General features: G+C 40.5%; 45 protein-coding genes (1 of these 45 running past the window's edge). 17 read left to right on the forward strand and 28 right to left on the reverse strand.

Annotated features, from left to right (window positions below; translation table 11 throughout):
- Nucleotides 1-179 precede the first annotated feature (179 nt).
- Both H5163_RS12780 and H5163_RS12785 read left to right on the forward strand, forming a co-directional pair.
- Entirely contained in the window at nucleotides 180-560 is a 381-nt protein-coding gene (locus H5163_RS12780) for a VOC family protein (protein ID WP_182735284.1), read from the forward strand.
- Between the two features lie 106 nt (nucleotides 561-666).
- Complete coding sequence (locus H5163_RS12785; protein WP_182732413.1) at nucleotides 667-903, forward strand: hypothetical protein; 237 nt, start codon at nucleotides 667-669, stop codon at nucleotides 901-903.
- A gap of 14 nt (nucleotides 904-917) precedes the next feature.
- On the opposite strand, the gene H5163_RS12790 is transcribed toward H5163_RS12785, so the two are convergent.
- The 5 genes from H5163_RS12790 to H5163_RS12810 all read right to left on the reverse strand — a co-directional run bounded on the left by H5163_RS12790 (nucleotide 918) and on the right by H5163_RS12810 (nucleotide 4139).
- Nucleotides 918-1424 (reverse strand): zf-TFIIB domain-containing protein, encoded by a 507-nt coding sequence (locus H5163_RS12790; RefSeq protein ID WP_182735285.1) that lies wholly within the window; start codon nucleotides 1422-1424, stop codon nucleotides 918-920.
- A 41-nt stretch (nucleotides 1425-1465) separates the two neighbouring features.
- Complete coding sequence (locus H5163_RS12795; protein WP_182735286.1) at nucleotides 1466-2059, reverse strand: DUF4202 domain-containing protein; 594 nt, start codon at nucleotides 2057-2059, stop codon at nucleotides 1466-1468.
- A gap of 71 nt (nucleotides 2060-2130) precedes the next feature.
- The gene (locus tag H5163_RS12800) at nucleotides 2131-2595 is read right to left on the reverse strand and encodes a mechanosensitive ion channel family protein (protein WP_182735287.1); all 465 of its coding nucleotides are present in this window, start codon (nucleotides 2593-2595) and stop codon (nucleotides 2131-2133) included.
- Nucleotides 2596-2679: 84 nt separating this feature from the next.
- Nucleotides 2680-3138: a thioredoxin gene (locus H5163_RS12805; RefSeq protein ID WP_182732410.1), complete on the reverse strand. Its 459-nt coding sequence runs from the start codon at nucleotides 3136-3138 to the stop codon at nucleotides 2680-2682.
- A gap of 122 nt (nucleotides 3139-3260) precedes the next feature.
- Complete coding sequence (locus tag H5163_RS12810; RefSeq protein ID WP_182732409.1) at nucleotides 3261-4139, reverse strand: LysR family transcriptional regulator; 879 nt, start codon at nucleotides 4137-4139, stop codon at nucleotides 3261-3263.
- A gap of 285 nt (nucleotides 4140-4424) precedes the next feature.
- Here H5163_RS12810 and H5163_RS12815 point away from each other — a divergent pair, with 285 nt between their 5' ends.
- The 5 genes from H5163_RS12815 (at nucleotide 4425) to H5163_RS12835 (ending at nucleotide 11213) form a co-directional block, all read left to right on the forward strand.
- Nucleotides 4425-5996 (forward strand): NADH-quinone oxidoreductase subunit L, encoded by a 1572-nt coding sequence (locus H5163_RS12815; RefSeq protein WP_182732408.1) that lies wholly within the window; start codon nucleotides 4425-4427, stop codon nucleotides 5994-5996.
- Nucleotides 5993-8416, forward strand: a complete 2424-nt coding sequence (locus H5163_RS12820) for a YbcC family protein (RefSeq protein ID WP_182732407.1) — start codon at nucleotides 5993-5995, stop codon at nucleotides 8414-8416. Before H5163_RS12815 ends, H5163_RS12820 begins: the two co-directional genes overlap by 4 nt.
- Nucleotides 8417-8421: 5 nt before the next feature.
- Nucleotides 8422-9219, forward strand: coding sequence for a DUF6671 family protein (locus H5163_RS12825; protein ID WP_182735288.1), 798 nt, complete (start codon nucleotides 8422-8424; stop codon nucleotides 9217-9219).
- Nucleotides 9220-9231: 12 nt separating this feature from the next.
- Nucleotides 9232-10239, forward strand: a complete 1008-nt coding sequence (locus H5163_RS12830) for an L-threonylcarbamoyladenylate synthase (protein ID WP_182735289.1) — start codon at nucleotides 9232-9234, stop codon at nucleotides 10237-10239.
- 479 nt (nucleotides 10240-10718) lie between these two features.
- The gene (locus tag H5163_RS12835) at nucleotides 10719-11213 is read left to right on the forward strand and encodes a hypothetical protein (RefSeq protein WP_182735290.1); all 495 of its coding nucleotides are present in this window, start codon (nucleotides 10719-10721) and stop codon (nucleotides 11211-11213) included.
- Here the strand turns inward: H5163_RS12835 and H5163_RS12840 are convergent.
- Nucleotides 11210-12415, reverse strand: coding sequence for an anhydro-N-acetylmuramic acid kinase (locus tag H5163_RS12840; protein ID WP_182735291.1), 1206 nt, complete (start codon nucleotides 12413-12415; stop codon nucleotides 11210-11212). The genes H5163_RS12835 and H5163_RS12840 overlap by 4 nt on opposite strands.
- Before the next feature lie 201 nt (nucleotides 12416-12616).
- Here H5163_RS12840 and H5163_RS12845 point away from each other — a divergent pair, with 201 nt between their 5' ends.
- Nucleotides 12617-15361 carry a TonB-dependent receptor domain-containing protein gene (locus H5163_RS12845; RefSeq protein WP_182735292.1) on the forward strand — a complete coding sequence of 915 codons (2745 nt, stop codon included), beginning with the start codon at nucleotides 12617-12619 and terminating at the stop codon, nucleotides 15359-15361.
- 355 nt (nucleotides 15362-15716) lie between these two features.
- Here H5163_RS12845 and H5163_RS12850 read toward each other — a convergent pair whose 3' ends face one another.
- Together H5163_RS12850 and H5163_RS12855 are read right to left on the reverse strand one after the other, a co-directional pair.
- Nucleotides 15717-16562, reverse strand: coding sequence for an SMP-30/gluconolactonase/LRE family protein (locus H5163_RS12850; protein ID WP_182735293.1), 846 nt, complete (start codon nucleotides 16560-16562; stop codon nucleotides 15717-15719).
- Between the two features lie 13 nt (nucleotides 16563-16575).
- Nucleotides 16576-17001: a hypothetical protein gene (locus H5163_RS12855; RefSeq protein WP_145239758.1), complete on the reverse strand. Its 426-nt coding sequence runs from the start codon at nucleotides 16999-17001 to the stop codon at nucleotides 16576-16578.
- A 259-nt stretch (nucleotides 17002-17260) separates the two neighbouring features.
- Between H5163_RS12855 and H5163_RS12860 the strand changes: the two genes are divergently transcribed.
- The 3 genes from H5163_RS12860 to H5163_RS12870 all read left to right on the forward strand — a co-directional run bounded on the left by H5163_RS12860 (nucleotide 17261) and on the right by H5163_RS12870 (nucleotide 20856).
- Complete coding sequence (locus H5163_RS12860; RefSeq protein ID WP_145239761.1) at nucleotides 17261-18292, forward strand: NADP-dependent oxidoreductase; 1032 nt, start codon at nucleotides 17261-17263, stop codon at nucleotides 18290-18292.
- A gap of 46 nt (nucleotides 18293-18338) precedes the next feature.
- On the forward strand, nucleotides 18339-18956 hold the full coding sequence (locus H5163_RS12865) for a glutathione S-transferase family protein (protein ID WP_145239764.1): 618 nt from the start codon (nucleotides 18339-18341) through the stop codon (nucleotides 18954-18956).
- Nucleotides 18957-19233: 277 nt separating this feature from the next.
- Nucleotides 19234-20856: a methyl-accepting chemotaxis protein gene (locus tag H5163_RS12870; protein WP_145239767.1), complete on the forward strand. Its 1623-nt coding sequence runs from the start codon at nucleotides 19234-19236 to the stop codon at nucleotides 20854-20856.
- A 24-nt stretch (nucleotides 20857-20880) separates the two neighbouring features.
- On the opposite strand, the gene H5163_RS12875 is transcribed toward H5163_RS12870, so the two are convergent.
- The gene (locus tag H5163_RS12875; protein ID WP_149981938.1) at nucleotides 20881-21549 is read right to left on the reverse strand and encodes a response regulator; all 669 of its coding nucleotides are present in this window, start codon (nucleotides 21547-21549) and stop codon (nucleotides 20881-20883) included.
- Complete coding sequence (locus H5163_RS12880) at nucleotides 21542-22867, reverse strand: DUF4118 domain-containing protein (RefSeq protein ID WP_182735294.1); 1326 nt, start codon at nucleotides 22865-22867, stop codon at nucleotides 21542-21544. Before H5163_RS12880 ends, H5163_RS12875 begins: the two co-directional genes overlap by 8 nt.
- Before the next feature lie 205 nt (nucleotides 22868-23072).
- Here H5163_RS12880 and H5163_RS12885 point away from each other — a divergent pair, with 205 nt between their 5' ends.
- The 3 genes from H5163_RS12885 to H5163_RS12895 are packed head-to-tail and all read left to right on the forward strand — an operon-like array spanning nucleotide 23073 to nucleotide 26560.
- Nucleotides 23073-24527, forward strand: a complete 1455-nt coding sequence (locus H5163_RS12885) for a TrkH family potassium uptake protein (protein ID WP_182735295.1) — start codon at nucleotides 23073-23075, stop codon at nucleotides 24525-24527.
- 12 nt (nucleotides 24528-24539) lie between these two features.
- A complete protein-coding gene (locus tag H5163_RS12890; protein WP_145239779.1) occupies nucleotides 24540-25193 on the forward strand; it encodes a TrkA family potassium uptake protein in 654 nt (217 codons plus the stop codon).
- Between the two features lie 2 nt (nucleotides 25194-25195).
- Nucleotides 25196-26560 carry a TrkH family potassium uptake protein gene (locus H5163_RS12895; RefSeq protein WP_182735296.1) on the forward strand — a complete coding sequence of 455 codons (1365 nt, stop codon included), beginning with the start codon at nucleotides 25196-25198 and terminating at the stop codon, nucleotides 26558-26560.
- Nucleotides 26561-26984: 424 nt separating this feature from the next.
- Here H5163_RS12895 and H5163_RS12900 read toward each other — a convergent pair whose 3' ends face one another.
- The 3 genes from H5163_RS12900 to H5163_RS12910 all read right to left on the reverse strand — a co-directional run bounded on the left by H5163_RS12900 (nucleotide 26985) and on the right by H5163_RS12910 (nucleotide 29775).
- Nucleotides 26985-27365 (reverse strand): VanZ family protein, encoded by a 381-nt coding sequence (locus H5163_RS12900; RefSeq protein WP_182735297.1) that lies wholly within the window; start codon nucleotides 27363-27365, stop codon nucleotides 26985-26987.
- Between the two features lie 88 nt (nucleotides 27366-27453).
- The gene (locus H5163_RS12905) at nucleotides 27454-27780 is read right to left on the reverse strand and encodes a YkgJ family cysteine cluster protein (protein ID WP_089369063.1); all 327 of its coding nucleotides are present in this window, start codon (nucleotides 27778-27780) and stop codon (nucleotides 27454-27456) included.
- A gap of 45 nt (nucleotides 27781-27825) precedes the next feature.
- The gene (locus tag H5163_RS12910) at nucleotides 27826-29775 is read right to left on the reverse strand and encodes an ATP-dependent DNA helicase RecQ (RefSeq protein WP_182732392.1); all 1950 of its coding nucleotides are present in this window, start codon (nucleotides 29773-29775) and stop codon (nucleotides 27826-27828) included.
- Nucleotides 29776-30042: 267 nt separating this feature from the next.
- On the opposite strand from H5163_RS12910, the gene H5163_RS12915 reads away from it, so the two are divergent.
- Nucleotides 30043-31347 (forward strand): NAD(P)/FAD-dependent oxidoreductase, encoded by a 1305-nt coding sequence (locus tag H5163_RS12915; RefSeq protein WP_182735298.1) that lies wholly within the window; start codon nucleotides 30043-30045, stop codon nucleotides 31345-31347.
- Nucleotides 31348-31770: 423 nt separating this feature from the next.
- Here H5163_RS12915 and H5163_RS12920 read toward each other — a convergent pair whose 3' ends face one another.
- Nucleotides 31771-32745 carry a transposase gene (locus H5163_RS12920; RefSeq protein ID WP_182732391.1) on the reverse strand — a complete coding sequence of 325 codons (975 nt, stop codon included), beginning with the start codon at nucleotides 32743-32745 and terminating at the stop codon, nucleotides 31771-31773.
- Between the two features lie 165 nt (nucleotides 32746-32910).
- Complete coding sequence (locus H5163_RS12925; RefSeq protein ID WP_145239797.1) at nucleotides 32911-33711, reverse strand: ABC transporter substrate-binding protein; 801 nt, start codon at nucleotides 33709-33711, stop codon at nucleotides 32911-32913.
- 247 nt (nucleotides 33712-33958) lie between these two features.
- On the opposite strand from H5163_RS12925, the gene H5163_RS12930 reads away from it, so the two are divergent.
- On the forward strand, nucleotides 33959-35464 hold the full coding sequence (locus H5163_RS12930) for a DUF2235 domain-containing protein (protein ID WP_182735300.1): 1506 nt from the start codon (nucleotides 33959-33961) through the stop codon (nucleotides 35462-35464).
- Between the two features lie 52 nt (nucleotides 35465-35516).
- Here the strand turns inward: H5163_RS12930 and eat are convergent, their stop codons facing one another.
- Genes eat through H5163_RS12945 form a run of 3 tightly spaced genes read right to left on the reverse strand, consistent with a single transcriptional unit; the run spans nucleotide 35517 to nucleotide 39238 of the window.
- Nucleotides 35517-36914: an ethanolamine permease gene (eat, locus tag H5163_RS12935; protein WP_220494582.1), complete on the reverse strand. Its 1398-nt coding sequence runs from the start codon at nucleotides 36912-36914 to the stop codon at nucleotides 35517-35519.
- Between the two features lie 51 nt (nucleotides 36915-36965).
- Nucleotides 36966-37835, reverse strand: a complete 870-nt coding sequence (gene eutC, locus H5163_RS12940; protein ID WP_182735301.1) for an ethanolamine ammonia-lyase subunit EutC — start codon at nucleotides 37833-37835, stop codon at nucleotides 36966-36968.
- Complete coding sequence (locus tag H5163_RS12945; protein ID WP_182735302.1) at nucleotides 37832-39238, reverse strand: ethanolamine ammonia-lyase subunit EutB; 1407 nt, start codon at nucleotides 39236-39238, stop codon at nucleotides 37832-37834. Before H5163_RS12945 ends, eutC begins: the two co-directional genes overlap by 4 nt.
- A gap of 245 nt (nucleotides 39239-39483) precedes the next feature.
- On the opposite strand from H5163_RS12945, the gene H5163_RS12950 reads away from it, so the two are divergent.
- The gene (locus H5163_RS12950; RefSeq protein WP_145239807.1) at nucleotides 39484-40434 is read left to right on the forward strand and encodes a helix-turn-helix domain-containing protein; all 951 of its coding nucleotides are present in this window, start codon (nucleotides 39484-39486) and stop codon (nucleotides 40432-40434) included.
- Nucleotides 40435-40457: 23 nt separating this feature from the next.
- Here the strand turns inward: H5163_RS12950 and H5163_RS12955 are convergent, their stop codons facing one another.
- From H5163_RS12955 to H5163_RS13000, 10 genes are all read right to left on the reverse strand, one after another.
- Nucleotides 40458-41168, reverse strand: coding sequence for an ABC transporter substrate-binding protein (locus tag H5163_RS12955; RefSeq protein ID WP_182732545.1), 711 nt, complete (start codon nucleotides 41166-41168; stop codon nucleotides 40458-40460).
- 173 nt (nucleotides 41169-41341) lie between these two features.
- Entirely contained in the window at nucleotides 41342-43969 is a 2628-nt protein-coding gene (locus tag H5163_RS12960; RefSeq protein WP_182735303.1) for a glycosyl hydrolase family 18 protein, read from the reverse strand.
- 67 nt (nucleotides 43970-44036) lie between these two features.
- Nucleotides 44037-45632: a lytic polysaccharide monooxygenase gene (locus H5163_RS12965; RefSeq protein WP_182732543.1), complete on the reverse strand. Its 1596-nt coding sequence runs from the start codon at nucleotides 45630-45632 to the stop codon at nucleotides 44037-44039.
- Between the two features lie 58 nt (nucleotides 45633-45690).
- Complete coding sequence (locus tag H5163_RS12970; RefSeq protein ID WP_182735304.1) at nucleotides 45691-48861, reverse strand: glycosyl hydrolase family 18 protein; 3171 nt, start codon at nucleotides 48859-48861, stop codon at nucleotides 45691-45693.
- Between the two features lie 458 nt (nucleotides 48862-49319).
- Nucleotides 49320-49520: an alternative ribosome rescue factor ArfA gene (gene arfA, locus H5163_RS12975; protein ID WP_182735305.1), complete on the reverse strand. Its 201-nt coding sequence runs from the start codon at nucleotides 49518-49520 to the stop codon at nucleotides 49320-49322.
- Between the two features lie 108 nt (nucleotides 49521-49628).
- Entirely contained in the window at nucleotides 49629-52166 is a 2538-nt protein-coding gene (locus tag H5163_RS12980; protein WP_182735306.1) for a TonB-dependent siderophore receptor, read from the reverse strand.
- Between the two features lie 286 nt (nucleotides 52167-52452).
- On the reverse strand, nucleotides 52453-53103 hold the full coding sequence (locus H5163_RS12985; protein ID WP_182732540.1) for a UPF0149 family protein: 651 nt from the start codon (nucleotides 53101-53103) through the stop codon (nucleotides 52453-52455).
- A gap of 1016 nt (nucleotides 53104-54119) precedes the next feature.
- Nucleotides 54120-55283 (reverse strand): HDOD domain-containing protein, encoded by a 1164-nt coding sequence (locus tag H5163_RS12990; RefSeq protein WP_182735307.1) that lies wholly within the window; start codon nucleotides 55281-55283, stop codon nucleotides 54120-54122.
- On the reverse strand, nucleotides 55280-57283 hold the full coding sequence (locus tag H5163_RS12995) for an EAL domain-containing protein (RefSeq protein ID WP_182732538.1): 2004 nt from the start codon (nucleotides 57281-57283) through the stop codon (nucleotides 55280-55282). Before H5163_RS12995 ends, H5163_RS12990 begins: the two co-directional genes overlap by 4 nt.
- A gap of 24 nt (nucleotides 57284-57307) precedes the next feature.
- A protein-coding gene (locus H5163_RS13000; RefSeq protein ID WP_182735308.1) for a response regulator crosses the window boundary here: on the reverse strand, nucleotides 57308-57671 show its 3' portion. It continues 194 nt past the right edge of the window; 364 of the gene's 558 nt are visible here — the last part of the coding sequence; the start codon falls outside the window, past its right edge — the gene reads right to left on this strand; it ends in the stop codon at nucleotides 57308-57310.

Consider the following 57671-nt stretch of genomic DNA (forward strand, 5'->3'; position numbering starts at 1 on the left):
ATATAGCTGTAAGCTGTAAGCTGTAAGCTGTAAGCTGTAAGCTGTAAAATTGAACCTTGTTGGGCACACCCTTACAAGGTTTTTTTATAAACAAATTTAAGTGTTTAGTTTTACCTGATGTCGCAAATCTCAGGAAACTGTGCTTTATTTAAAAGATGTAAACTTAAATAGAGTCATCAATGGAATTAATCAATCAGGTTATCTATGTTGATAACGTTGAAGAAACCTTAGACTTTTATTATCAAGCGTTTGGTTTTGGCACCCATACTCTCAGCGATGATGCCGAATATGGTGAGCTTGCCACAGGCGATATAAAAATTGCTTTTGCGAATCACCCATCTGCTCAAGCCCATTTTAAACAAGGTTATATACGCGCTCACCCAAAGCAACCAGCGCTAGGTTTTGAGCTGCGCTTTAGCTGTACTAATCTCAGTGAAAGTTACGATAAAGCGGTGCTTGCTGGCGCAGAGCCTCTTTGCCCCCCTAGCTGTAGAGGAACTCAATATTATGCCTACGTACGAGCCATTGAAGGTACTTTGATCTGCTTAGTACAAGCCTAGCCCTTCATCAAAACAGCATTAAAGTTTAACTTTGTAGCAATATAAGCCACACGTAACTGTCATCTAATTTCCTTATCTTAGCGGTAATTTAAATAAGGAGGTTAATATGAATACATTACTACTAACATTGATGCTACTAAGCCCAACTGAAGCGCTAGTGACTGAACAAATCAAACTGCAAACCACTGAAACACTAAAAGTTATGCAAATTGAACAGCAGACACAGTTGAAAACACAAGTCATCGCCTCATTAGAAAATATAGAATTGATATTGCCTGTGGTTGTTGATAAGCAAACTTTAGCGAAAGTACAAAACGTAAAACAGCAACTTAACCAAGACTAAGTTGCTCTGCAGAGTTAGTCCAAAAACGAAGCTAAAGCGATTTCAACTAAACTCTCGGTATTTTTGTTGTGGTTTTTCTTAATACCTCGCTGGCTAAATCGATTAGTCGGTATTTCAAAATGTATAAAACCATTATTATTGGCTTGCTGGTTCACTAGTAATTGTTTTTCTTTCGCTGTTAAGTGATTGTCGTGAATTTTATTAAGTTCTTTTGGATCTAGCCAAATACCCGCACAACTTGGGCACTCATCAATTTCGACCACATGAAGAGGTGTAAAAAAGCGCCGCATCATCACGATACTCGGGCACTTAGGGCAATTAATTCGTGCCGTTAAATCAACGTCTGTGTCAGGTAAAGCAGCCAAGTGCTCAGCAAGCACCAGCGCTCTTTTTAAAGATGGATCACTAAAATTAAAAATCTGGCGATTATCAAAAAATACCCCACCATTGGCGGATGAGAAAACCTCGATCCCCCCGACCATTAGTTTAGTGAGTTCTATATTTGTCCTTGGGCAGCGCATATCCAGCTCCTTTGCATTTTATTACTCATCGCAGTGAGATATTAACTCGGTGCAAGCGCCTTTTCAATTAGCGGTACTAACGGCGCTGGTAAAGTAATATTACCCGCCAACACAAAGTCATGTGCCTCAGTAGACATTTTTTGCCACGTACGTTGCAAAATCCCAATCCACTTTTGCTCATCGTAGGCTGGTTTTGTTTGCACAAATGCCAACATGTAATACTCAATAAACACTAAACTTGCGATATCTTCCACCAATTGACTATCAGGATTTCGCTTGATTTGTTTTTTCGCAACCGCTGCATATACTCGTTGCTGATCAACATCAGAACAACCAACTTGCTGCATTAATTCAACCACAGTACTGGCATGAAAAACATACAACGCACTGCGCCACTGATGATAGCCTTGTTTATCCATTGGAAAGTGACTTCGCGGCGAACACCAACGCTTTATGTGTTGTGCTCTCACAGCAATATGCATTAGCTCATCAGCATCAGGTTTAAAACGGTTTAACATCTGCGTCATACGCTCTGAATATAAACGCTCTTTAGGCCACACTTTACCTGCATAGTGTTCTTGATTAGGATCCTGACTATTTGCTTCATCAATTAACGCGATTACTTGCTCAAACATTAGTTTAGTCATCATTCTTAGATTTATAGGCTATTTTAATCAGCTCATTTGTAATTAGCTAGTTGAAAGTATTACGAGTTATTTATTGTTACTTTATTACTGAGCATCAATGAATTGGGAACTAAGTGACGACAGCCATCGGTCTGTAAAGTAATATATCTGAGGTTTAAATCGACCACGACACCTTTACAGCTTGCGACCTCGATGTTGTCGCCTAATTTAATTGGACGGTAAAGCACAATCATTATCCCTCCAACGAGATTTGAAATTGCATCTTTAAGCGCAAACCCTAACGCAAACCCTGTTAAACCCAAGCCAGCGACTAAACCAGTTACATCAAAATCAAGCTTAGAGAGCGCTAATATAGTGCCAATAAAAATCAAAATCGCTTTTTGTGAGTTTGAAATTAAACGAAACGATTCCGCGGCATGGCCATCAAAACGACGTTCAACCTTCTTCAGTGCCAAGTGAAAAACTAAACTTAAAACAATACAGCCAACAAATACCAAAATAGCAGCAATAATTTTTTCATTCATAGATAAGCGCCATATTAAATAAACCAGCTCTTTAGTTAATAGATTTACTAAAAGATTAATTCATTGAGCAAAGCTGTGTCTAAATTAGTTAAACTGAGTGAGATCAACTGCTAATGAATGCTTGGGCTTTTCAATCATGCGGGCAAGTTCTATATCACCCTCTTTTACTATAATTGTCGCGGTGTACTTTAACTGATGTGCTTTTGCAATGCCTTTATCATCTTGCTTATCGAATCCTACCGCCACTAATTTTAAACTTTTTAATGTTAACTGAGATTGCTTAATCAGCTTTAACAATCTTGGTACTTCACGTTCGCTGTCATGGCACCAAGTACCAAACAGCACTAGTATATCTTTACCAGCTAGTTTCTTGATTGTATTTAATTCGTGTTGAGACGGTTTAAAACTATCGTACTGCTGCTCGAAGCCGTTGTAATTTTTTAATAAATTAGCAGCACTGATCTGCCCGACTAAAGGCTCTTGTGCGGCAAAACTAACACTGCATAGCAACAAAAACCCTATCATTACAACCTGTTTCAACATACTTTTCTCTTATTGATTGAGCACTTAAAAATTGACTAAATTTTCAGAGATGTGGATAAATTAGCAACTAAGATACCGTTATTGAAAACCTAATCACGCAGCATAACGATGCTTGAGTAATATTAGCACTTTACTGCGAGTAATTGCTTTAAACTATCGGGAACAAATTTACGCTGTGCTGTAATGGCATAAAAATGCTCGTAAGCATCAGGTAAGCGCTGGTACTCAATTAATACCCCTTGCTCTATTTCATCTTTTACGACCACCGATGGTAATACCGATAATGCCCCACTATCACGTGCCAGTAATCGCAGCATCGCCATATCATCGGCTTCTGCTTTAATTTCTGGTTTGTATTGCCAGCGAGCACACAATGCATTAAATGAGTCCCTTATTGCCGACGTTTTACTGGGTAATACCCATTGTGCGTTTTCATAGCCAATTGGAAACTCACTACTGATTTTACCATCAGCAGGCCCTACGATAGCCAACGGTTGACGCGAAACTAACTGGCTTTGCCATAACTCATTATGATGCTCTGTTCCTACGGGTTTATTTGTCAGTACTAAATCTAATTCATGCTCCGCCAAACCATTTAGCAAACCATCCATACGCCGTGCGGTTAAAGAAAAAGTGACCGAGGAAGAGCTTAACAATGGATTGATAAATTCTTCAATAAAATTTCGCGATAGCGTATTTAAGACTCCAATAGAAAGGTGTTGTTTTTCAGCAATTGCACCTTTGCTCAAAAACGAAGATAACTCTTCACCAGTGCTAAAAATGTCGTTGGCATAGGCTAATACACGTTTACCCATATCTGTAAGCTCTAAGCTTCGGCCTTTTCGCTCAAACAAATTAACGTTAATCGTGTGCTCAAGTTGCTTTATTTGGGTTGATAGAGCCGATTGCGAAATATGCAGCTCTTTAGCAGCTTGCGTTAGATTACCTAGCAACGCGACTCGCCAAAAATAATAAAGATGATGATAATTAAGTCGGCTCATGAATAGTTAACTTAAATAGAACGTTTAGATAGATTATATCTATTTTTTTTCGCCTTTCAACTTTGTCATACTAGGTCCTGTTGACCTTTCAGGATTGAAATTTGTTCTATCTGGGCAGAATCCTTCGGGCAGCGGGTGTTTGGCATTTACGCTGCGTTATCAACTACTTACGGGGAATAACCACACGAGATAGGTTCTGCCTTGCCTAAAAGTTAAACATACGGCTGCAAAAGTAACCTCGAAAAATAAACAGCCCCTAATTGCATCAATTAAAAGGAGCAGTAAATGAGTGAGTTAATTATTTCACTGTTAATGTTGGCTATCCCCCTTAGCATGCTGCTAACGGCTTACATTATCGGTAACAAAACCACGGCCAATAATGGCAAGGCCATCTTTTATGTACTAATCGCAAATGCTCTGTTACTTATAGGTGCGTTAACTGCTCAGACTACTTTCTCCCTGTCGTTAATATCAGCCCTTTCTTTCACAACCACTCGAATCATTATGCTGGCGCTAATCGTGTTTATCGGCATTTGCTTGGTAAGGTTTTGTCAAAACTATATGGCTGGTGAGCCACGTATTAATTACTTTTGGCGATGGTTATTGACGACCTTATCGGCTGTTACTCTGGTTGTATTAAGTAATCATTTAATTCTATTTTGGCTGGGCTGGCTATCAATTAGTCTCGCGCTACATAAGTTATTAATGTTTTATCCTAACAGGCCACGTGCAGCACTGGCCGCACATAAAAAATTCATTGTCGCCCGTTTAGCTGAAACATGTTTGTTCATCGCTTTTGCACTGCTATATAACGTACACGATACCTGGTTGATCACTGAGATCACTGCGGCCTACATAAATAATACCGTCGAGCTAACATTGAGTGAACAACTCGCTGGCAGTCTTATTGCACTGGCTGCGCTGATCAAGTGCGCACAGCTTCCGTTACATGGTTGGCTTATCCAAGTTGTTGAAGCGCCAACTCCTGTCAGTGCGCTTTTACATGCAGGGGTGATTAACCTAGGTGGTTTTTTATTAATTTTATTTGCGCCACTGTTTATGCAAGCAACAATTGCCCAGTGGTTAGTGCTGGTCGTAGCAGGGTTAACCACTGTAATTAGCGCCTTAGTCATGACGACTCGGGTCAGTGTTAAAGTTCGACTCGCATGGTCAACCAGCGCACAAATGGGTTTAATGCTCTTAGAATGTGCATTAGGACTTTTCGAACTGGCGCTCATGCATCTAGTGACACATTCTATGTATAAAGCATACGCATTTTTAAATGCAGGTAACGCAATTAATGAAGATATTAATCGCCGTCATGCACCAAAACATACTCCCTCATTAGCTGATTGGCTCAGAGGCATGATTATTTCAACAGTTATTGTTTCTTCGGCATGGTTTATCAGTGGTTACAGTGGCGCTATCAGTGTTTGGTTACTACTAACATTAGCACTCACAATACTGATTGCTACAAAGCACGGTATTGCAGGGAGGAGTATGCTAATACCCATCACTTTTATCGCTCTTATTGCGACCTTAAGCTACGTCGGATTAAAAACACTATTTGGCTTAGCTGTCGATACCACAGCATGGCGTGAAGCGGCATTTAGCATCGCTGATATCTGGGCTATCGTACTGATTACAACATTAATGGCATTAAGTTACTTTCTTCGCAATCAAAGCCAACACCCTAAAGTAAAAGCACTCTCAACCATGTTATTTGCAGGGCTGTATCTTGATGAATGGTTCACTCGGTTAACCTTAAAACTTTGGCCTATTCGCCTTCCCGTTGATAAGCAAACAAATACGAAGCACCACAACCAGACGTTTATTGCAAAGGAGTCACAATTATGAATACCGCTACCTCCTGTAACACTGAGCAAGCACTTAACAATACAGAAAAAGCGATATTAGCAAAAGTATGTGGCTACATTGCACCCAGTTGGCCACTTGATCAAATGATTGCTGTGAATCCCTTTTGGCACATGCGCGATATGCCCATCGAGCAAGTCAGTGCTCGCATAAGCGTATTGACCAATGCCAAACTACAAATGCCTAAAGCTTATTATCAAGCAAAATATCAACAACAAGCAATCACCGATGAAAACTTACGTGATGCAACCCATATATTAGGAGTTGTTTTAACACTTGAACAGCTAAAAGAGTCACTGAAAATTGATTTACCACTGATGCACTGGCATAACATTTCTGACTTGCTTGATACTCAACGAGATCCACATAAGATGGCTTGGCACGATGAAATTATTCATCAAATCAGTCAATTTTGTGCGGCACATTATCAACAGCTTGGCCCTATGCTACATCGTAACGATATTTCTCAAGTCAGTGATCTCTACCATCATTGGTTAACAGTGATCAAAGCAGACAAAGGGGTTAGTATCATCATGGATGAAAAACACCTCAACAGCTATTTTGCTCAGTTACCTGACTCAGCTGACCAATTAATTGTAGAAACAATCAATACGTTAGGAATTGACGAGGACTGCTTAGAGTATTATGCCCATGCCCTGTTACTCGATATTAATGGCTGGGCTTCGTGGCTGGCGTATTTACGTTGGCAAGGGGACTTATATCAACAGCCCCACGATGAAATGTACCAATTATTAGCGATACGTATGGCGTGGGATTTAGTTATTTGGCGTTACCTTAAGGACCATGATAAGCCAAGTTATGCGTTGTTAAGCAGTCAATGGCAGCAAGAAAAAGCACAAATATCCGAGCGTTTAAATAACCATAAAATTGCTCAGCGTCCAATATGGGTGTGGGCTAAAGCAGCAGAACTAAATTATCAACAAACACTGCAACAAAAGCTCATTAATGCTGATAAAAAAACCGTTACTAAGACACAATTACAGGCGATATTTTGTATTGATGTTCGCTCAGAAGTGATGCGCCGAGCATTAGAATCACAAAGCCAAACCATTGAAACATTCGGCTTTGCAGGCTTTTTTGGCCTGCCTATTGAATACCAAGCCCATTCTAGTGCCCTTAAGCGGCCACAACTTCCTGGGTTATTAAAACCGATAATTCAGGTCAGTGAACAACATACAAACAATAAAACGTTATCAAAGCGAAAGCTTACAGCGGCTTGGCAGAGCTGGTCTAAAGCCGCACCAGCTGCGTTTTCAATGGTTGAATCCGCGGGTTGGTTATACGCGTTTAAACTGCTAAAAAATACTTTTTTAGCAAGCCGTGATGGCATACAGTCAAGCCATAACGAGCAATGGCAATTAAACAAAAATGATCAGCAACTTAATGTTCAAGATAAAGCAGAACTTGCATATACGGTATTAAATGCCATGGCGATAGAACACTATGCTGAGACTATATTGTTGGTCGGTCACGGTAGCCATACTACCAATAATTTACATGCAGCTGGCCTTGATTGCGGAGCCTGCGGAGGACAAACAGGCGAAGTTAATGTGCGTGTGTTAGCGTCATTACTAAATGATCAGCAGGTTCGCCAAGCATTAAAAAAACGCGGATCCACTGTCCCCACAAACTGCCAATTTGTTGCCGCGCTACACAACACCACAACCGACCACATTACAATTTTTGATGAACCACTGAACGACACAACTAAGCAATGGTTATCAGCGGCGACTCAACAAGCTCAGCGCGAAAGAATACAGCATATCGAACCAAGCCTAGCATTGAAGTCACACCAAGAAATAAACAAAGCCTATCAGCAGCGAGCAAATGACTGGTCACAAGTTCGTCCTGAGTGGGGGTTAGCTAATAATGCCGCATTTATTGTTGCTCCGCGAAGCTGGACTCGCGAGGTGGATCTACAAGGCCGCAGCTTTTTACATGATTACCAGTGGCAACATGATACTGATTTTAGTTTATTAGAGCTCATTATGACTGCACCGATGATCGTCACCAACTGGATTAATACCCAATACAATATCTCGGTCACAGATAACTTTAAATATGGTAGTGGTAACAAAGTACTGCATAATGCAGTGGGAGGAAATATAGGCATCTTTGAAGGTAATGGCGGTGATTTGCGCATTGGCCTTGCTATGCAATCATTACATAATGGTGAAAAATGGATGCATGAACCACTAAGATTAAGCGTCTATATTGCCGCTCCACAACAGGCAATTGCATCGATATATGAAAAACATAGCATGATCAAAAACCTGGTAGATAACGACTGGCTAAGCTTATTTCGGTGGGGTGATAACAATGAAATCGAGCGCTTTTTTAAAGGAAGGTGGCATAACTGTATTCATGCCAATGAAGGTTAACAACAATGCCACACATCGTTCTTGCGACTAAGCATCAAAAATCACGCTGGATTGCTCCTTATCTTGAGCCTTTAGGCTATCAGATTAGAGAGTCTGACGCATTTGATACCGATTCATTGGGCACCTTTAGTGGTGAAATTGCTCGTACATGCTCACCTGAACAAGCAGCATTAACTAAAGCAAAACAAGCGTGTGAATACAGTAATGCTGCATTTGGCTTAGGCAGCGAAGGAAGTTTTGGTGGTGGTCCTTATTTTGGCTTAGTTAACTTCAATACTGAATTACTTTGCCTGTATCAGCGTGATACAAACACAGCTATTTATGGCCATGCTGCTGGGCCATTTTCACCCATTAGCTTACCCATTGAACATCATACAACCGCACAAGCAATAGCCGAAAAGCTAGCCAAGTTTGAACAGCAACATTGGATATTAACATTGCCGCATACGCTTGAAAAAGGCCTAAGCCTAGATGAATTGCTAGCAAGGTTTACTTATCATTTACCATCTTCGGGGAAAATCATCCCCGATTTAAGAGCCATGCATAGCCCTGAACGGCAAACTATGATCGCAAACGCAGCGAAAGATTTAGCAAGACGCTTAACGTCATTTTGCCCCCAGTGTAAGGCAGCTAATTTTGTGATTAAAAAGGCAATAGCCGGGCTAATTTGTAGCCAATGTTCATTACCAACCAAGCAAGTTAAGCATCATCTAATCGCTTGTGATCATTGCCAACATAGCTGTGTTGTTCCAAGCAACAACGCGTTGGCTGATCCAACTTATTGTCAAATTTGTAACCCATGAGACTAACACTAAATGACACCATTTAATTCAACTAAAATGTTATCAGGCGAGCAAGGTATCGTAGATGCGATCAGCTTGCTTAAGTCGGGGCAATGTGTCGCACTGCCAACCGAAACAGTATATGGGCTTGCCGCAGATGCAACAATTCCTAGTGCCGTATTAAAAATTTTTGCTGCTAAAAAACGACCTGAAAGCCATCCCCTGATTGTACATATTCCTGATCAAAGTCATTTAACCCGATGGGCAGAGCAATTACCGGCCTGTGTAAAACCACTTGCAGATGCATTTTGGCCAGGCCCCTTAACGATGATCCTTAAAGCAAAAACAGGATTAAATAATCCTGTTACAGGTGGTTTGCATACTATTGGTTTACGAGTACCAGCAAATGCTTTATTTTTAAAAATATTAACCGAACTTGATACCGGTTTAGCCGCGCCGTCAGCAAATAGCTACAAACAATTGAGTCCAATAGCACCAGAGCAAGTTATCAACGACCTAAATGGTCGTATTGCGGCGGTGTTAGATGGCGGGAAATGTTCCTATGGCATTGAATCAACCATACTGGAAGTTACTGATCAAACTCTGCGTATTTTGAGGCCAGGTCCTATTAGCGCAGTAGAAATTGAGCAGGTAACAGGACTAACCGTGGCAGTACCTTTAAAACATAACGAAATAGTGCCAGGCAATGTCAGCGCCCACTATCAACCGAATACTCCTACAACATTGATATCGCTTGAACAATTAATCACTGAGATTAATGAGCATGACAACGATAAAACACATTATTTAGTGTATTCAAAAACTGCCATCGATGCGCTGCTATTTAAACATGTGCCTATTAACAACATCACATGTTTAGCAGAAGAACCTCATGATTACGCAAAAAATCTCTATGATTCGCTGCATCAAATCGATAAACACTCATGTTTAACTATTCTGGTAGAGCAACCACCACAAGAGCAAGCATGGTCAGCAGTAAACGACAGACTCTCACGTGCAGCATCGACGTATATCGGCTAAGTAAATATTTAACTTAAAACTTTGCAAGTCATTTGATTTAACCCTAGGCTTGCAAATCACAGTCACTATCCATTGTTTTATCCTATTTATGAGACCCAAAACCTTGCTTAAATTATGATAAATATCGATAACACTGAACATGTAGAATCACAATATATTATTTTTAATCACACCTAAGATTTCGCCACAGTAGCAAGACTATTTGATCAGTAAATGTTTGATAGCAAGTTGAGCCGCCAAAAAATTAGTTAAGAGTAAAATACCAAGCCAAAAACTTAACATCCTCCCATCTAAGCACATATGACTCTCTATCCCTTATGAATGGGGAAACAATTTGAAACGAAAATGAGAAAGTACATTGTTTTAGCACGGCTAAGTTGAAAATGATGAAAATACGTTCAATTAGTCATAAATCTGCAATTAAACTATAGGATAATTTCCATTCGATTTAATTAACCTAGAAAAGACGACAGACCTCAATGACCACTCCTTTAGTGCGCTTGAACTTTGCACTGCAATCTTTTGAAGATCCGCTATCAGCTGCCATGGCACATACTATGGAATACGATACGCTGCATCTAAATGCAAACGCAGAGCATGAAATTAGACTGCTTTGTGTATTACCAGAAGATGCGCATGAAGGCGACACTATTTCGTTAAGTGCAACACATATAGCAGCGCGTGATGCACGTTACTTTATGCAATACACACTGCGTCTGAGCGATATAGAAGCCGGTACGGTAACGCTGACACTTGAAAAAATAACTCTCAGTGATGAAAGTGACGAATATGTGCTGCAATTAATGTTGCATGGTTTACATGCCACCCTCAAAGACAGTGCTGAATTTGATGTCGCAATCAAGGAATATGGCGCAGGTTATATACCACAATACGAGCCGGCTCTAGTTTCTAAAAGTCATGCACTGCGCCAATATATGACAAGTTTTAGTAGTTCATTTTTATCATTATTTTAATCCGCAAAGCTGACTTTACCCATAGTAATGGTGGGTATGCCCTGCGCTTGATTACCAAAACGTTGCTGGCCCCCCGCTAAACATTCGTTCGCTAAAATCGCAAACAAAACTGCTTCTTTCGCATCTGGGTCGATACCTAGAGCATGGGTATTTTTAATCTCATGTAACTGTGGACACAAAGATAAAATATGCTTCATCAACAGTGGATTATGTATTCCCCCACCACTGGCATAAACTGTAACATCGGCTAATTTTTCACTGCATTGATTAATAGCCTGTGCAATCATCATCGCCGAAAATCGATTTAGTGTTGCCATTACATCTTCGTGGCTTAGCTCTAGGGTGTTGGTTGTCGTTTGTGCTTGGTGTAAATAAGCCAAATTGAAAACTTCAGGGCCTGTCGTCTTAGGAAAGTCCAAATTAAAAAATTCATCTTGGCATAACTCATCCAACAGCGGCTGATTTATCTGGCCTCGGTTGGCAATTAAACTATCTTTGTCATAATGAAGCGGCGCAAAATAACGTTGTATATAAGCGTCCATGATTGTATTACCTGGTCCAATATCAGAGCTAAATACAGCGCTCGCATCAGCAGATTGTGGTAAAAAAGTCAGGTTAGCAATGCCGCCCATATTCAGTAATATACGATTTTCAGTTAAGCTGCTAAAAAATAAATAGTCGCCATATACTGCAAGTGGTGCGCCTTCTCCGCCCGCTGCAATGTGCTTTTGTCTAAAATCGCCAATCGTGGTAATACCAGTCGTAACCGCTAAATGGTCGCTATCACCTATTTGCAAAGTACCATGATTAAAATCGCTCTGGTTATGCTGACTTTTAGGGCAGTGATAAATAGTTTGCCCGTGACTTGCAATCACATCAATATCAGCTGCAGCAACTTCCCATTTAGCTAAACACTGCAATACCATTTTGCCATGTAATTGCCCCACCCAAGGATGAAGTAAAGTAACTAACTCCAAATCACATTCGCGTTTGGCAAATACTGTTTTTATTTTTTGTTTATAGTCATCATCATAATCAACAGTGTCAAAGGCTAACACATCAATTTGGGTGTTCATGCCATGACCTGAGACTTTGCACAATGCAACATCTAACCCATCTAATGACGTTCCACTCATCAGACCAATTATTAATCTGTGTTGTTTTTTAGCGCTGTTATACAGTTGTAATATATGCTGATGCATTCTTTTTACCCTTAAAAATCAAAATACTAATTAATGTATATGCATTTCAAACTCAAGAATACTTTATACCTTAACTTTAAATATTGAAAGAATAATTATTGCAAACAAGTTAAAAATGCTTTAAAACTTACCAACACACTGAGTGTACCGACAACGATAAAATTCATAATAGCAAAAAATACATAACCACGGGAACTGACCATGAAACACTGCAAACCTAACTCAATGCGCCCACTCCACCTGCTATCTCCAATTGCACTGGCAATTATTGCTACTACTAGCCCTGTTTTATTGGCCGCTGAACAGCAAGAAGTGCAGCAAAAAAAACCTGAAGTAATTACTGTTACTGGCTCTCGAATTCAGCGAACGGAATTAGTTTCAAGTAGCCCAGTAGTGAGTGTTGACGAAGCACAAATACACCTAGATCGCGCGGTGAATGTAGAAGATATTACCGCAAAGTTACCACAAGCTGCAGCGGGAGCTAATAGTACAGGTGCAACGGTAGGTGACTCATTTGGCTCATCGACTATTGATTTACGTGGCCTTGGTCAAAACCGAACTTTGGTATTAATTGACGGTACGCGCGCTGTGCCATTTAGTTTTCGTAACTCAGTTGATGTCAATACAATTCCTGCCGGTTTGATCAAACGTGTTGATGTTTTAACAGGCGGTGCAGCTGCTGTTTATGGCGCCGATGCAGTAGCTGGCGTGGTTAACTTTGTGCTTGATGATGACTTTACCGGCGCTGAGTTTTCAAGTAGTTATGAAACAGCTGATGGTGGCAATGAAAAACTTAATTTTGAAGCCATTTTTGGTGGCGATATAGCTGATGGTAGTGGCCATATTACTGGCTACCTTGGTTATTCTGAACGTAAAGAGTTACTTGCTGGTGAACGTGATTATGCCTTAGAGAATGGCGCGACTATGATTAATAGCGGCGGGTTATACACCGATGTTGCCAGTGGTAATAGTTTAGCGATTAATGATGCAGGCCAAGTCGTGAGCGATCGTCAAACCAATGACTTTACCGGCGACCGCTATTTAACTCAGCCTATGGACAGATTTTCTGCTGGTTTATTATTTGATGTGGATGCCAGCGACAGCGCAATCATTTATGGCCGTGCGATGTATTCTAAAGTAACCGTTAATGGCGCCGGAGCCAGCGGCCAAACACCTATTTTTGTTAATGAGCAAGTAACTCTCACACAAGATAACCAATACATTCCTGATGAACTTCGCCAACAACTCACCTTTGATGCTGATGGTAATACGCTAGTCAATGTTGAACGTAATTTAGGCCTTGGCGTACAGCATACTGAAGCCGTGCGAGATTCATTGCAATTTCAACTGGGTTTAAAAGGCGATATTAACGATTATTTACGTTACGATATTTATGGTCAGTATGGTCAAACCGATGAAGTAGCAACGATCTATAAAAATGCTTACAAAACCGATAAAAGTGGCAATAGTCGCTTTGCCAGTATAGCCAATACCATGGATATTTTTGATCCTAATTTAGATCTAGGCGAATTTAGCGACCCACTACTTTATACCACTCGCGAGCGAACGCAGAGCGTGTTTGCTGCCACCTTATCAGGTGATTCAAGTGCCATATTTGAACTACCTGCCGGTTATGTCGATTTTGCAATTGGTTATGAATACCGCAAAGAAACGGGCAAGCAAACACCGGGAGATGCATTTAGAAATGGCACTAGTTTTGCCGCTGTTAGCGCCTTTGATATGGATGCCAGTTTTGACAGTAGTGAGTTCTATGCAGAACTATTAGTGCCGATCTTAGTTGATATGCCATTTGCAAAAGAGCTTAGTTTTGAGGGCGCGTATCGTATTTCTGATTACTCAAACACTGAAGCAGAAGACACCTATAAACTGGGCATAAACTGGGCAATTAACGATGATATCCGTATCCGTGCGAATAAACTTACGGCATTTAGAGCACCTAACTTAGGTGAATTTGCCAGCCCAATCACCTCTCTTTCACTGGCATTGTTTGATCAAGATAGCGACCAATTCGTGCCACGTTTAGCAGGTCGTTTTAATGGTGATCCATGTTTGCTAGGTACGGGTGACGCAGCACAATGTGCCGCATTTGGCGCACCTGCAGTTGGTACTGAATTTGATAGCAGCTCTGCCGCTTATACTTACGGTGGTAACCCAGATATAAAACCAGAACAAGCTGAATCAGATACTTTAGGCGTGGTTTACACACCCAGTTATATCGATGGCTTCGATGTATCTATAGATTATTACAGCATTCGCGTAACTGATGCAGTAAGCCAAATCCAGCCAGGTGCAGCATTACAGAGCTGTTATATTGACGATCCAAATCCTAATAACCCATTGTGTGGCGCAGTATTACGCGATCCAAACACAGGCTTTATTAGCACCGCGATCGTAAATGACTTTAACCTTGCAGCGATTGAACAAGCTGGTATCGATTTAGCAGCCAACTATGTATTTGATGCACCAATGGATTTAGGCGGTCGCTTTAGGCTCTCATACCAAGGTAACTTTGTAACAAAACAAACTCGCCAAAATAATAGCACCGTAGCCGAAGTTGATTGTAAAGGTACTTACGGTAGCGCGTGTTCAGGTGATTTTGCGAGTATCTTACAAGCCGATTATAAACATCGCGCCACCTTTGATTGGCAGCTAGATACCATGAACTTCCAATTAGGCTGGCGCAGAATCGGTGAAGTAGACTATGCTGTAGATAGAACAGAAACAATTTCAGCACAAGACTACATGGACTTTGCTGCATCGTGGCAAGCAACCGACACTATCGCCGTTAACTTTGGTATCGATAACCTATTTGACAAAGCACCACCAACACCTGAAATTGGCGCTAACCACTTTAATACTGTGAGTGATTACAGCGTTATTGGCCGTACAGTGGGCGTTGCAGTTCGTTACTCACCGAGTTTTTAGTTAATCCCAAATTGCTCATAGCAACACAGGATTAAACCCTTAAAGCGCACCCTGCCCGGTGCGCTTTTCATATTAGATTAGTTGAATCAAAACATTTGCTACTCATCTTGCAGATGGACTCGAAGTAACTTATTCACAAAGAAGTCATGAGACGCTGCGCTGATGAGGAAAATATTGACGCCATAAATAGCGACCTACATGGGTAAAGGTTCTAGAAAAGTATCTAGGTGCTAGGATTAATCCGTTGCCCGTCGTATTTCTGGGTGTCTCATTTACCCTCATTCACTTCTCTTTGTGCAAATTAGGGTCTTTAAACAATCACAACTAAGTCAATTCCCACTGAATGCCCGCAGTTTTACTCCAAATTTATCACTTCAATCGCACCGCGTTTTTGCATAGTTACAAACAGCTTGGTTTGCTGGTCATTAAATGCCACATTGGTTGGATGCTGCCCTGTTAAAGTATAGGTTTGCAATATCTTACCTGCGGGGCTAATTTTTAAAATAACACCTGCGCCATAACGGGCAACATACAGGTTACCTTGGTTATCAACACGCATGCCGTCCATACCATGGTCGTCAAATGTGATCAGCGGCTGCTTATTGCTGATGTTTAGCTCACTATCAAGATCATACTGCCAAATAACCCGCTGCACGCTTTCGTTTACGTAGAGTTTACTATTGCTGTTATTAACCGCCACACCATTGGTGGTGCCCATATTATCTTCTAATAATTGAGTACTGCCATCTGTATTTATACGCCATAATTTGCCGGTAGCATCAGCCCAATTAGGGTCGCTGGCAAATAATACACCGCGTTTGGTAATCGCAATATCGTTTGGTTGATTCATGGTTTTATTATGAGCAAAAACCTCAACGCTTTTACTATTAGCAGGCACTTTTAAAATATTATGATTTACATAATCCGCAATATAGAGATTACCTTGGCTATCAAATTGCAAACCATTACCAACGCTGTCATTTGGCAGCTTTAAAAATAAGCTGGCTTTACCATTGTTATCAACCTTACCAATGGTGCCCTGCTCAGCAAAATTAACTGCGTATAAATGCTGCTTATAAAAAACAGGTCCTTCAACGCCTTGAGTAAACACATTATCAGGCACAAACTCCTTACTGTGCTGCGCAATACTGGTGGCACTAAAAAGTGCTGCACAGCTCAATCCACAGATCATCGCTTTCATTTTATTATTATTCCTAATTTAAATTATTACTGGTGAAGATGCTCAAAATAGGGAAATTGTCTTCGCCAAACGACAGCGTTAATGAGCGTTGCTCGCCATCCTCTAGTTTAATGTTTTCAGCCAAGGAAATCGGGGCAACTCGCCGCCCATCAGCAAATAACGCCATAATATGTTCCGCTTGTAAAATGCGTGAACCTGACGCGTCATTACGAATTGTCACCACTGCGACTCGTCGGCCTTGCTCACTACTCATAAAAACGGAATTAACCACTGTAAAATCACTTTTTTTTGGAGTAATTTTCGCATCATTTTCAAAACTAAACTGCATTCCCTGTAACGCAACTTGATCGACCGACAATACTTCATCATTTGCCTTTACCAAACCGCTCACAAAAGCACTGACTAGCAGTGGCAGTAAAACCAACAGTTGTATTTTCATTTCATTCCCTCGCTAACAACATCTATCTAAAGGTTATTTTTAACACAACTTGTTCTTAAATGGCAGAACAAATCACCACTATTGCACTGCTGCAAAAATGATTCTCTGCACAGCGATAAACTAATCCATACGCAGCATTGAATTTGCTCACCTTAGCCCTAAGTTCATACGTTAAGCATTTAACTCGCTGCAGACAACTAAGCATTTAGATTTACAGTACTTATACGCAGCTCTTTTTAACTGGATACGGAAAAAAATTATGCAATCTATTACCAATAAACAGCTTACGCTTAAATCTCGTCCTCATGGTGCGCCAACACTTGATAATTTTGCTATTAAAAGCGTACAAATGCCTGAATTACAACAAGGCGAAGTATTACTACGTACCATTTATTTATCACTTGACCCTTACATGCGTGGCCGCATGAGTGATGCGAAATCATATGCTGATCCGGTAGAAATTGGCGATGTCATGGTTGGCGCAACCGTATGTCAAATTGAGCAATCAAATAACGACAAGTTTGCAAAAGGCGATTGGGTACTAGCCTATACAGGCTGGCAGGAATATGCGATTTCAAATGGCGAAGGATTAATGCCATTAGGCAAAGAGCCAAATAATCCATCGTATGCATTAGGTATTATGGGTATGCCTGGCTTTACTGCTTATATGGGGCTGCTGGATATTGGCGCACCGAAAGAAGGTGAAACAGTGGTCGTAGCTGCTGCAACAGGCCCAGTAGGTGCAACTGTTGGGCAAATTGCTAAACTCAAAGGTTGTAAAGTAGTCGGTGTGGCAGGCGGCAGTGAAAAATGCCAATACGCAGTCGAAAAGCTTGGTTTTGATGCCTGTATTGATCACCATAGCGATGACTTTGCCAAGCAGTTAGCTGAGGCATGTGATACGGGGATTGATGTTTATTATGAAAATGTGGGCGGAAAAGTCTTTGACGCCGTATTACCACTATTAAACACCGCTGCTCGCGTACCATTATGCGGCTTAGTGTCGCAATATAATGCGACTGAGTTACCACAAGGACCCGATCGTATGGGGGCTCTGATGGGGCAAATTCTCTCTAAGCGCATTCGTATGCAAGGCTTTATTATTTTTGATGATTATGGTCATCGTTATGATGAGTTCGCCACAGATATGCAAAAATGGCTCAGCGAAGGGAAAATTCAATACCGTGAACATTTAATAACCGGGCTTGATAATACAGTGTCTGCTTTTAACGATATGCTGGATGGCAAAAACTTTGGCAAAACTGTAATACAAGTTAACCAGCCACTATAAACTTTATTTTTCAAGCGCAGTTATTACTGCGCTTACAAGGAACACTATGATCAAGTTACATCATTTAAATAAATCACGCTCTAAACGTATTATTTGGTTACTCGAAGAGCTAGACGTTGACTACGAAATTGTGGCTTATCAACGCAACCGTGAAACCTTTTTAGCTCCTGATGAGCTTAAAGCGATTCATCCACTGGGCAAATCACCAGTGATTGAGGACAATGGCCAAATAATTGCTGAATCAGGTGCGATCACAGACTATTTGATCAGTAAATACGGTAACGGTAAGTTTGCGCCAAGCAGTGACAGTAAAGACTATATTGACTACCAGCAATGGCTGCACTTCGCTGAAAGCTCAGCAATTTTACCGCTATTATTAAAAATGTTTGTGCAAAAAGATGGCGCTAAAACGCAATTTTTAGAAGGCTATGCCGATGCAGAAACCGCAAAAGTTATTAGTTACTTTAATGACCGCTTAGAAGGGAAGCGTTACTTAGTAGGTGACTCTCTAACCGGTGCTGATTTTATGATGTCATTTATTGTTGAAATTGTTAAAAATGCAGGCCAACTAGCACATTTTAAAAATCTCGTTAAATACGATGAGCAATTACAAACTCACGAGAAATTTCATTCCGCTAATGAGTTAGAAGCAAAGTACGACTAAATTAGTTTTGTTTTGGCTGTTTAAGGTGGTTTTACAGCCAAGCGATGCACCCATTCCGATTCGGTCTATCGAGATAGATTTTTTAAAGCATTATAATTCAAAAAGTGCAGTTGCTCATTAATTTGACTACTGCACATTAATTGCTAAGCATTAACATTATTTATACATAACTGATTATTAAAAAAGTAAATTCGTTTTATAAGTCATTCCACTTAACGAATTACGTTGAGTTATAATCAGCCAATATAAAATCGCACCAAATAATACTGGAAAACATATGACCATAAATATGCGCCTCGCCACTGGTTTTGGAGTGATCTTATTAATGATGCTCACATTAACCATTATTGGCACATCTCAAGTAAATCAAATTGACAATAATATAACTGAAATTAACGATATAAATTCTGTTAAGCAGCGTTATGCTATTGATTTTAGGGGCGCAGTACATGATAGGGCAATAGCAATACGGGATGTGGTGATATTAACAAATGCTAGTGATTTAAGCGATACGATTAGCTTAATAAATGAGCTCAATAACAATTACCAAATATCGCATGAAAAAATGGCGAGCTTGGTTGATCAAATGACTGATCACGAGCGCTCCCTAATGAAAAAAATTGATAAAATAGAAGAGCATACCCTCCCCTTAGTGGAAAATATTATCGCCGCTAAACGTGCTAATAATATAAAGCACGCAACTATGCTATTATTAACCGATGCGCGTCCCTCATTTGTAGAATGGTTGGACAGCATTAATCAATTCATCAATCTGCAAGAGCAAACAAATCATAATTTAACGGATAAAACACGTGAGATAACCAGTTCATTTGAGCTATGGATGATTTCATTAACTGCACTGGCTGTTATTATTGGCGCCGTAATTGCCTATATTATTAGTTCAAAAATTAAAAATGCAGTAGGCGGTGAACCACAAGAAGCGGCAGAAGTAATTGCACGTATCGCTAAAGGTGATTTAACCACTGAAATAAATTCCTGCTGCCCTAATAGTATGATGGCATCAGTTCAAGTAATGCAAAAAGAATTGAAAGCTATCGTCAATAGCATTATTGATTCTTCACAAGAGCTTTCATCTCATTCAGCAAGTGTCGCCTCAGGCTCACAACAAGCACTTTATGCTGCAGATAATCAAGTTACGCTAACTAACTCTGCCGTCACCAATTTAGCCAATATGAGCCATAGCATTCACTCAGTTGCCAGCGCAGTAAAACAAACTGAAGATAATTCAAAAATTACCGCACAATTATCACAACAAGGTAGTCAATCGGTGCAAAAAGTAGCAACCGAAATTGGCGGCATATCAACCACAGTGAAAGCAACAGTCAAACAAGTAAACATACTACAAAATCATGTTAAAAACATTGGTGATATATTAAGTGTGATACGTAGTATTTCAGATCAAACGAACTTGCTAGCGCTAAATGCAGCTATTGAAGCCGCTCGTGCAGGCGAATCTGGACGTGGTTTTGCCGTTGTAGCTGATGAAGTTAGGCAACTCGCCCAACGTACAGGTGATGCGACCGGTGATATTGAGAAAATGATTTTACAGATCCAAGATAATACCCAAGCATCTGTCACTGCGATGGAAACCACAGTACCACAAGTAGAAAGTGGTTTATTATTGATGGATGAAGCCAATCAACTACTGCAAGAGATACAACAACAAGCCAATGATTCCTTGGAAAAAGTACTTGAAATTGTCGACTCAACATCAGTGCAAGTTGCCACAGTGTCAGAAATTAGTTCTGGTGTAGAGGAAATCGCTAACATGTCCAAGGAAACCAGTTTATCCTTAAAAAACAATGCACAAGAAGCAGTCGCATTGGCTGAGTTATCAAAAACACTGAAGCAGTACATTAGCTATTTCAAAGTGAACTAAAGAGCGCTTTAATACTTTAATACTTTAATCTACTAATCTATATCCTACCGCAGGCTCAGTAAGTAAATACTTTGGGCTTGCGGGATTTGCCTCTAATTTTTGCCTTAGCTGCGCTACATGCACACGCACATATTCAGGGCGGTTTATATATTGCTCTCCCCATATATGGCTTAATATTGCATTATGAGTCAATACCTTATCTTTATTTTGAAATAATAACAGTAAGATTGCATATTCCTTTTTAGTCAGCTTAACCTCATTGTCACCAACACGTACAATATGCTTATTTGGGTCGATACAAATGTCGCCACATTGCAACGCAAAACTGACTTGATTATTAGTACGCAGTAACACCCGAATACGCGCTAATAGTTCATTGGCGCTAAAAGGTTTAGTCAGGAAGTCATTGGCCCCATTATCAAGCGCCGTGACTTTTTCCACTTCACCATCACGGGCTGAGAGTACTAATACCGGTAACTGGCTCCATTGCCTAAACTCCACTAGCCAGTCTTGACCATCCATATCCAAAAGCCCTAAATCTAATAATACAAGGTCATAACTTTGCTCACTTAAAAGTGCAAAACCATCCAGCCCTTTATCACAAATACTCAGCTCATAGCCACTGGCTTGCAGTAAGGTTTTTAAAAAGCTTTGCAACGGCGGAGAATCTTCAAGTATTAAGATTTTAGTCATTATTTTTTATCCAGATTAATTTTGCCAAGGCCATTTCTGTATCGTTATCTATCGTCAGTGAAAATGTGCCTTGATGAAACTTAGCAACCACATCACAAATTACACTGCCAAGCCCTACACCTTCATCAGCACTTGCTTGTGGCTTGCTAATTAATTTATTGCTCAATAGTAATTGATAACTCACCGCTGACTCGTAACGGCTTTGGGTAAATTCAACAACCACCTCACCATCACCATAACGCCATGCATTTTCGAGCATATTTGCCAGTGCTATTTCTAACAGTGTCACATCGCCTTGGCAGCTCGAATTGGCATCAATATTTGTTGTTACCACAAAATGCGCTAATTGCTGCTGCCTACGTGCTTTTGCTTCGCTTAGCAAAGCTTGCAAGTTAATTGTTTGCCAGCACAGGTTTTCGCCCATTTTATTTACTCGGCTAAGCTCCATCACCTTGTCAAAATGCTGATTAAGAATTTTACTTTGCTCATAAATATTACCGGCCTGCTCTTTTATTATCGCTTCACTGAGTGTGATCTCATCATCGGCCAACATGCTTGAGGCGCCCATAATAGTTGCCAGTGGCGTGCGCAAGTCATGAGATAAACTGCGTAATAATGCATTTTTAGCACGCTCGAGTTCAGCTTGAACCGAAATAGCCGCCGACTGCTGCCTCAGTAATGTTTTCTCATGTACCTGATACAACAATGAAATTGCGGTATTTACGAAGCTCTTTTGTCCTTCAGACAGTAACGTTGCAAAAGCAAACCCCCCCATACTTTGCTCTTTATCACTTAATAGCATAAATTCACCTGCCACTTGCTGACGCATTTGTTGAAATTGGCAAGTAATGGCCAAATGCTCGCTAATAAGCTGCTGAAAGTACTGCTTTTGCTCATCCAGTGTGTCTAAACTATTTAATCCTTTAGCCAGCTCGTACAGTGTTCGACTATTACTCGCGTGTAATTGTACATCTCGCACCTTAGTGTTTAATTCGCCCGCTAACTGGCTGATCATCAATCCCACAATGAGCATCACGATAAAAGTAACTAGATACTCAATATTTTCAATATGAAAAGTAAAATACGGGGTAACAAAAAACCAATCGGTACACGCTACACTGACCAAGGTGGTAATGGCTGCAACGCGTCGGTTACTGCGAACTGCAACCCAGGCGACCCATAACAGCTGTAGCATCACGATGTCGGTGGTCGAAAACCAATCTCGTAACGGATAAATCGCCATAACCACAATGATCGGCATTATCACCGCCAAAAAAAATGCTTTATATTTGCTTGGTTTGCCCTGCACTTGATTCATTAACGATTCCTCTGACAATTAACTACATAGGTTACTGCCTTTTCAATATTGCCTCTATAAAGTTTTTATAAAGTTTTTTATCTCATTTATAAAATCTTTATAAAGCTTTGCAGTGCAGCGCTGACTTTACTATTTGATCCCGTATATTCAACTCAACTTTAGTGATTGCGTGTTACCTGCTATAGGTATTTGATAAGGCGTATTGATGATAAATTGGAAAATCACCTTAAGACTACTCGCCTTTCCTATTATTTGGATGGGAGTGGTACAACTGGTCTTTGCAGCGCTTTCATTATTTATTTTTAAAGACCGAGTTATTAGCGCGTTTCTTATTCCTGGCGCAACGATGATCTCTGTCGCTTTAGTGCTACTTATCAATTTACGTAAAACTGATCTAACCGCCGCAACATTCAGAGACGCACTTATTTACGCCACAGTAACGTGGATTATAGCCGGTGTGTTAGGCGCCATTCCTATTCTAGTCATCACTGGCGTTAACTTTAGCGACGCGGTATTTGAGTCAATCAGCGCCTTAACCACCACTGGCGCAACGGTGTTATCAGGGCTCGATAACATGCCTGCTAGCTTTTTATTGTATCGACAATTCTTACAATGGATGGGCGGTTTAGGCATTGTAATTTTTGTAGTGGCTATTTTACCTATGTTGAATATTGGTGGTATGAAATTATTAAAAGCAGAAACACCAGGCCCCATTAAAGACGAAAAATTGACTCCTCGCGTTGCCAGTACCACTCATTATTTATGGGGCGTTTATTTAGCAATCACCGTACTTTGTACTTTAGCCTATTATGCTGGCGGAATGAGTTTTTACGATGCGATCGCACATGCCTTTACCACGGTTTCAACTGGGGGCTTTTCAACCCATGATGCCAGTATGTGGTATTACCACAGCCACTTACTGCTGTGGATAGCTAATGTATTTATGCTTGCAGGAGCGATTAACTTTGCCTTGCACTTCAAAGTAGCGCACAAAAGAGCCATTACTAGTTATTATCATGATGAAGAGACGCGTTATTTTATTTATATAGTGGTGCTTTTATCGGTTCTTTTAACCACCATGCTACTGCTTAAAGACAGCTACTCAAATGTACTTGAAGCATTTAGTTTCTCTACATTTCATATTATTTCTTTTATTACCAGCACCGGTTATGGCGCAGCAGGCTTTACTGACTGGCCAGCTGAGGCTGGGTTTTTACTGGTTATTGCCGGCTATCTTGGTGGTTGTGCAGGTTCAACGGCTGGCGGAAATAAAATAATTCGTAACATTATTGTTGGCAAAATGATTAATAACAATATTAAACAGCTGCTTCACCCAAGAGCGATATTTACACTTAAATATCAAGGCTCGCCCGTTAAAGAAGATGTACGCCATGCAATTATGGCATTTATGACCTTTGCTGTTGGTTCAAGCTTACTGTTTACAATGTTGCTTATGGCAACGGATCTGGATTTTTGGAGCGCATTTACTGCAGTAGCTGCATGCGTCAATGTACTTGGCCCTGGATTTGGTGAAGTTGGCGCTAACTTTCAACCAGTTTCAGACACCGGTATTTGGATACTCTCGGTCGCTATGATCGTGGGTCGGTTAGAATATTTTACTGTTTTTGCACTTTTTACTCATAGCTTTTGGAAAAAATAACGAAGGAATAATATGGCACATTTTACAGTTATTGGTTTAGGTCGCTTTGGCATTGCAGCAAGTCTTGAGTTGATTCATTTAGGGCACACAGTGACTGGCGTTGATAGCAACCCAAAACTCGCCGAAAAGTATGTTGAGCACTTATCAGAGACAGTGGTATGCGATTCAACAGATGAAGCGGCGTTAAAGGAGCTCGATTTAGCAAATAGTGAAGCGGTCTTAGTCGCAATTGGTGAAGATATGCAGTCCAGCATATTATGTACCTTAGCACTAAAAAATTTAGCGGTTAAACAAATATGGGTTAAAGCCAGCACCAAAGCGCATCATACGATTATATCAAAGTTGGGTGTCTCGCGTATTATTCACCCAGAAGAAGAAATGGGAGTGCGCGTTGCACAAGCGCTAAACTACCCAATAGTGAATGATTATATTTCCTTAGGTAATGGTTTATACGTGGTAGAAGTGAGTATCAAAGCGCATTTACATCAAACACAATTAGGCCATTTACTAAAAGAAATCAAAGCGTCAATTGACCCGCTACTGGTTAAACGAGGCAAACAAACATTTGTAAAATTAACGGATGACTTTGAATTGCTCGAATACGACACGCTGCTGTTATCTGGTAACCGTGTACAATTAAACTATCTTGCGCCAAGGCTGTTATAACCATGGTTTTATGGCATCCACTAAAAACTGCTATCGAACGCAGCCCTAGCGGCAATAAAAAAATCAATGCTGCACCGCCGCTTATTTTGTGCTGCAGCTTTTTGATATTAATCGCACTAGGGGCTTTAGCATTAAAGCTGCCTTTTGCCACCAATGAACCTATTTCGTGGATACAAAGTGCCTTTACTGCAACATCGGCGGTAACCGTCACCGGATTAGTTGTGGTAGACACAGGCTCCACATTTACGCCTTTTGGCCAAGGGGTGATCGCGCTATTAATTCAACTTGGTGGCTTGGGTTTGATGACATTTGCAGTGGTAACCTTGCTGGCACTGGGTAACAAAGTTGGCTTTATTCAAAAAACAGTGACTAAAGCCGCTTTTAATCAAACAGATACATCAACACTTTTGAGTACGGCAAAATCAGTGTTGCTTTTTGCCATCATTGTTGAGTCACTCGGTGTTGTTATTTTAACGCTTTACTGGCTCCCTGAGCTGGGCTTACAAACCAGCTTTTTTCATGCGTTGTTTTATACCATTAGTGCATTTAATAATGCGGGATTTGCGCTTAGCCCCAACAGCCTGATGCAGTATGTTGACGATCCTGTGATCAATCTTACCATTACTGGTTTGTTTATTATCGGTGGCCTAGGTTTTACGGTACTTATGGATGTGTATAAATCAAAACGTTGGGCAGCCCTTAGCACCTATAGTAAGTTAATGCTGATCAGCACGGTTATCATCAATATTGTAGCGCTGGTGCTGATTTACGTTATTGAATATGACAATCCAAAAACACTGCAACCCTTGTCAGAAGTCGGTAAATGGCTAGCTGCTTGGTTTCAAGCCGTAACACCGCGTACGGCTGGATTTAATACCATTGCTATAGAAGAGCTGAGAAATGCCAGTACCGCATTAACAATGATGTTAATGTTTATTGGTGGCGGCTCACTCAGTACCGCAAGTGGTATAAAAGTAGTAACTTTTGTGGTGTTGATTTTAGCAACTTACAGCTACTTACGCCGCGATAAAGGCGTTACTGTGTTACGCCGAGAAATCGACAAAGAATCTGTTTATAAAGCACTGGCTTTAACCCTTGTTTCAGCGGGTATAACATGGCTGGCTATTTTTACGTTACTGATTGTTGAAGATGCGCCTTTTTTAGATGTCGCCTTTGAGGCTGTGTCCGCACTTGGCACTGTAGGATTGTCGCGGGGTTTAACTGCTTCTCTTTCTCCGCTGGGCGAATTTATCATTATGTTTTTAATGTTTATGGGAAGGATTGGCCCCTTAACCATTGCCTACTTTTTAGCGAGTCCTCGCAGTAGGAAACTAAGATATCCAAGCGCACAATTATCGATTGGCTAAATAGCAGAGCTGGGAGAATCTCAAACTAAATCCCAGCTAATACTCGCTCAGTGACGTACTAGCTTGATGCCATTTAAAATTCGCCACATACTAACAGACGATTTTCATAGGTTAAAAACACAGATAATAACGCAGACACCCATCTTAATTTCGTAATAGGTAGACTAAAAATTGATTGGAAAATAACAAGAAAATAACAAAGACACCCATTGTTAATTTATGGAATACAGCCAAAAATTAACCATGATGGTTTAAGAGCTTGCATAACGAATATGAGGTTGGTTAATGGTTCTGAATTGAATAAAATTTAACTATCGATACATTAATAAACTAACGACAAAAAAACCTTCAAACCAGCGCTTGCTATGCAGGAGAAAAAGCTGTTCATTTGCAGTAATCAACTAATGTAAGCTAACAAAACTCGTCATCGCGAACCTTTATTTATCTGCTTGGTTATCAAACTAAAAGTGAGGATACCTAAAGCATCAGCAAGTAGATCAGCGATGTCTAAGGTTCTGCTAGGTATGAAGTATTGGCTTAGTTCTTCCAATAAAACGAATAGAAACACGACGCTCGAACCAACATACAAATTGCATGACAATACTGAATATGATTTTAGCTTAAACGCAAAATTAGCACCTAGAGTAAGCAAACCAAATAAACAAAAGTGCCCTACTTTATCGCCATAAGGAATAATTTTAACAAGCTCAAAGAAAATACTATGTTGCCCCGTATTAGCTTGATATATGACCCATATAATAAAGCTAAGAAAAGTAACTGACACAATAGTGATTAATTTATGCATGATTGTTTAATGTTATTGTTGAGTTACCAACCATAGCCGAATAGCGATTATGATTCAATCACTTAGTGTTCTACTGCTAAAGCAACCATCAGATCCCTGCAAGGTCACGCTCGGTGATGCACTCGTCCGATGCCATTTCAAATTCGCGGCATACTAACGGGCGGTTTTCGTAGATTGAACACATTAAGGTATTGCGGTCGAGTGCTTGGCACCAACCATCATCGGCGCGTTTCATCACTTCGCTGCCCCATTTATCATATTCAATATAATGAAACGGCACGCCAGTGTCGGTCACTATACGCACTTCTAACTGACAACAACATGCTTGGCAATTAGCACAAGTAACAGGCTCAGGGGCTGATGTAATATTTTTTACTGCAATGACGGTTTCATCGGGGTGAACAATCTGGGGCATAAAGGCTTACTTTTAAGAATAAGCCCCTAGCATACCTGAGTGAATTTAACGCGCCAGTAATTTCGTTTTTATTTCACTGTAACGCTGCTGCTCACACAAACCAAAACCACTGAGTTGACGCACTTTGTTACGCGCAAATAACGGTACGCTCATTCCCGCTAAAAAGCGGCATTGGGTTTCAATACCTATATTATGTATACCTTTACTGGCGAGGTGACTAAGTAACTCATCAACCTTTTGATAAATTACAGCATCGTTAGCAAAGCTATGAGCGAGTGAATATTCAAGTGTTACAGCTTGGCCTCTACATACTGAGCAATGGCCGCATTGCTGTGGCGCTTGATGGTCGTCAAAATAACGAGCAAGGTTATAGCTCAAACATGTTTTAAGCTCGAAAAAGCGAATAAGTGCCGCAATACGCTTAATTTCAGCTTGCTCTTTATCAACAAAATAGCTGTGTAATTGCTTAGCCAGCTCAGGGTTATTGATTACCTCATTATGTACTTGATAGACTTGGGTGATTCGCTTTGTTTCAAGTGCTATTAAATTCTTCTCTGCTAAATAATCAAGCGCTGCAACAACGCGTTTGCGATCCACCTGAGCGGCTTGGGTAAGCGTGTCAAAATTTAGTGTGCCCCAGATTTTTTTAAATTGGGTATGGCTAAATATTAACTGTAAAAATGCTTGTCTATCAGCATCAAAGTGACCAAGTAAAGCGGCTTTATCAACCAAAAACTTATATTTAAAGTCGGCGTAATAAGCATAAAGTGGTGTTATTGCACCTTGCATTTCCAATTGTACTAACAAGGTTTTAAGCGCTAATTGGCGAATATTACTATCACTTGAAAGGCTGTATTCTTGCATTTCCCATTGCTGACTTTCTTTTGAGTGATCGCTTTGGTGTTGGCGAATATCGTTGATCACATGCTCAATACCGCTAAGCTCTGGGGTATCGCCATAAACAAAGTTTTCAACCGTGTTTAAGCCATCTAAATTGGCCAATGTAAAACACTGCGATGGTTGTCCGTCTCTCCCTGCACGACCAATTTCTTGGCTGTAGTTTTCAATCGACTTTGGTAAATCATAATGAATAACAAAACGGATATCTGATTTATCAACCCCCATACCAAAAGCAATCGTGGCCACTACTACATTAATTTTACCCGCCATAAAATCATCTTGGATACCATAACGCAGAGTATCTTCAAGCCCAGCATGATAAGCCACAGCGTGTAAGCCTTTACGGCTAAGCGCTTCTGCGACTTGCTCTGCACTATGTTGTAAGGTCACATAAACAATCCCTGGGCCCGTTTGCTCGCGCACAATATTAGCCAATGTACTTGCTTTATCAGCGCTTTTCACGCTGAGTATCGATAAGTCTAAATTAGCCCGATAAAACCCAGTTTGTACAATGCATTCTGGGGTAATTGCAAAACGTTCACTCATATCACGCTTTACTTTTTTAGTGGCGGTGGCCGTTAATAATAATACCAAGGGAATATTGAGCTCATCACGATAGCGCGGCAGTTTTAAATAATCAGGCCTAAAATTATGGCCCCATTCGGAAATACAGTGAGCTTCGTCAACCACCAGCATTGAAATAGCCACTTGATTAATAAATTCACGAAATCGCTCGTTTTTAAAACGTTCTACCGACACCATTAAGATTTTCACTTTACCGGCACGCACATCGCTCATTACTGTGTGACTTTGCTCTGTAGTTTGGCTTGAATCAAGGCTTGCGGCATAAATTCCCTTGTTATTTAAAAAACCAATTTGGTCTTTCATCAGCGCAAGTAATGGCGAAACAACCAGCGTTAGATTAGGTAAATGCAATGCAGTTAACTGATAACACAATGACTTACCAGATCCAGTGGGGAAAATTGCCAATGATGATTGGTTATTTAGCAGTTGCTCTATGGTTTGCTGCTGACCTTGACGAAATTGACTAAACCCAAAGTGTTGCTCAAGTGAAGAAAGTATCGATCCGCTCATAATATTTCCCTTTATTCATATTCCCTAATAAAGGAAATCATAGTTTGAAAATGCAATGTTTGCCATGGTAACTTTTTTTTGCTTTATTTTCTTGGCTTATCTATTTGTTCCTATTAAATTTTACTGACAAATCGTGGGAAAAGGCGCATTATAAATGCGTTGCTTGAAAAGGTATTTTGAACATTTTTGTTCAGCTCAATACCTAAGTGTTCTATACGTTTCATCATCATAAGAGCATTTAGGTATAATTCTTTTGAGGGCAATGAAATGATAACCACACATCCTAAAATCGTGATCATCGGTGGCGGTGCCGGCGGCCTTGAGCTCGCAACGCAATTAGGGCATAAACTAGGGAAGAAAAAACACGCCGACATTCTATTAATTGATAAAAATCGCACCCATATTTGGAAACCTTTACTGCACGAAGTAGCAACGGGCTCTATAGATGCCGATTTAGATGGGGTAGTTTACTCAGCACACGCAGCAAAACATCATTATAACTTTCAACTTGGCACTTTTTGCAACCTTGATAACGCTAATAAAACCATCACACTCAGTGCCTTTAATGACGAACTTGGCCATCAAATTTTACCACAACGCACCGTTCATTATGACTACTTGGTGATTGCCATCGGCAGCGTCAGTAACGACTTCAATACACCCGGTATTAAAGAACATTGTTTTTATCTTGATTCAAACCAACAAGCGGAACGCTTTCAGCACGCGCTACTCGATAACTTTACTCGGCTTCATCAAGACGACAACCCACAGCATGCATTAAATATTGCCATTGTTGGCGGTGGCGCAACAGGCGTTGAACTCTCAGCTGAGCTGTATCATGTTTCTGACTTATTAAAACTTTATGGTTTGACAAATATGTCGGCAAAGCGCTTACACATTCATTTAATCGAAGCAGGCCCGCGTATTTTACCCGCCCTACCAGAGCGTATAGCAAACTCAGCGAAAAGAGAGCTACTAAAGCTTGGTGTTAACGTTCGAGAAAACACCCAAGTAAAGCAGGCAACAAATCAAGGATTCATCACTAAAGATGATGAACAGATCGATGCCGACATTATGGTATGGGCAGCGGGTGTAAAAGCCCCCGATTTTATAAAAGATCTCGGGATTTTTGAACTAACTCGTAATAACCAAATCATGGTGAACGACTATTTGCAAAGTAATAGCGATGACACCATTTTTGTATTAGGTGACTGTTGCGCGTTTACACAAAAAGATGGCAAATTAGTACCTCCTCGTGCGCAATCAGCCCATCAAATGGCACAATGTGTTGAAAAAAACCTAATTGCGACACTACGCCAACAGCCGTTAACTAGCTTTGAATACAGCGATCATGGTTCGCTCGTCAATTTGTCACGCTACAGTACCGTGGGGAGCTTAATGGGCAACCTCACTAGTAATAGCTTTTTTATTGAAGGCAAGATAGCCCGCTTTATGTATATTTCGCTCTATCGCATGCATCAACGCGCTATCCACGGCAGCGCCAAAACCTTTGCATTATGGATCAGCGAAAAAGTGCTCCGGGTCGTTAGACCAAAGATGAAATTACATTAAGCAACTAACAAGAGTAAGTGGAGCCGCCGCTTCACTTACACACCTAGAAATAAAATAAAAATGACACCGATCTAGAAATTATAATGACACCCATCTATATATATCTAAAAACAATGAAATTAAAATTGACACCCATCCATATATATCTAAAAAAAATGCAAACTTACATTTTAAAACAATGGATTGAAGGTAAATAAAAAAGACACCCATCAAAAAATTGCAATGATAAAAATTGCAATGACACCCATTCTAAATAAAAATGAAATTACAAACATCCAGGTTAGGGCAATAAACGAAACAATTAAAAACCGTAGTTATTTTCAAAAAGGACTTTTATACAAATGGCAGATAAATATCAGGCGTTTGCATTTTTAGGCGTCAAAAAAACCTGAATTAACAAGTTATGTATTATTGGCTACGTTATCACGCTAGTAATTTTTCGCAATTCGTTAGATTCGTTCGTCGCTTAAAGTGTTGATGTTCACAAAACATATTTAACGACTCAGGTCTTCCAACAGCACCGTGAAAAACGGTGGTAAATTTGCTGGTAACTTTCAACCAGTTTTCGGGGGTTATTTGCAACCTTTCAAGCAAAGGGGTTAGATCGGCGGCTATATAACCTATTTTATCAGGACGAATACAGCGCCCAGTCGCATCAACAAGAGAAAGGTAGGAAGTTAGCTCAAAAGGTAAACCTTTCACCATATGCTGTGTTGCCATTCCTGAAAAACGTTGTAATGATTTGGGCTGTTTACCTGCTGCGATCGAAATAATACGCTTTTTGACACTCGTAAAATCTGAATTTTCTGGTTTGTCAGCAATACCTGCACGAACTGGGTTTAAATCAACATACGCCATACATGCTAATAATGCGGCTTCATCAAGTAAGGCTTGGGATTTGAACCGTCCCTCCCAAAATCGCCCCTTACAGTCATCTTCTTTATTTGCTTTTCGCGCTATATATTCATTTAAAGAGCGCATGAACCAGCTAATATCCATTAACCTTGAACGATATTGCGCAATATTATCTGTAACTATTTTCATCTCAAAAGACGCTAGCTTTTCACCTTTAGCAAAACGTCGTGTTAATTCAGAACCTTTAAAGGCTTTATGCCAGCGAATTGCAACTGCTCTATCATTTACTCTTTCCGCTTTTTTACTATCTACGTACACTACAATATGAGTATGATTACTCATTACTGCATAAGCGCACACATCTATAAAAAAGAGAGATGCCAAACTCATTAGCTTATCTTCAACCCATTTTCTGCGGTGTTCATAACATTGACCCGTATATTCATCCACACCACACAAATAGGCACGTCTTACACATCGTGATATACAATGATAGTAACGAGTGTCCGTTAAACTGATTTGTCGATTTCTTGCAGTAGCCATAAATACCTCAGATATCACGTTCCTTATAAAATACTAGTTCCTCATGGTAATACTGCAAATATAGTCATTATTATGGGTGTCATTTAAGTTTGAATTACTACAATCGCCATTTATTAGGTGGGTGTCTTTATTTATTTAAGTGGGTGTCTTTATTTTTTTTATTAGTTACTCTGGCTGTGCTGAGGCTAGATGTTCGTAACGGGCTAATATTTCATCATATTCACCTGAGCGCTTTATTTGCTCTAGTCCTTTGTTAAAGGAGGTTATTATATATTCAGCATTGGGGTGCTCTTTACTGATTCCAATATGAAGAGGGTGCTTAATTAAAGCTGGTTGCCAAATTGTTAGCTCTGTTGAGTAACCATTTTTTTTCATTTCGAACCATGCTGCGTATTTATCAACCAGAGCAATATCAGCGCGATGCTTTTTTACATGCTCAAGACAACTATGGACATTAAGTAAAGGAACGATTGTAAGCCTATCAATAGACTGTAAATACTCATGATATCCGTAACCTCTAATTGTACTGATTGTTAAGCTTTCTAGGCTGTGAGGGCCTTGATAATCAAGCTGCGACTTAGTATTACTAATTATGCTAAGTTCATTAGTAAAGTAGGGCTGGCTAAATAAAATTGTTTTAGCACGATTTTCTGTCCACCATAATGCAGGGATCAAATCTATTTCATTATTTTCTAACATTCGCATTGCACGACTAAATGGCGCTATTTTAATATCGAATGCAATATTCTGGCTAAAAAATGCAGCACGTACAAGCTCAGTAGTCATACCCGTTCCATCAGCAAATATGTAGGGAGGCCATTCATTATGAGATCCTACTAAAGGCTGTGTTATTGAATTAGAAAGCGCAGCAGTACTTTGTATGCATAACAGCAAAATAATAAAAAATTTAGTCATAGCAACACGATACCTTTTATCATGCCTACCTAAAGATACACAATAATACATTTGCTCTAGGCAAATCTGCGTAACTTAACTATTTAACCTAAGGCTTAATGGCAACTTGAACTTTGTTACTAAACCAGAGCTTCAACTGTTTAAGCTTAGACTACATTTGACTATATTATTTTCAATCTATAAAAAAGTATTACCTAAAATAAATAACAAAAATCCTTATTGCATATTTGAGTGGATTGTCTTCAAATTTAAATAATTTACCTGTAAGTTATAAAAAACCACATAAAGGAATGATGCTATGACCGCGAAAACGCTGATTTTCAACTTTGATGGCACAGGTAGTGAGCCACGTGATGCTGAGCAGTTCAGCTCTGCGCATTTTAAGGAAGATGCAAGCATTTCGAATATTCTCAAACTTCATTTATTAATGGGTGGCCAGTTAAATAACGAACCCGTTACTCCTTTTACTAATCAACTTAGCTTCTATTACCAAGGTATTGGAACTCAAGGAAGTCGTTTAAAGCGATTCCTCAATCAATCTTTCGCACCACGCGATGACGATGTTGCCAGTATTTTAAATCATGCTATAAATGATTTTAAGCGCTACTACAAAACTGGCGATATACTGTTACTCACTGGCTTTAGTCGCGGCGCTGCGTTAGCACGACGTTTTGCAAAGTGCTTAGAGCCGCTCATAGATAATAACGTTTATTTATGCGTATTTGATACTGTGGCATCCATTGGTTTATCCAAAGTCACCAAGGCCACCCGAGGCGCTGAGCATGTTATTTTTGAAAACCATACTTTAGCGACCAACATAAATCAGGCTCTGCATTGTGTGGCACTGGATGAAAAGCGTCGAGCTTTTGAACCTACCCTTATAAATCATCAAAACAATGTATATGAAATATGGTTTGCAGGCGCGCATTCCGATATCGGTGGTGGCTATTATCGAGATGGGCTGGCGGATATTTGCTTACGCTTTGCAATGGAGTGGTTACTTGAACTGCCTGTGGCTTTATACTTTTTAACTAGTCAAGCAATCGATTATTCATCGTTATTTCCTGCTGATCAAAACAGTTTTATCGCCCAAGATGATATGACCATCACCCCAGATCCTCTCGCGTTAAGCCATCAACAGAATTATTTTTGGTTTAATCCTTTATTTAAACTGATTGATCGTGAATGTACCGTGCTGGTTGATGACGAACAAAGTAAGCTGTTACCCATTATCCACCACAGTGTTGCTACACGTATCAATCAATTAACCAGTTATCGTCCCGAGTCTTTAAAAAACCTTAGTTATCTACTGCTGTATGCAGATCAAACTACGCTCAGTTTTAACGGCTTGTCTGCCCATATTGCTTTAAAAAATCAAAACATGTCGGTGTTACAAATTGGCCAAAGCCAAGATGTGTTGGTTTATGCCGCAGAGCAATACAATGCAACAGGACTAATGCTTGAACAAGGGGCTACTTATCGCTTTAGCCCTTACCCAGAACAACTTTGGTATGACGATGGCGTAAAATGTGGGCCACAAGGTTGGCACCGAGATAACCTACAGTTGGGTGTAAAAGAGATCCCCATGGCATTGCTCGAACCCTTTCGTCGTTTACCACATGCAAACTGGTTTGCCTTAATTGGTGCTATTGCCCATAGCGATAATGATGCTTTTGAGATTGCCGATGGGGGTGAATTTAAAATGACTCACTCAGGAGAATTTACGCCTTTTGCAAATGATTTGGTGCGTTTTTATGGCGCTAATGCAGGGCGTATAAAAATAAACGTGACTCGCCTTGGTTAATTGCATTATTAATAGGCCGTGCTAACGGCCTATTAATAACATTAAACTATCACTATTTTGCACTTAAAGCGGCTTCAGCTTCAGCCAACATAGCAAACTCTTCATCGGCACTGTGTGCGACTAAGTGCTTACTACTGTATGCAAAGTAATAAATCGCTCCGATCACAAATAGCACCACAGTAAACAAGAATGCACGAGGATCAAACGCGTACACCCCAGTTAAAGCCACCAAAGATAAGACCAGCGCAATTGCTGAGGTTATCATGCCACCTGGCGTTTTATAAGGTCGTGCGAGTTCAGGCTGTTTAATACGCAGTAAAATATGGCTCAATGCCATCAATGCATACGAAACCGTAGCGCCTACCACGGCCATCGCCAGCATTAAATCACCTTCACCACTTAATGATGCTAAGAAGCCAAAAATACCCGGCACAATTAAGGCACGTGCCGGCACTTTTCGTGAAGTTGTAACCGACAAACTTTTTGGAAAGTAGCCCGCTCTAGAGAGCGCAAACACTAACCGACTATACCCATAGATAATCGAGAAAAACGACGCCACTAAACCCGCTAAACCTAATATATTAACGAGTGTTGCTAAGCTTGCATTCCCTGTTACGTTTAGCGCATCAACTAACGGCACGGCACTAGCGCCCATTGCGCTGGCACCACCGGCACCAGGGATCAATACTACGACTAACAGAGCAGTAAACAATAAAAACAACATTGCACCTATAATTCCTTTTGGCACGTCTTTAGCTGGATCTTTGGCTTCTTCTGCCGCTAATGGTACGCCTTCAACGGCTAAAAATAACCACATTGCAAACGGCAATGCAGCCCACACGCCATACCAACCAAAGGGCAAAAACTCGGAGGCTCCTGCAGCATCGGTGATGGCAATATCAAACAATCGCGATACATCAAAATGTGTAAATAATGCGATCGCAGTGGCTATAATGGCAAAAACCGCTAAGCCACTTATCACCATCATCACTTTTAACGCTTCACCCACTCCCGCTAAATGAATACTGATAAACACAATATAGAACAGCGCATACACCCATGGACCATTAAAACCCAGTAGCGCTTCGACCGCCGAGCCAATAAAAATAACAATCGCAGCGGGTGCTAATGCATACTCGATTAACACTGCCAAGCCGGTCAAATAACCACCAGCAGGGCCCATTGCCTGACGCGCAAAACTATAGCCACCACCCGATGCCGGAATGGCCGCCGACATTTCTGCTAATGACAAAACCAAAGTTAAATACATCACCGCCATTAATACTGTGGCGACAGCAAAGCCTCCCCAACCAGCTTCTGCAATACCAAAGTTCCAACCCGCAAAATCCCCAGAAATAACATACGACACTCCTAATCCCGCCAATAAAATCCATCCCGCGGAGCCTCGTTTTAACTGTCTTTTTGCAAGGTACTCTTTATTATCTAACATTATCTTCTCCTGCTATTTATTGTTGTAATTACATTATGTTTTCGTTGTTGATTATTCTGATAGTAAAAAGTTTGTTGTTTGCGTTTGATGCTCTATCACATCGTCTTGACTGCGATCTTTTAACCCCACCCCTGACAGGTTTAAACGTTTCGCTTCTTGTAAAAGATATAAAGTCCGTTGTGCTGCATCCTGATATGACAGCCCCGCAGGACGAATATTAGAGATACAATTACGACAAGCATCATTCAGCCCTGTTTTTGGCTGCCAAGTTAAATACAGCCCTAAACTATCTGGAGAACTTAGCCCTGGCCGTTCACCAATTAATACCAACACCACCTTGGCATTAAGGAGCTCACCTATGTCGTCGCCTATCGCCACTCTACCTTGCTCAACTAAGCTGATCGGTGCCAAACGCCATGGCTCTGGTTGTTCACGCAGTATCGTCAGTAACTGAACAAGAAAAGGATGGGCATTTTTTTGTACTGCTAAAGACGATAAACCATCAACGATAACGATTGCGATATCATGGTGTAACTCAGTGGCTATAGCCGCTTTCCTCATATAGTTGCTTAGCTGATCGCGCGATGCTTGATCCAGTTTTCGACCTAGATCAGGGCGTTGTAAATAATGATTGCGATCCACGGCTTGGCTATGTAAATGCAGTGGTGACGCGCAAAAATCCTCTAGCTGTTCACTTAACGCAGCTAAATCCAATGGAAAATTAACCGCATCTCGTGCTTGCGCATGGGAGAGTTGAAACGCCAACATTTCAGCCGTCGGAAGACTGATCCCAGCGCGCCCTAAACCAATGCGTGCATCGGTAAAGCTGCGTAGTTGCCGCCATGGGTTATGCACCACTTTGCCATTATCTTGATGTTGTTGCTGTATTTGCTGTGCCGTTTTGGAAGATGAGTTTTTCATGGCTGTCCACCACTTAAAGCTTTCAAAGAACGCGCAAATTGTGACGGTAACGTGTCAGACAAAATATGCTGCTGGGTATCTGTCATAATGTTCATTTTTGCCAGCCAAAGTTCGAATTCAGGTGCTGGACGCAAACCTAATACCCGCCTTGCATACAGAGCATCATGAAATGAGGTGGTTTGATAGTTAAGCATAATATCGTCAGATCCGGGGATCCCCATTACAAACGAACACCCCGCTACACCGAGTAAGGTCAGTAAGTTGTCCATATCATTTTGATCTGCCTCAGCATGATTGGTGTAGCACACATCACAGCCCATAGGCACACCCAGTAATTTGGCACAAAAATGGTCTTCAAGCCCTGCTCGAGTAATTTCTTTGCCATCAAATAGATATTCCGGGCCAATAAAACCCACTACGGTATTGACCAGTAACGGTTTGAATTTTCGCGCTACGGCATAAGCACGGGTTTCACACGTTTGTTGATCAAGCCCATGGTGGGCATTTGCTGATAGCGAGCTGCCCTGCCCCGTTTCAAAATACATCACATTATTGCCTACTGTTCCGCGTTTTAAACTTTGTGCTGCATCTTGCGCCTCAGCAAGTGTATTTAAATTAAAACCAAAACTTGAGTTAGTCGCCTCAGTCCCCCCTATAGACTGAAACACTAAGTCAACCGGCGCACCGGCCTCAATACATTCAATAGTGTTAGTTACATGCGTAAGAACACAGCTTTGAGTCGGGATCTGGTATTTTTCAATCACATCATCCATTAACCGCATTAATTTAATCGCTTGTGCAACATTATCAGTAGCGGGGTTAATACCAATTACGGCATCGCCACTGCCATACAGCAGCCCATCTAAAATACTCGCGGCAATGCCATTTACATTATCTGTTGGATGATTAGGCTGTAAGCGTGTTGATAAGTGGCCAGGTAAGCCAATGGTATTTCTAAATGCAGTCGTGACATGGCACTTTTTGGCAACTAAGATCAGATCTTGATTACGCATTATTTTACTAACCGCAGCAGCCATTTCGGGGGTAATACCCGCTCTGATTGTCGCTAAAACATTGCTTGTTGCGTGATCACTCAGCAGCCAATTACGAAAATCACCTACCGTTAAATGTGCGATTGCTGCAAATGCGTTAGTGTCATGTTCATCTATGATTAGCCGAGTAATTTCATCGTCTTCATAAGGGATCAAGGCATCGTTCAAGAATGTTTTTAAAGGGACTTCTGCCAGCGTCATTTGTGCCACGGCTCGCTCTTCGGCAGAACTGGCAATAACACCTGCCAAGCTATCACCAGAGCGCTGCGGGGTCGCTTTAGCCATTAACTGTGCGAGATTGTTAAATTGGTAGGTTTTACTTCCTAACGTGTATCGATACGATTGACTCATAAACTTACCTTGCTGACAAAATGTGTGTTAAAAAGGATAGGCACAGCTATTGCTTCCACTACAATAAAAAGCAATAAAAAAACAATAAACAGTGCAACGATTCTTTTAAGGTAGCTTATAGCGTACCAAGCAACTATCAAGTTTTGGCAAATGTTATTTAAACAATAAAAATCAAATAGTTAAAATTAAAAATCGGACAACTACTGTTTGCTTGTAATAATTAGCCTGGGGTGTAATACGCAACTATGCAACATAATTTACCGACAAATGCACCAAGTAAGTGCACTTTAGCTACGACCGATGTGGACCAGCAGGCGGGAAACCTAACAAACTGGCAACAAAAATATGATCAAGTCAGTGATGGCCGCTTTTATGGCTGTATTGATGAAGTGGCTTATGATGGTTTGCAAGTGTTTAAAGAATATACCCAGTGCGCATTACGACAACAGTGTAAAGTATGGCCAAATGCGTTATGGCTTGGTATTCCGGTAAACGCACAAAACAGTAAAATTAACGGTCTCACCATCGCTGATAATCAATTAATGTGCCGCCCAAGTGATTGCAACTTTGAGCTGATCACCCCTGAGCAATTTAATATTTATGGCATGGTGATCAATCAAGATACGCTTCATCAAATTGCTCAGCGACAAGGGTTGTCACTTCAGGGCATTTGTGAACATGGATCACCGCGTATTACAACATCACCACAAACACTGCAACGTGCTCGTGAATGCATTGAACAAATCATTTATGCTAATGGCGGTGGAGCAAGTGCGGCTTTACAACACGATATTTTATTAAGTTTAGTGCTGCATTTACTGCAATCACAACTCCCCCAGCAAAAAGTAACCCCAAGTTATAAACACCGTAAAAACGTTGTTGATAAAGCGAAAGAATTTATTCACGATCACCCAGACAACATAGTGACTATCACCCAATTATGTGAGTTTACCTACGTTTGTCGACGGACTTTACAATACAGCTTTGAAAGTATTTTAGGCATCAATCCGCTGCGTTTTTTACGCATGACCCGGCTTAACCAAATACGCCGTGAACTCAGTGATCCGCAACAAAATAAACCCATTTCAATGATTGCCGCCAATTGGGGCTTTTGGCATCCGGGCCAGTTTGCTAAAGACTATAAACAACTATTTGGCGAAAACCCTTCAGACACAGTAAAGCGTGCGCAGCTTTAGTGGTATCAATTATAGCTAGTTAATTAATAGGTATAGCTGGCAATTATTTGCTTGATATTCGATTGCATATCAATGATCGCTGCATTAATGGAGCGCACATTGTCCATCGTGACCGTTTTTTTACTGAGCATAAAATGGATTGGATTATCATGAATAACATAAGGATGCAGTGTAATACCGGGGATTTTTTCTTGGCTTATGAGGTATAACCCAGATATTTCATCATCAATCATAAAATCGACGCGTTTAGCTTTTAACATATATAGCCGATGCTTGAGCAAAGGTACTCGTACAAGTAAATCTTTATTGTTTGTGACTTTGCTTAGCTGCTCAAATTCTTTACCATAATAACCACCATTATTTACGGCTATGGTTTTTTGTTGCGCCAACAGGCTGGCTAAATCGTGTGTTAGGTACTTAGTATCTTCATACCAGAACAGCCGCATTTTCTCACGTCTATATGGGGTTGAAAAGTGACTATATTGGGCACGTTGTTGATTGAAACTCGCAGCAGTTAATATATCCACGCGGCCATTTTCAAGCTCGACCAAACCGCGCTTTGATGACGGCAAAGGCACAAACTTACTACAGAATCCAGCATGCTTTAACACCAAACGGCTGATCTCTACATCTATTCCTGTAAGAGCCTGCTCACCATCAAAGACAAATGGTGGCCAAGGTAATATCACCCCTACTTGCAGAGTTTTTTCGCAGCTGTTACTAATTGGACTCAATAATATCAGAAATAAATAAATGTATTTGATAACTACAGCCTAGTTAAATTACAGACGCTTTTTACAGTATGGTGCATCTGACTCGAAAAACCAAAAAAAGCAGCCCGAAAGCTGCTTTAAGTAAATTACATATTAACCTTATTACCTCAAAGTAGGCTTGGGTAATAGGCTAATTAAAGTAATTTCCATACGCCTGCTACGCCTGGCTCATTTCCTTGAGTCCACCACTTAGCTTGGTATTTATTGCCTTGGTGCATTACTTCATCACCGCTATTATAAACAGCCGCAGATTGCCAAACTACTGAACCAGTATCATCTACTGGTGGAGTTGTTGCTTCCCAAACGCCACCTAAATCAGGACGATTACCTTGAGTCCACCATTTAGCTTTGTATGTAATACCGTTATAAACAACAATATCGCCGCCAACATATACCTTACTCACATCCCACGTATCACCTGTAGGAGGCGTTGTATCGGTGTTAGTTACCGTTACAGTAAAGCTTTGAGTGGTAGCAACTTGGCCGTCACTTACTGCCACAGATACTGTCAAATTAGTATCAGCATCGACTGCGCCCGCCGTAAGATTAACACTGGCACCACTGCCAACTAATGTAAGACCTGCAGGGACATTCCATGTATAAGTCAGTGCGTCGTTTTGCGCATCAGAGGCAACAACCGTTACTGCTGCAGAAGCGCCTTCTTCAACAGTGATATCAGCAATCGCATCAACTGTCGGTGCAGTGTTGTCACCAGTTGTTGGCGCGATGACATTAACCACAACACTTTGGCTTACCGTTGCTTTGCCATCAGTTACACTGACGGTTGCCGTAAACTGGCTGTCTTGGGTTACGTCAGGTGCAGTAATTGCTAATGTATTTGTAGCACTACCAGATACCGTTAATTCAGATGATGCAGTCCAACTAAACGTTAGTGGATCATTATCGGCATCTGTTGCTGAAGCACTGACAGAAACACTTTCGCCAGCGTTCACGGTTACAGTGCTTGATACTGATAACACTGGTTTTTTATTACTTGGTGGTGTAACAACTCCACCTAAGCCATCGTGCATAGCATTGAGAATATCGCCATTATCGGCATCAATTTCCCATGCAAATAACCCACCTAAGTTATATTGATTAACATAAGCACCTTTAGCTATCACTGACTCACGGCTATCGTAAGTAATTAGTTTACCTGTGGCGCGATTCCACACATACGCCGCTTGCGCTTGGTCATCGTAGCCTACTTCAAAGCCATTAACACCAGTGCCTGCAGCACCAATCATATGAGTTTTGATGCCTTTATAATCAATAACGCCATCTTCCCACACGCCTTGTGCTGTTGAGCCTTTTAATGGACCGGAGCCTGTTGCTGTCATAGGGTTACCATCAATAGTGGTGCCTGTTGGATAAACACCTTCCCAACCACGGCCATACATAGCAGTACCAACAACAATTTTTTTCGAGTTTACATTTTGTGCTAATAATAACTGTACTGCGTTATCTGTTGTATAAGCAGGGCCTTTACGTGGCTCACCGTTTTCATCTACGCCCGTACCATTACATTGCCCTACGCTCATATGCTCACCACAATAAAGCGCAGTTTGATGGCCAGTTACGCCACTCCATGCTCCATAAAAGTCATAAGTCATAGCGAAAATATAATCCATGTATTGGCTAGCGGCTTGGTAGTCAACGTCTTCAATTTTATCGTAACCAGCGCCAATTGCTGACGTAAGCTCATAAGTACGGCCTGTTTCAGCTTCAAGCTTATCAAGCATAGCGCGCAGCTCTTGCATTAACGCAACGTATGCAGGACCATCATTTATCGGATCGCCAATATCTGGGTTAGGGCCGTCACCACCAGGAAATTCCCAGTCAATATCAACACCATCGTAAAACTTCCAGGTTCTTAAAAACTCTTCCATTGATGCTACAAAGGTGTCGCGGTTAGCTTTATTAGTAAAACCACCAAATGGATCAGAAAGCGTCCAGCCACCTACTGATGGTAAGATTTTAAGATCGGGGTAACGTTGCTTAAGTGCCATTAACTGTGAATACGTACCACGGATTGGATCTTTTGCATCCACACCTGGTAATGCTTTTTGCACAGCGGCCCATGGATCGTGGATAACCACTTCATAATCAGCAGAGCCAGCACAGGCTGTTTCAAGTGCTTGTTTAGGGCTGCCAGTTAATGATGCATTTTCACCACAAATTGGAATAAAGCCATATAAAATGTGACTTAAGTTTTGTGCAGGGATATTTGTAACATCATAATCTCGTCCGTAAATACCCCACTCAACAAAATAAGCACCGGTCACTAACCCTGCTTTGGTACCAATATCACGGTTATTAGGATCAACATCCATCGGCAGTGGCGCTAAGTGCCCGCCGTCGGTATCTGCAATCACGATTGGCTTACCAGCACTGCGTGCACAAGTAGTACCGCCTTCGCATAGCTCTACATATAATGTATGGCGACCAGCTTTGTCATAAGGGAAAGAAATAGTCCCGGTCTTAGAACCTGCAGCAAGTGTACCTTCATTTACCAACATATCATCAAAGTAAACTTTGTAGCTGTCACCACCGTCACCGCTCCATGCACTCCATTGAATGTTGATAGCAACTTCATCAACACGAGTAACAAGTTGTTTATATGATCCATTACCTTCTAGATCCACTTCAACAAAAGAATACTGTTGCGGTTCCCAATTAATACTTGGTGTAGACGGTGCTGCAACGGCTGTACTTGCAAATAGAGCAACGCCAATGGCTGCTGTTAACTGTTTAATATTCATATTTCTCTCTTATCCATTATTTATTTAATTATTTAATAAGTTTGAACTACAAAACTTAGGCTTCTGATTAAAGTTTGGTCCATACATTGGCTTGTCCAGGTGTATCACCTTGAGTCCACCACTTAGCGCTATAGCGCTGTCCTTGATAGGTTACTTCAGCACCACTTTGATAGGCTTTACTTACATTCCAATCGTTATTCATACCCGGTTGTGAATCGCTTTGCCATGCATTAGAACTATCAGGTTGCTGACCCTGACTCCACCATTTCGCGGTATAAACAACACCTTGAAAACTGGCTTTATCACCGGCTTGATAAACTGCACTACTGCTCCAAGCAGCAACATCAGGATCAGTGATAACGCTGTCATTTACAGTGACTTTAAAGCTAGTTTGAGTACTTAATTGACCATCCGAAACCGAAACCGACACGGTATAATCTGTGCTTGTTGATACCTCTGGCGCACTAATCACCACGTTTGCGTCACCACCGGTAAAGCTCAGTGGTGCTGGCACTGACCAGCTGTAGTTCAATTGCGTTTGTTCATCATCAAAAGCATGAAGGTGTACGGCTGTGCTGGTGTTTTCATCGACAACTAAATCATCCAAAGTATGTACAATTGGCGCAGTATTAGTGGGAGCGCTTTGCACACTTAAGGTATAAGTGTAATTTTCATTACTGCTATACACTTGATTAGTCAGTACATCAGTACTGTTATAAACCACGTCACCGGCTTGATTTTGCACGCCAATTTGTACTAAATGGGCATAATCTAAGTTCAGTTGTTGTGCCAGTGCTTGCTGCCAACTCGCTTGATTCGCAGCGGTCACTTTTAATTGCTGATTGATAACCTCTTGGCCATTTTCATCAAATAAACGTGCCCAAACAGTGTCACCCGCAATGGCACTTTGTCCTTGACGAACAAAGTAACCAACACTTGACCAAACACTCGGATCCGTCGGCCCTGCGTCTGTCACAATATTGATATCGCTACAGTTATAGAAACCTTCCCCCACCACATCAATACGTTGCCAACGGCTATATAAAATAGCATCGCCGCTGCGCCCTTGTGGAATAGCAACATTCATTTCGTAATAACGCTTTCCATCGGTATCTTTGATAACGTCAATATTTTCATGTTGTTGAACTAGCTCTAAGTCAGCCCACGTCAATACATCTGTTGCTGCATTAAAGCTTGGTTTAGTTAAATAAAACTGCCAAAAACTGGGATTATGCGGCGTTGCTGCTAAGTAACGAATTTGAATTTCACCATTGGCATTAGGTACCACATCACTGCGTTGCCAATGCGGCGAAGGTAAATCCATACCACGCTTTGCGTTGTCACCACCGGCACATAACGACCCATTTGGTACCTTAGCCTCTACCGCGGCTTGATTTAAGTAGTCCGGTGTATTAACTGAAAACTCAATATCTTGTACAAATTGCACTGTACCCGACTCTAAAAATGCGGCACGACAAGCAAGGTTTGGAATATTAGTGCCATCTTCGGGCCACCAATACCCACCATCGGCTTGGCAAAAAGCTTGCCGCGCTTTTGGGCTATCCATATAACCATGAGCATTCACTTGCGCTGGCATAATTGTTAGTAATACGCTGCTTGCCACTGCCGAGAGTGATAAAGTTTTAAATTTAATAGCTATCATTGTTTTGTCCTTGAAAAGCTGAAATTTTGGGACAAGCAAACTTGCCCCTATTATTTACTTACAGACTACAACTTTTAGTCCAGTCAGCTGTTGCTCCAGGTTCAGAACTTGTCCACCACTTCGCTTTATAAACGGCACTGTTATGAACCATTAAGTCACCGCCTGCGGCATGGCTTGGATTGCCTGCCCAGTCTTTTTGAGGGAAGTTTGGATATACAGGGATTGAGCTCACAGCCACACCTTCACACATACCAGATGTATCGCCACCACCATTACCAGGATCCGTGGTGTCGCCGCCACCGGTAGTTCCATCAGGCAATTGTGGGTATTCAAATTTGAACGCGTAAACTTTGCCATCTTTTTCTATAGTAAAGTTACTAGGACCGGTAATTGGCATGTAATACATAACTTGCGCATTGACTGTTTTGCCACCACTGAAGTCTTTCGGTTGACCGCCCCATTCATTGTTCAGAGTGATTGAAAAACGGTGGAATTCATTTTCATACCCACCAATGTTGTTACCTGCTGCATTTGAGCCATTTACTTCAACTGCCATGCCCAATTTTTCTTGTGCGTTCCAGTTAGATTTAAAAATAGCCGATGTTGATACAGATACATCAAACGAAATTTTCGCACCGCTTAGATCAATATTGGAGTTATTAGTAAACGCAAATGTTGGGCTAATTGGGTAGTTATCATCACCAATTGGGAAGTCTTTTGCTGCAAACGTTACATCTACCGCTTCAGTTGGTACAACAAAGTTTGGATTACCTAGATGAGTGTCGTACGCCACACCACTTTGGTTAAACTTGTCATAAGCCAAAGTTGTTAAGGTAGAACCCATGAAGTACTCACCTTTTGCTGAGTCAAAATCATAATCACCAGCAAGTTCCCAAAACATGATACCGCCAAGGCCATTGTTAATTACGTAATCAACTTTAGCTGCCATAGACTGCTCATCTTCAATAGATAGGAATACTTTTTTCTCTGAGTTCCATAACCAAGGTGCAACAGCAACGCTGTCATAGTGACGTGTATAAGTACCCGTTAATTGATCATCAACATCAGTCTCTGGTGTTAAGCCATACACACCTAAGTACGAACCAACAATGCCGTTCTCAAGATTTTTAACATGCCACAACGGGTTAGAACCTGCTGGCATTTCTTGTCCTGCATCGTTCTTATCATGCCAAAGATTATCAATGCCTAATGCGCCATTGCCACACTTGTTCTTTTCGCCAACGCCGGTACCTGTTGCGCAATCAGCTTGATTAGGTAGTGCAGATTGCCCCCACAGCCCATTAGTACCCCCGCTGACATCTTTAAAACCACGGGTATAATAAGGAATACCAATATTGATACGCCCTGCCGATACTGCGCCGCGGAAATAACGTACCGCCCAATCAGTATTTAAATAACCAATCCCTTCAAACTCTTTAGTGCCATATACATTCCACTGCGCAAGCTCGGAGTCAAGACCGGTATCAAATAAGGCAGCGTTGTGGCCAACATGCGAGTTCCATGCTCCATGTAAGTCGTAAGACATGATGTTAACGTAATCGAGGTATTTAACCGTTTGGAATGTTTCCATACCACGAAGTAAATAACCTGAAGAAGGCGATGCAATTGTTAGTAAATAATGTTTACCCGCTTTTTCACCAGCACGGTCTAACTCTTCGCGCAGCTTTTTCATTAGTACTTGGTAAGATGCATTTAAACCTGCACGACGTGCATTTGAAATTGGGAAATCATCAGGGTGACCTGAATCTTTCATTGATGATGGGTATTCATAATCAATATCAACACCATCAAAACCATATTTCTCAATGAACTCGACTGAGCTTTTTGCAAAGGCATCAATGCCCGCTTGATTAACTGAACCATCTGCATTGGTCGTCATGGTATAAAAACCACCACTTTCAACGCGGCCCGTTTCATCAAAGAAACCACCCGTTTCAGCCCAACCACCTACAGATACTAATGTTTTAACGTGTGGGTGTTGTTTTTTGAATTTGTTTAAAAGATTGAAGTGACCTTTATACGAGAAGCTTGGGTCCATTTCGGCACCTACCACTCCTGGCCATTCCATATTTGTAGCTGGATTACCGGCTGCATTTGGATCGCCAATCGATACTTTATTATTGGCATCAACATGGGCAAACGCATAGTTGATATGAGTTATTTTATCCCATGGAATATCATTTACTAAATAGCTCGGTTGGCCATTTGCGCCATTGCGCCAACTGGTAAAATAACCAATTACACGACGCGGATGATCAACACCCATTATCTCACGACCATCTGCATCATACACAGTACAATACGGCGTATTTACACCTGGTGTTTGATATAACCCCTGCGGATGACAATCAGTTCCAGTCACTGGTCCGGTATTTTCTTCAACAACAGTAAGCACCTTTGTTACTTGGGCTGTTGCGCCTTCGTTATCAGTTACCGTTAACGTAAAGGTTGCCTGACCAAGCGCTGTTGCTTGCCAAGCATAACTGCTTGATGCCGTACTTGCTTGGTGCACATCAGCACCATTAACCGCAAAGTTAAGTGCCGTTACTTGACCATCACTGTCAGTACCTGCAAGAGCAAACACCACTTGTGAGCCAACCGTTAATTCTGTTGGTAAACTACTGAAACTAATTGTTGCCACCGGTGCTTGATTAACCGGATCCACGATTTCAGTAACGCTGATCGTATTGATCACTTGCGAAGATTGCGCGCCGTCGTCATCGGTTGCTACTGCACTCAATTGATGAGTGCCGACAACCGCGGGCCAATTAGTACTAAACGGTGCGCTACTATCAGTTGCGATTAATGCACCATCAACAAAAAACTCAACTTTTGTCACAGAACCATCTTCATCGGTTGCTTGCGCAGTTATGACAACGCTGTCTTTATCGGCAAATTGAGAATTATTTGCAGGAGTTAATACTGTAATATTGGGTGCCTGATTCTCAGTGACAGCGCTGTCACACAAACCCAAAAGTTTCCATTCTTGCCACGGGCCTGAATTCTCTAAAGGGTTTGATTGTGTCCACCACTTTGCCTCATATGCACTATTTTGTGTGTGTACTTGGCTGCCACCGCTGTGAGTTTGACCCGTTTGCCATTGCGTTAATGCACTACAGTCGACTGCTGCGTGCACACTTAAGCCTACAAAACTGAGTGACACCGCACTTAGTTTGAAAGCATTTTTTATTGTCATTTGTGAGCTCATAGCTCCTCCGCCCAGGGTTAAATATAACATTAAATTTACAACTCAGTTTAAAAACTACCACAGTTAACTCATACGTCAACTTAATTTGGATATGTGATGTATAGAAAACAGCCACTTTATTAACCAAAAAGGACTATAAATTATATTTTTTATCAGCATTTAACATCAAATAAAAACCATGCAGTTTAAAGAATGGGTAATTTCGCACACAAAATATGAACGCAAGGTTAATTTATGGTTACATTTTATTTGTGAGTATCTTCGCGGGCTCTAGCAAGTTTTACGAAAACGTAAACGTGAGTGTGAATAGGTATAAACAATAAGGTGGTAGACTATATAACCAAAAAACCTCGATTAGAAAAAAATTATCTAAGCGAGGTCTTATAAAAATTTCTGAGCTTGCTATTTTTTATAAAAAATAGCATTTAGAACAAAAGCCCTATTTGATCACAACGTCATTAAGCGGCGATTAAATAGGACTCTTGTCCTGCATGCTTTTTGTTGCGCTTGTAAGCACCTTTACCTTTTTTAGCAGCTACAATTTGTGGTTTAAAAATTTTCGATGTCACTAATGCGGCTAATGCATTATCGCGAATAACACCCCGACCTGTATCTACTGATGTTGAAGATTTAGTCACTTTAGAACGACGTTTACTCATTTATTTTTCCTCTTTAAAAGTTTTGCGATTGTATGCTTGATATAAAAAAACACAAGCATTTTAAATCAAAAAGCCCGCTTATTTGCGGGCTTAATAACAACTATAAATTTAGAAACTAAAACTTACTTTTGCGTAATAACTTCTGCCATCAAAGCCATAAGGCAATGCACGTACAGGGTATTTAAATGCGCCATTGGTGATAAAGTTTAGTACTTCGTCATCACCTAGTTCATCTGGCGTTTCGTCAAATACGTTATCGGCACCAACCGAAAGCACAAACATATCATTAATTTGGTAGCTAACATTTAAATCAACTAACACTGCTGATTCAACCGTACTAGTTGGTTTGAATGAACCTGTTGGCGAAAGCTCACCCGGTAATGATATATGGTCGTTACCAAAATATTTTACATCAGTTTCGCCAAAGTAATTAAAACGAATTGTTGAAGTGTATGCATCACGTTCGTAGTCAAAGGTAAGTGTTGCTCGTTCACTAGGCTGTCCGTCGGTAAAAAAGCTGCGTTGTAAATCATCAAATGCAACCGATTCTGGAATGCCGTCCGCTGCGTTTACACCATCAATTTTAGTATCGTTTAAGTTACCCGCAAAAGTAACACCAAAGTTACCGCCTTCTACATCGGTACGATATGATGCAATTATATCAACGCCTTGAGTGGTTGAATCAACTGAGTTCGAGAAGTAGTTAGCTTGTACAGCGCCGGTTGCTTGTAAAGCAGCAACAGCCTCAGAGCTAAACGATACATCGTCAGCCGTTAATAAACTGCCAAGTGTAATACGGTCTTCAATTTCTACGCGGTAAAAATCAACCGTTAACGAAAGTTCGCTTGTGACATCGTAAACAAAACCAGCACTGTAGTTTGTCGATGTCTCAAGCTTTAAGCTATCTACACCTAGTGCACTTGGGAAAGCAGTGCCCGTATTTGCAGTAAATGATTGCGTTAACGTGCCGTCGGATCCTAAGTTAGTAGTAAATGCTGTATAGCCACTTTGCTGCAGCGAAGGGGCCCTAAAGCCAGTAGATACCGCACCACGTACTGCAAAGTCATCGTTAAATTCATAACGCGTTGCTAACTTACCAATTAAGTCATCTCCAGCATCAGAGAAATCTTCATAGCGAAGTGCACCACTGACGTTCCATGCATCAGTAAGCATAGTTTCAACATCTACGTAAAATGCGTAGCTGTTACGGTCGCTCTGATTTGCAGCTTCTGGACGCAAACCGTTATAAGCTTGAAAGCCACATTGTGCAAATTGCTCAGGGTCGTTCACTGATGGATACGATGTATCCATGTTTGCTAAACCACATGCGTACGATGCTTCATCACCAGGTACTATCTGGTAATTTTCTTTACGGTACTCTGCACCAATTGTTACATAGAGTGGTTCGCCGCGACCAATGTCCACAATACCATTTACGTCAAGGTTAATTGTTGTTTGATCGAACCTAAAACCACCTGAGTAACCACCACTTGGGCCTGCATTTGCTGCTATATCAGCATCACTTGCCGTTGGGTTATTAAATAAATACTCCGCCGCGTAAGAAGCGTTTAATGTATTGCGTGATGTAAAGTCATATTGGTTTTCACCATAAACTGCCGATACATCGTAATTCCAATCTGGATTAATATCACCTTTAAAACCTAGCGCAATAGAAATATCCTGTGCTTCGTTATAAATGCGCGGTAAAAAACCATCACTGTATACTTGAGTAACATTTTTAGATGCTTCGTTAAAGTTACGGTAAAAGCCGTTACCCAGTGCAGTGCGCTCTGAGTAACCACCAAACGAGTAAAGCTCACCGTCGCCCATTGGCAATGCCATATTATAAAATAACGAGGTAAATTCACTTTCCGAATTACCTTGGCCCCAACGAACGTTGTCAGATAATGTACCTGGCTCTACATCAAGCGATCCACCTGTATCGCGCTCTGCGCGGTTAGTACCATCGGCATCACGATACTCAAGAGATAAATTAATAAAACCGCCTTCTGTGCCCAAATCAAAACCGCGATTTAAACCCGCCGAAATGGTATCGCCATCACCTTCAGCTGTTTCACTATATTGTACATAACCAGTTGTTATACCAGTTGAATCATTCAGTGATAAGTTAATGACCCCAGCAATAGCATCAGAGCCATACTGCGCTGCAGCACCATCGCGTAATACTTCAACGCCTTTAAGTGCCGTAAGTGGAATAGCATTCATATCGGTACCCGCAGCACCTGCACCAACTGTACCATTAAGGCCAAAAATAGATTGATTATGACGGCGCTTACCATTTACTAAAACCAGGGTTTGGTCTGGCTGTAAGCCGCGTAATGTTGCTGGGCGAAATAAATCGGAACCGTCAGAAACTTGTGTACGCGAAAAATTAAACGATGGCGCTGTAGCTTGTAAGCTTTGACCAAGCTCGGTAAAGCCACCTTTGTTTAAATCATCAGCGTCAATTAAATCAATGGGTGACGAAGATTCAGTTGCTGTGCGGTTAGATACCCGTGAACCTAAAACGGAAATTTGTTCTATGTTTTTTTCTGCTTGAACTTGTGCGTCTTCAGCCATGACAGCTGAGCTGGTAAATGCAAGTCCTACGGCGATAGCCAATGTATTTAAACGAAGTATTGTCATGTGTGTTGTTCGACCCTGTTGACTCTTCACCTGTTTACTCGATTGCAGTAATAAACAAGTAAATTCATAAAAGTTATAATTAGTGTAATGCAGCGTCATTTACATAATGACGCCTTGACGAACATCCTAGCAACATACACATATAAAAAGAAACATATTTAACTGCGACAATGGTCGATATATGCAAAAATTAGCTAAATTTTCTTCTTTTTCATGTTTTTGATTGAATTTTAAACAAAAAAAAGCATGATTATTCAAATCATGCTGGTTGTTAAAACTATGTTTTCTAGCCTTCTTCTTCCCACAAAGCCAGTTTTTCATCTTCTAGCATCAATGCCATGGATGCAATGCCAGTAAGACTTTCATCTAATCCAGTATACAGTAGTGCAAAGCCTTCACTAAGTACCGCTGGTTCTGGATGCTCTTTGAGCGAATCTGGCCACATCGCAAAAGTGGCTAGTAAATTAAGCGTCGCTTCAAAGTTATCAATAAATAACTGTCCATCTGCCTGATTCTCAACGACCTGTTTATCGGCACTGAGTAAAAAGTTAAAGTCATGCTGCCATACTTCTTGATTCACCATATAAGCAGCTAAATAGCCGACACACCATTGTTGTAGTTGCTCACTCGGCTCTTTAGCATCTTTACCATGAGGGTAAATACTTGCCAGTATATGCTGCTGCGCGACCTGAGCCTCGGTCACATTATCCAGCAGCGTGATCATTGCGTCATGCTCCGCTGAGCTTGTCATTAATCGGGTATAAATAGGGTCATTTTTATCAGCAATATAATTGGCAATTTCTGACTCGCCATAAAATTCCGAGCACGCCAATAACCCACTGATAAAACCAATCACGCTGTCAGTACTCACCACTTTTAGTTCAGGGTGCTGACTTAGATAATCCCTAAGAACCAATTCACTTTTTTCATTAAGCATTATTCACCCTCAAGTTATTATAAAATTCATACCTACACTAACCAACAATTGGCTAATTTAAAAGCAAATTATTACTTAACCTAACTCTGGTTAAATGGTTTTTGCCCTGAGTTAAGGTCGCTCACTCAACACTGGAAAAATACATCGCACACATGTACCTAAACTTACGATAGTCTCAATTTCAATTTTCCCCTGATAATCATTAACCATAGTGTAGACTAATAGTATGCCCGTAGCTGTTAATTGCAGACTGGTTTGCTAATATAGGAGAGATGTAATCTAGTCATAGTTCGTCGCGATCATAGCAACCCTTTTCTTAACATAAATTATGGCGAAACAATTTCAAACACAACAAGCGTCGAGTTGCAGCAAAATACAAGCATTTTATTTACCTTATACCCCACAGCTAAATTATTAACTGGCTTTTTACAAAAAATTATCGAGCACTTCCTTTTCAAATAACCTGAGATCACTATAAAAATCCCATCACTTATTAAGCCTTATTAATAACCACAATAAATGATGCTAAGTAATAAAATCGAAAGGTTAAAATATCTGTAGCGTGTAATACCAATCGACTTAAATATTTAACCATTCTAGCGAGCTAAATAAAGCGCTAACTGCGTTATAATTTTTTCAAGTAGAACAACTACATGTCAAAAGTTACGCCTTGTTATCACTGTATTTATCTGTCGCTATAAATGGCCAGTAACTTAACACGATTGGTATAAATCTTTCGAGGTTAAGTTTACAGCAGTATATTTTTTGCTGATACAGTGCCTGTGCAATGTGGTTGTATCACTAAATAATTGATAAAAAATTAAAAAACGCGCAGCTCAAAATTTCTGCCTAGAACAAATTGGTTTTTCATTACTTACATGGATTTAGAGAAAAGCCGATAACAGAATGCGCTAGCTTTACTTAGTTTTTATTTAGTCTACTAAGTTACCATGCTAATGCCGCGATTGAAGCGCCCCTAGATAGAACAAATTTGAATCATGAAAGGTCAACACTCCCTAGTAAGAAATCAGGTATGTTTTCCAATCAAAACTAGCTAATGCTTGCGTCAAATTAATATCAACATTTTTATCAGTTAATAAAACTTGTAACTTATCTACTGAGCATGCACTAAATAAAATTTTCCTGACTATGTAAAGTAGCTGATTTATTTCGTTAAGCTTGGCTTCTTTTATGCCATTTAAGTCATTACAGCTCATCAATAAAGTACATATTCGACTATCATAACCCCACAATTTCATTACATAAGCAGAGACACTTTGATAATGAGCTAAATCATCCGTGTTGATACCTTCATCATAGCTTTGCGCTAGACTTTGATCCCCGCAAAGCAAAATAACCTTACCGACAAAGCTAAGTATTGCGACAGAAAAAAGTAATTCTTGGTTTTTTCGATTAAACCCAGCATGCTCAGCAAATGTTTTTACACAGCCTGCGTAATTAGACGCTATTTCAAGCTGTCTTTCGTGCACACGAGTAGGTAATACATTACCTACTGCTTGCGACATTGCTAAAGAAGTAACAATCGCTAATAACATAGTGGAGCCAATCCTAGATACGGCTTCATCTATAGAAGATGTTTGTCGCTGAAAACCAAGATAGGCTGAATTAGCAATTTGAAGTAATTTAGCTGTAATAACAGGCTCTTGAGAGACTATGGTGGTTATTTGATGTAAGTTATAATCATCGCTACTCAATACTATTTGTAACTTTTGGAGAAATATAGGACAAACAGGAAAACTCATCATCGCCCCTAACTGACGACGAACATGTTTTTCAAATGGTAAACTCTTTAGCTCGGCAACATTATTTAATAAATTAGTAATGTCTGCACCGCTAAAAGGCTTACTTAAATACGCATGCACTAAATTAGGTTGACGCATTATTGTTGTGTTTGTCATATCCCCAGTTAGTAATGCTCTTACCGGATACGGATACCTAGCAACACATAATTCAAGCACATCCAAACCATTCATATGAGGCATCAAGTAATCACTGATTACTAAATCCACATCGGGGTTGTCTTGTAATAATTGCCAAAACTCATCTAATTCATTGGCAACAAGTACTATTGTGTTAGGAAATGTGCGAATAATTGTCCGCTGTAAAGCTTTCAGTAACAGCGCATCATCATCTAACAATACCACGGTCACTGATGTCATATAGTAATTATCTTGTTAGTTGATTGTATAAATGCGCAGAAATCATCTTCTTCAAGTGGTACTGAAAAGTAAAAACCTTGCACATAATCACAACCTAATGTCTTTAATTTAGAACACTGAAAGGGCGTTTCTACACCTTCAGCGATCACTTTAAGTTTTAGCTCATGGGCCATACGAATAATATTACGCACTAGGCTCTGCATACCAATTGATGAATCGAGATCTGTAATTAGTACTTTGTCTAACTTAAGTGCATCAACCGCCAGTTTAGATAAGTAAGCAAGTGACGAATAGCCAACACCAAAATCATCAATTAAAATCTCAAAACCATGAGATCTTAATTCTGAGAGTTGCTGTTGACACCCAGCAATATCCTCAACTAGGTATGTTTCAGTTAATTCAAAATGAAGTTGTGATGAGAGTAAGTGATGTTTTTTTACACATTCAAGAACAAAATCAACAAAACCTTTGTCTTCTTTTAGCTGCCTACCAGATACATTAATTGCCAGAGGGCAAGACTCAATCCCCTCTTTCATCCAACGGCTAAGTGCTTCGCAACTTTTTTCAATCACCCATCGCCCCAATTCAATGATCTGGCCATCACATTCTGCTATTGGAATAAACTGAGCAGGTGACACCCAGCCATATTTTTTTGGCTCATACCATCGGACTAAGACTTCAGCACCAGCAACTTTTTGAGACGATAAATCAATTTTAGGCTGAAAACGTAGTGTTAATTGTTCTTCAGAAATAGCAGTAAGCAGCATTCTGCTCAGCTCAAACTCTTTTTTATAATCAGCTACTAAATCTGGGTCAAACCTAGTTATAGTGCGGTGTTGTTTAACTATCTGATGCCCCATATTGAGACGCATTTGATTGATAAGTTCTTTCCCGGAAATACCATCTTCTGGCACAAAACCATAAACACCGTATAAATTCAAATCTGTTGTAGCACGAGTTAAACAAAGTAACTCATTGAATTTTTTTATTATTTTTTCCATATAAATTAATAGCTGCGTGTCATTCATAATTCTTGGGATCAATAAAACAAACCTGTCCATATTAAAGTGGCATAGTTTTATTTCATCAGTGAGCGCACCTTCGATCGCATTAACTATATCGTGTATCAGACTGTAAATTTCATGGTGATTAAGTAAATTATTCAATAATGAGAATTGTAAGACCCCTAAATAAACGACAGTACAAGGTCGAGAATTTAGCTCAAAAGAAGTGACTAACTCACAAAATTCATGTTCAGCCATCAGGCTTGACTTTTTAAACCTGAGTTCATTTTTCGGACAAGCTCCCCCAAAAGAAAGCTTGAGAAGATGAGCAAATTGATCCGATAGGTATCGCTCTATTATTATTTCCTTTTCTTCACCCGTTGCAGACACATCGAAATAATTAAGAAACAGTGTTGGACTTTCCTCTGCAAAAAAAGCATCGATAACATCTGTTTTTAACGTCGCAGATAACTCAGAGACATTTCTGCCTTGAAGTTGTTCGATATTATGGATAACTTTTTTTGCATAACCATTATAGCGACCGATTACTCCTTTATCAGTAACTTCAATCAAGGGAGAAACACTACCCAAAAGTATCTGGTCTCGTGTTTTTTGAAAATGATATTTTGAAAATTCAACCAGTGCTTGATGAATATTTGTTAATAAATCATCATCACTCCACGGCTTTTCCAAAAAACGGAAGGCTACACCTTGATTGAGTAATTCAACGACTGATTTAAAGTCTGCATAGCCACTAAGTACCAAGTTAACGGTAGTAGGCCATTTTTGTTTCACTTCAAGTAAAAACTCAGCGCCATCCATAACCGGCATTCTGAAGTCGGTAACTATGACTGCTACACGATTAGTACTCAAATATTCAAGAGCATCTGCTGCACTTGATGCTGTTGCAACATCAAAACCCGATCGAACAAACAGTCGCTTAAGCGATCGTAAAACATTCAATTCATCATCAACCAGAAGAATAGTGTTTATCATTATTTGCTACCTCTGCATCAACGGCTACTTATTAACTAATTTATTAACAATATTTATTAATTCATCGCTAGTAAACGGCTTGCAAAGATAACCATGCGCACCAACTACAATCGTATTCTTTAACTCTTCTTCGTGTACCCCTGATATAACAAGAATTTTAACATCTGAAAATCTTTCCTGCGCACGAATCATACGAATAACTTCTAACCCACTTATACCAGGCGTACGTAAATCAACCGTTATCAGATCAGGGTTCTTTTGTTGCAATAAAAGCCCTGCTTCAAAGCCACTGGCAGCTTCAATAATACTAAAATTTTGTTTTTTTAAGGTTCGCTTGATACTTGAACGAACATTGACCTCGTCATCAATAATTAGTACTTGTTTCTGC

The sequence above is a fragment of the Pseudoalteromonas sp. SG44-8 genome, from assembly GCF_014164125.1.
GTDB classification, from domain to species: domain Bacteria; phylum Pseudomonadota; class Gammaproteobacteria; order Enterobacterales; family Alteromonadaceae; genus Pseudoalteromonas; species Pseudoalteromonas rhizosphaerae.

What these genes read in the sequence shown, in the direction of transcription:
- H5163_RS12815 (WP_182732408.1), top strand. Translation starts at nt 4,425, where the DNA reads ATGAGTGAGTTAATTATTTCACTGTTAATGTTGGCTATCCCCCTTAGC.
- H5163_RS12930 (WP_182735300.1), top strand. Translation starts at nt 33,959, where the DNA reads ATGACCGCGAAAACGCTGATTTTCAACTTTGATGGCACAGGTAGTGAG.
- eutC (WP_182735301.1), bottom strand. Translation starts at nt 37,835, where the DNA reads ATGAAAAACTCATCTTCCAAAACGGCACAGCAAATACAGCAACAACAT.
- H5163_RS12860 (WP_145239761.1), top strand. Translation starts at nt 17,261, where the DNA reads ATGCAATCTATTACCAATAAACAGCTTACGCTTAAATCTCGTCCTCAT.
- H5163_RS12915 (WP_182735298.1), top strand. Translation starts at nt 30,043, where the DNA reads ATGATAACCACACATCCTAAAATCGTGATCATCGGTGGCGGTGCCGGC.
- H5163_RS12885 (WP_182735295.1), top strand. Translation starts at nt 23,073, where the DNA reads ATGATAAATTGGAAAATCACCTTAAGACTACTCGCCTTTCCTATTATT.
- H5163_RS12895 (WP_182735296.1), top strand. Translation starts at nt 25,196, where the DNA reads ATGGTTTTATGGCATCCACTAAAAACTGCTATCGAACGCAGCCCTAGC.
- H5163_RS12830 (WP_182735289.1), top strand. Translation starts at nt 9,232, where the DNA reads ATGACACCATTTAATTCAACTAAAATGTTATCAGGCGAGCAAGGTATC.
- H5163_RS12820 (WP_182732407.1), top strand. Translation starts at nt 5,993, where the DNA reads ATGAATACCGCTACCTCCTGTAACACTGAGCAAGCACTTAACAATACA.
- H5163_RS12995 (WP_182732538.1), bottom strand. Translation starts at nt 57,283, where the DNA reads ATGATAAACACTATTCTTCTGGTTGATGATGAATTGAATGTTTTACGA.
- H5163_RS12800 (WP_182735287.1), bottom strand. Translation starts at nt 2,595, where the DNA reads ATGAATGAAAAAATTATTGCTGCTATTTTGGTATTTGTTGGCTGTATT.
- H5163_RS12875 (WP_149981938.1), bottom strand. Translation starts at nt 21,549, where the DNA reads ATGACTAAAATCTTAATACTTGAAGATTCTCCGCCGTTGCAAAGCTTT.
- H5163_RS12925 (WP_145239797.1), bottom strand. Translation starts at nt 33,711, where the DNA reads ATGTATTATTGTGTATCTTTAGGTAGGCATGATAAAAGGTATCGTGTT.
- H5163_RS12945 (WP_182735302.1), bottom strand. Translation starts at nt 39,238, where the DNA reads ATGAGTCAATCGTATCGATACACGTTAGGAAGTAAAACCTACCAATTT.
- H5163_RS12865 (WP_145239764.1), top strand. Translation starts at nt 18,339, where the DNA reads ATGATCAAGTTACATCATTTAAATAAATCACGCTCTAAACGTATTATT.
- H5163_RS12845 (WP_182735292.1), top strand. Translation starts at nt 12,617, where the DNA reads ATGAAACACTGCAAACCTAACTCAATGCGCCCACTCCACCTGCTATCT.
- H5163_RS12960 (WP_182735303.1), bottom strand. Translation starts at nt 43,969, where the DNA reads ATGAATATTAAACAGTTAACAGCAGCCATTGGCGTTGCTCTATTTGCA.
- H5163_RS12900 (WP_182735297.1), bottom strand. Translation starts at nt 27,365, where the DNA reads ATGCATAAATTAATCACTATTGTGTCAGTTACTTTTCTTAGCTTTATT.
- H5163_RS12910 (WP_182732392.1), bottom strand. Translation starts at nt 29,775, where the DNA reads ATGAGCGGATCGATACTTTCTTCACTTGAGCAACACTTTGGGTTTAGT.
- H5163_RS12805 (WP_182732410.1), bottom strand. Translation starts at nt 3,138, where the DNA reads ATGTTGAAACAGGTTGTAATGATAGGGTTTTTGTTGCTATGCAGTGTT.
- H5163_RS12905 (WP_089369063.1), bottom strand. Translation starts at nt 27,780, where the DNA reads ATGCCCCAGATTGTTCACCCCGATGAAACCGTCATTGCAGTAAAAAAT.
- H5163_RS12980 (WP_182735306.1), bottom strand. Translation starts at nt 52,166, where the DNA reads ATGACAATACTTCGTTTAAATACATTGGCTATCGCCGTAGGACTTGCA.
- arfA (WP_182735305.1), bottom strand. Translation starts at nt 49,520, where the DNA reads ATGAGTAAACGTCGTTCTAAAGTGACTAAATCTTCAACATCAGTAGAT.
- H5163_RS12965 (WP_182732543.1), bottom strand. Translation starts at nt 45,632, where the DNA reads ATGATAGCTATTAAATTTAAAACTTTATCACTCTCGGCAGTGGCAAGC.
- H5163_RS12985 (WP_182732540.1), bottom strand. Translation starts at nt 53,103, where the DNA reads ATGCTTAATGAAAAAAGTGAATTGGTTCTTAGGGATTATCTAAGTCAG.
- H5163_RS12835 (WP_182735290.1), top strand. Translation starts at nt 10,719, where the DNA reads ATGACCACTCCTTTAGTGCGCTTGAACTTTGCACTGCAATCTTTTGAA.
- H5163_RS12870 (WP_145239767.1), top strand. Translation starts at nt 19,234, where the DNA reads ATGACCATAAATATGCGCCTCGCCACTGGTTTTGGAGTGATCTTATTA.
- H5163_RS12950 (WP_145239807.1), top strand. Translation starts at nt 39,484, where the DNA reads ATGCAACATAATTTACCGACAAATGCACCAAGTAAGTGCACTTTAGCT.
- eat (WP_220494582.1), bottom strand. Translation starts at nt 36,914, where the DNA reads ATGTTAGATAATAAAGAGTACCTTGCAAAAAGACAGTTAAAACGAGGC.
- H5163_RS12780 (WP_182735284.1), top strand. Translation starts at nt 180, where the DNA reads ATGGAATTAATCAATCAGGTTATCTATGTTGATAACGTTGAAGAAACC.
- H5163_RS12920 (WP_182732391.1), bottom strand. Translation starts at nt 32,745, where the DNA reads ATGGCTACTGCAAGAAATCGACAAATCAGTTTAACGGACACTCGTTAC.
- H5163_RS12790 (WP_182735285.1), bottom strand. Translation starts at nt 1,424, where the DNA reads ATGCGCTGCCCAAGGACAAATATAGAACTCACTAAACTAATGGTCGGG.
- H5163_RS12825 (WP_182735288.1), top strand. Translation starts at nt 8,422, where the DNA reads ATGCCACACATCGTTCTTGCGACTAAGCATCAAAAATCACGCTGGATT.
- H5163_RS12840 (WP_182735291.1), bottom strand. Translation starts at nt 12,415, where the DNA reads ATGCATCAGCATATATTACAACTGTATAACAGCGCTAAAAAACAACAC.
- H5163_RS12890 (WP_145239779.1), top strand. Translation starts at nt 24,540, where the DNA reads ATGGCACATTTTACAGTTATTGGTTTAGGTCGCTTTGGCATTGCAGCA.
- H5163_RS12795 (WP_182735286.1), bottom strand. Translation starts at nt 2,059, where the DNA reads ATGTTTGAGCAAGTAATCGCGTTAATTGATGAAGCAAATAGTCAGGAT.
- H5163_RS12810 (WP_182732409.1), bottom strand. Translation starts at nt 4,139, where the DNA reads ATGAGCCGACTTAATTATCATCATCTTTATTATTTTTGGCGAGTCGCG.
- H5163_RS12880 (WP_182735294.1), bottom strand. Translation starts at nt 22,867, where the DNA reads ATGAATCAAGTGCAGGGCAAACCAAGCAAATATAAAGCATTTTTTTTG.
- H5163_RS12855 (WP_145239758.1), bottom strand. Translation starts at nt 17,001, where the DNA reads ATGAAAATACAACTGTTGGTTTTACTGCCACTGCTAGTCAGTGCTTTT.
- H5163_RS12970 (WP_182735304.1), bottom strand. Translation starts at nt 48,861, where the DNA reads ATGAGCTCACAAATGACAATAAAAAATGCTTTCAAACTAAGTGCGGTG.
- H5163_RS12785 (WP_182732413.1), top strand. Translation starts at nt 667, where the DNA reads ATGAATACATTACTACTAACATTGATGCTACTAAGCCCAACTGAAGCG.
- H5163_RS12990 (WP_182735307.1), bottom strand. Translation starts at nt 55,283, where the DNA reads ATGACATCAGTGACCGTGGTATTGTTAGATGATGATGCGCTGTTACTG.
- H5163_RS12850 (WP_182735293.1), bottom strand. Translation starts at nt 16,562, where the DNA reads ATGAAAGCGATGATCTGTGGATTGAGCTGTGCAGCACTTTTTAGTGCC.